Below are 41,848 nucleotides of genomic sequence, written 5' to 3'. Positions count from 1 at the left end.
AATAGAATGCCTGCTTTATCACAATATAGTTAACTCTCATGAAATCGAATGTTAGCAACTTTTATTCGCTACCCCGACTTATTGAGCCGATACAGTAATTCGCTTCAATACCCAGCCATTCCTTTCTACGATTTTGCATAAAGCCTTCCCAGAAATCGCTTTCATATCGATAGTTCGACTAGCTGTTTGTCTGGCTCAATTTCTTCTCTATCGCTTGCGACTTCTAGCCAACCTTGAACTGCTTCTTTTAACATTTCTTGCAAGTGTTCGTAGCTATTTCCCCATGTATGGCATCCTGGTAGTGCAGGTACAGAGCCACACCACACTCCATCTTCTTGCCAAATAACTGCTTTAATTTTCATTACACTTAAATTTAAAAGAATTAAACGATCGCTCCATATTCAAGAATTTTAACGCATCAGACACGGAATCTCATAATCACACGCGATCGCACCAAAAAATATCTTCTAAAAAAATGCGATCTCGTAGCGGTTTCTCCGGAACATCGCACGAAAATATTGTTTTTGATAAATTTATCTTTTCCCGGTATCATTTGTTGGGTTTCACTTCGTTCCACCCAACCTACGAAGAATTGCGATTCTACTTTTTATTTCAATATGTGAGCAAGTAGCAAACTTAACCCTAAGCCTAACCAAGACAGTGCAACTGAAATTAGAAATATATGCTGTTTATTGAAAAACGATTCTAGCTTTTCCAACATCGTTTGGGAACGGTTTTCTGGTTCCAATTCCATGAACATTAATTAATATTCCCCATTAATGATAAACAGCTTTTTTCAGCACACTAGGAATTCTCTCAAGTATTCGCTTGGCAACGTCTTCAGGTGTATCTCCCTCTCGCTCGATGATGTGCAAATCGGCTTGAGAGTAAAGTGGTGTTCGTTGTTCGAGGAGCGATCGCAATTTACCTTGAGGATCAACGTCTTGTAGCAGTGGTCTTGTGGTATCCTCAGCTAAACGGTTGTAAATTATCTCCACTGGCGCATCTAGCCAGACTATCAAACCATGGTGCAAGTAACCCCAATTTTCTCGCCGCAAAACAATGCCCCCACCAGTTGCGATAGTCAACTTTGTAAAAGCACAAACTTTTGAAAGTACGTCGCTTTCTAACTGACGAAACCCTGCTTCACCAACTTGTGCAAATAACTGATTGATAGATTTACCTGTTGCTTGGGCAATGACATCATCGGTATCCACAAATCCATAACCCAATTCCTTTGCTAGTAAGCGCCCTACCGTCGTCTTACCAACGCCCATAATCCCAATTAAGTACAGGTTGACTCCTTGTAATAAGCTGCTCACCAGTTGCTTCGCTCCAATTATGAGTTTTGAGTCACAGTTTCAAATTATAGACTTAACGACTCATAGGTGCGTATTCAAGCAATAATTGAGTTAAGCTGCGACTGGAAAAGCGATCGCTAATAAGCTGATAATTAGAATATAATTTGTTCTTATAGGAGTGTTTATCGATAAGATGTCTAAGATACCAGTAATCTCAGAACACATTGAAATTACCCCAGGTGTATGCGGGGGTAAACCGCGCATTGCTGGACACCGAATTAGAGTGCAAGATATTGTGATTTGGCATGAAGGGACGGGACTTTCCCCTGACGAAATCGTTGATCATTATCCCAGTATAACTTTAGCTGATGTCTATGCTGCTCTAGCCTATTACCACGATCATCAAGATGAGATCAGGCAAGAAATTGCAGAAGGAGAAGCCTTCGTCAGAGAAGTACAGGCTCAAATTCCCTCGATTCTGCAAGAAAAACTAAAGAATCGAAATGACACAAAAAATTCGATTCCACCTAGATGAAAATGTCAGTGATGCTATAGCAAAAGGCTTACGTCGTCGTGGTATTGATGTGACGACTACATCAGAAACAGGACTGATAGCTGCATCAGATGGAGAACAACTTTATTTTGCAATGTCTCAGAATCGGTTAATTTTCACCCATGATGATGACTTTGTAATACTTCATCAAGGTGGCCTGATTATGCATACAGGAATTATTTACTGCGCTCAAAACCGCCGCTCAATTGGGGAAATATTGAGGAGTTTAATTTTAATCTGGGAAGTGCTTGAGCCAGAAGAGATGAGATATCAACTTGAATTTCTCTGAAAGCTTTTATTGTTTTACTCAAATGCAAAAAAACTAGATGCTATGCGTAGCTTGCTTCCACGTTCGCGCAGTGTCCTGTAAGCAAGAAGTACAGGCACCTTTCTTGGGGAATACCTACGTGTATTATATAATATATTCAAAATATAAACTCTACACAGTCTTGCTACTACGATTTTGATTGGCGACATGAGCAATTTACGCAGGAATACAACCATAAACTAAACCTCAAATAAATTTATTTTCAATGTATATCAAGCCTTTTACTTTTACGGATATCAAACTTACGTATAACTTTTCTAACTTTAAATTCTTTTTAAATAATACAAATTCATCCTTTATTATTTTAGTTGAATTAACTGCTATTATTACTGCTACTAATGTATTTAAAGTAACTTAGGCAATAAATTAACCATTCTTCTGTGAAATTCTCATAAGTAATAAATGATGAATTTGTAAAGAATGTAGTAAATTTCCTGATGGAACTTGGTAGTTACTGCATAGCGATCGCGATACTTAACAAAAAAATTAACGTAGCTTGTTTGAAACTTTATCCAGACAATATCTGTCTATCTGAATAATCAGGGTTTTTACTCTGGTGGATAATTTTAAGTATACACAATACTGTGTTTCTAAAAGGACAGTATGGTTTTTCTAAAAGTTCAGTTATAACAAGCCTTGCTCAATTAAATGTTTTTGATAAAGGTGTAAACCATGACTTATTTGCTGCGATCGCTCAAAAAAACCTTACAAAATTGAAGTTTCGACACAAAGACTACTGCATATTTCACCCCAATAAGCCTGAATGAATAAATATAGTATGAATGAGGTGTCAACCATGACTCGAATTCGTGACGTTGTAGAAAGAGCTTTAGCAACTGGCTATTTGACAGTGGAAGCTGAAGATCAACTACGACAACTGTTGACTACCCGATATGACCTGGAAGATTTTAATGCTTTCATGACTTTGCAGGAAGCTGCCATGACTGGTAAGGTCAAGCAGGAGTCTAGAGAGCGGTGTGGCATTAAGTAGAGATGTAACCTGCGACATCTCACCGACGGGGGCGTTTACCATCATCCTCAAAATCATCATCATCTTCAAAAAATTCCCAATCATCATCATCCGCTTGATTGGTGGCCGGTGGCTGATAAGGGGGGATGATTACCCGATAATCAGCATCATAAATTGATTCAGTTTTTCCCGCAGCCGTATTTTTTGGCTCGCGGTAGCTATAGGAGTAAACTGAACCAGACCGAGAACTACTTTTGGCTTCTGATTGACGTTCGTAAGTTGTTGAATCTCTAGGCTGTTGAGCTTGAGGATTAGGGGTAGGTGCTTCTTGTGAATTTTCATCAAAGTTCCAATCATCTCCACTGCTATTTGTCTCCCAATCATCAAATACCTCACTGCTAGGCTCTTCTTTTTTACTAGCTGGTGGTGGAGGACTGGCAGGACGAGATGTCGGTTCTTCTCTCCGGGTTGCCTTGGCACGAGTTGAAGCGGCGGTTGCTCTGTTAGTGGTTTGGCGTTGTCCTCCCGGAAAATAATTGGATAATTTAAACAAGGTAGCAATCAATATCGATGTGAAAGCACCAGTGGTAGTACTGAACAAAATCCATATCGCTAGTGGTAATGGTTGAGTTCGCGCGCCCAAAAATACTAGCGATAGGGCAGGTGAGAAATTTTGGACTAACAACAGCGTTAGTCCTCCCAGTACTGCCACCAATAGAATTAAGCGAATTACAGCCATAAAAAAGGTAAAAGGTAGAAGGCAAAAGGCAAAAAGCAAAAGGCAAAAAGCAAAAGGCAAAATTCAGAGGGAAGAGGGAACAGGAAAAACTCATGGTTTTTAAACATGATATTGAAATAATGACACTGTTTTTTTCGTGCTACGCATCTCAAAAAAAAGATGTTTTTTGACTGAAGCTCAAAACTCTGAAACTTTAGTTTCTTATCTGTTCCCTGTTCCCTGTTCCCTTTTTTTTGTAACTCTATCTTTCTTTTACCTTTTTACTTTTACCTTTTTACTTCCTTCCTTGCCACCGCTGAATTGGGATGCAGTCAATATCTAGTTGATCTAAAGCACGGGCAACTACAAAATCAACTAAATCCTCAATGGTTTGGGGATTGTGATACCAGGCGGGAATAGCGGGGACAACTCTAACTCCAACTTCTGCTAAAGAAGTTAAGTTACGTAAGTGGATGAGGCTAAAAGGCGTTTCACGCGGGACAATGACCAGCTTTCGCCCTTCTTTGAGTTGGACATCCGCTGCCCGTTCTAGTAAATCGGAACTCAAGCCAACTGCTAGCTTTGCCACTGTACTCATGCTGCATGGAATAATCATCATCCCCAGAGTGGCAAAGGAACCGCTGGCAATCCCGGCTCCAACATCGCTCCAAGGATGACAGCGTAGTTTACCCGCAAGTGCAACACCAGCTCGCTCTCGCCAGAATTGTTCTTGCCTGGTTGGTTCTGGTGGCATCCGAATTTCCTGTTCTGACTGCCAAACCATGTAAGTTGATTTAGAGGCGACCAATTCAATACTATACTCCGCTTCTAGCAAAAATTTGATCGCGCGAACAGCGTAAATCAGACCAGATGCGCCCGATACGCCTAAGATTAAAGGCTTGGTGTTATTTGACACGTAAAACGTAGTTGATTTTACTCGTCATCAGAGTAAGGGTCTAGGTCATCAGGCTCAATGTCATTTGGTAAGTAGAGGTCTGAAAGCTCCTCATTGGAATCATTGGCAGTTAAATTTTTGGCTACACCATCGCTGCCGACTGTTACCAAATCAATTTGCTGACGGTAGTAATCGACACTTTTCACTTGCACGGCGACGCGATCGCCTAATCGATAAGAAGCGCGATTTTTGCGACCAAACAGTGCTTGTTGTCTGGCGCGATATTCATACCAATCATCTTTGAGGGAACTGACGTGTACCAATCCTTCTACCCGCAAAGGTACACCCGGATTACTGCTGGATTCTACCTCGGCGGCTGGTACTTCAATTTCCACAAAGAAACCGTAGGATTGCACCCCGGTAATCACACCTTGAAATACCTGACCAATGCGTTGCTTCATCAGTTGGGCTTTTTGCAGTCCAGCCAAATCAGCTTCAGCTTCTTGGACTTCTTTTTCTCGGTCGTTGATTTGAACAATTACCCTAGTTAAATCGCTTTGCAGTTCTTGTTGCAACTCTGGGGGTAAAACGTTCCAGTTAATTTCCTTGTGGCTGGAGGAGTGGCGCAGGTTAACGCGTTCTCTCACACGGGTATTGCGGCGATCGCGCCCGTTTTCGAGTAGGGTGTAATACACTCTCTGCATGAGCAAATCTGGGTAACGCCGCAAGGGAGCGCTAAAGTGGACATATTGCGGTAGTGCTAGACCAAAGTGAGATCCTTTGGTAGTGCTGTACGCAGATGCCTTAAGCGTATCTTGTAATAAGTAGGTAAGAACTTGCTCAGAGGGAGATTCGGCAAAAGCTGTGGTCAAATGTTGATAATCTAAGGGTTGGATATCGACTTCTGGATCTAGTGTGAGGTCAACGCCTAAATTGACTGCCAATTTCAGCATTTCTTGGACATCTTCAACATCGGGTGTACCTTGGACTCGCCAGATAGCGGGAACCCCAAGGGCATTTAAGTGAGTTGCGAATAGTTGGTTAACTAACAGTACCAACTCCGTGAGTAGCGATCGCACGGGTAAATCATTCACCACCACAGCGCCTAAAATCCCCTCATCATAATAGGCGTTTTGGCTAGGCGGTAGATTTAACTGGAGACTACCACGAGTTAACCGCACTTGTTTCACGGCTGTTTGCAAGGCTTGGAGGTCTTGCAAGATTTGGGAAACCTGTGGAGATTTATCTTGAGATTCACCTGTAAGAATTGCTTGGGCAAGTTCAGTACTTAGTGCAGTCTCTACATTGATTACACTGGGTTGAATTTCCCACTCCAACACTTCTCCCGATTTGGGATCAATGGTAATTAAAAAAGAGATGGTTAAGCGATCGCTCCCAGGTACTAAAGAACAGCGTTCTGCCACCGTTGGGGGCAAGATTGGCAAAACTAATTCTCCCAGATACACTGATTTACCGCGTTTGAGTGCTTCTCTATCTAGGGGTTCATCAGGTTGGACATAGTGAGAAACATCAGTGATATGAACGCCTAAAAGCCAATTTCCGGCTAAGTTTTTTTCTAAACTAAAAGCGTTTTCGATAAATTTGGTGTCGCCGCCATTTACCCCTTCAACGGTGAGAGTAAACAAATTACGTAAATCTAGCCGATTTTTCAGGTCTGCTTTCAGCAGCTTTTTGGGCAACCTGGCGGCTGCTTCAACGACATTATCTGGAAAAGTCCGGGAAAGGTCGTGTTTGCACGTAACTAAATCTATATCAGCAGCAGCTTCGGCATCGCTACCAAGGATTTGCACGACTCGACCGAGGGGAGGATATTGTGCCAACGGATAACGCAAAACTTCCACATGAACCAGATGATCGATCGCTTCTTCTAACTTTGCCCCGTTAGGTTGAATCTTGAGTTCAAATAGCAATCGATCATCTAAAGGCACAGCCCGGAAACCAGTTTCCACCTGCTTAATTCGTGCCAGTAACGTGTGGTTAGAACGTTCGAGAATCAGCTTTACTTCCCCTTCAGGAGAGCGACGGCGACTGCCTTCTTTGAGAACTCTCACCAAAACGCGATCGCCATTCCAAGCATTACTCAGATGACTTTCGCGGATGTAAATATCCTCAGCGCCTTCCACATCTTGAATAGCAAAGCAAAAGCCCTTACTAGAACAACGGAGTTTTGCCTCGATTATGCCGTCTTCTGAGACACGGCGGTACTTGCCCCGTTCCTTCACTAAAATACCGATTTTTTCGAGAACATCTAAGGCGATGTGAAGTTTTTGTAAACTTTTTTCATCTTCACAGCCAAGTTTCTTTTCTAAAACCTTCCGAGCTACCAATTTATCATCGGTGAAATTGGCAAGGAGTGTAGCGATTGAAAATTCCATGCAGTGAACCGACCTTTGGTCAAAACATCATTTGTTGTTTAACAAAACAGAATTCAGGAGCCAGAATGTGCTAAACACCCTGCTACCGCAAACAGAATTTAATTCTGTGTGACTGGTGAACCAGCACTGCAAGAAGGTTTACTTCTGTAGGTGACTGGTGAAACCGAAGGGCGGTAGCGAGTCCGCAAGCGTCTGAATCAAGGGGTTTAAGTCCCCCACAAAAATTTTCTTGTTTTGTGGTCAACTTTTGTAGTGGTGGGTCTGAATTCCCTACTATCTTGATTCTGAATTCTGAATTCTGAATTCTGAATTCTTCTTTAATCTGGTTCTTTCCTGTATACCCTTACGGCTTACAGAAACAAGTTGGAAACTAATTGCCCTGAAGCAAGACTTCCTAAGTTCTAAGGAAAGGAAGCCCGACCCAGCCAAAGCGGGAAAATACTCCCACAGTTCCGAGCAAAGGAAGCCGACCCACGGACAACTCTGGGTGTCTACGAACTTCTCACTGCAAGATGCTCTCAGAATTTGCCTGCATTCAAGTCCCTTCACCTAAACCAAACTTAAGATTGCACGCTTGATTAGAATTTAGCCCCGCTAGGTAATTACGCGACGGGTTTTTGAGAAGCTGGGTTTAGAGAACTCTCCATGCTGCCCAAAAGCGCTATGCAGGGGAGCCACTGCGGTCTTCTCCCTTCTCTACGAGACGCTTCGCGTTGGCGTCAGCCTCTCGCAGAGAAGGCGTTAGCCTCTCCCTTTGGGATTCGGGGAGACGCTAAAAGCGATAGTGCAGCGTTAGCGAGTCTACGAGCGTCTGGGGTCTCCCCAAGTAGAGCAAGTGGCGTGGAAACTACAGGTGTTTGATTGTCTAGAGTGAAGGTAATTTTACGCCATTAGACTCTGATGTTTAACTAGGAGGAACTGCCGGTGAACCCAATTTTCCCACATGTAGAATCGGTAACAATTAGGTGAGCAGCTTAATAAGCAGCGAGGGTGAACCTTATCTCCATTATTGTAGATTTAGAGCGCACTTCCAGAAAATAGTTCTAGATATCGAGTTGGGTAATTAGTATAGCATTGCCAGCAAGACTACCCAGACAAGTTAGCACTAGCCAAAAGTTTCGTCAAAAAACACCTACTGCTACAATTAGGACACAAGGCAAAGCAAGAATATTACTTTAAAAGGGACTGGGCATTGGGCATGGGGCATTGGAAAAGGGAGCAACGCGAAAAAGTGAGATCATCGTGAAAAGAGCAGGGGAGGCAGGGGGATCTGAGGGAGCAGGGAAAGTGAAGAGAAAATTTTAGTATTTTTTACGACCGTTATAGTCCTAAATACACTTATTTCTTTCTCTCCCCCTGCCTCCCCTGCCTCCCCTGCTTCCCCACCTCACTGTTAGAGCATTGCTCCCTTGGAAAACTCCTAGTCCCTAGTCCCCAGTCCCTAGTCCCCATTCCCCTTTAGATTGGTAGCAGTATTATGTTGGCTCAATTCCAGAGCTTGTATCCCAAAGGTAGTCTGATTTCTGAATTAGTGCAAATTTTTCAAGGAAAATATATTGTTCGGGCAAGCGTGCAAATTGAAGGCGTAACCCGTGCTACGGGTATGGCAGCAGCCGAAACAGTAGAAGCAGCAGAAGACCAAGCCAGAACCAGGGCATTGATAGTTTTGGGTATTACAAATGCGCCACAGGAATCAGTGGCATTTACCTCAAATCCAGTTTCCCCAGCGCCGCAAAACCCTTCCTTGAATACCAAAGTAGGATTAAATGAGCCTGCTGCCTATTCCTCCGTAAAAGATGAGGAGTTTGTTAGTAATCAGTGGTCAGCAGTCAGCGACAAAGAAATATCTACGCTGCCCTCCAAAGGACTGAACATCAAACCAGAAGTAGTAACAAGCAGTAACGAACAGTATGGGTACAGCAATGCTGCGCCCCCAAGTGACGATACCTATAGCCAGGATTTAGGTCAAAACTTTCCTGTGACTGCCAACCGGGAGCTAGAATTTGATCCTCCAGTTGAAAGCTTGGAAATAACCTTTGATAACCAGTTAGAAAATCAAACCTTTCCAGCAATTTCTGCCAATAATGTCACACCATTTACACCTCGGAGTTACAGCCCTCAAGAGAATGTCACTACCCCATCAGTGACAGGAAAGAGAAAGAAGAAAGCTGAACCTGTGGATTTATCGGATGTAATTGCGAAAACAGATGTCGAACTTCAGCGTTTAGGCTGGACACCAGAACAGGGACGGGAGCATCTGATTGAAACCTACGGTAAGCGCGGGCGTACTTTGCTCACTGAAGAAGAATTACACGGATTCCTCAAATACCTCCAATCGCAGCCAGACCCAATAGCGGGGTTTTGATTAGTCATTAGTCATTAGTAAGGACTAATAACGTAGGCTATTGAAACAGTAACGAAGCTATGGAACCTGTGAATTTTTCTGAAGTAATTGCTCAAACAGATTGTGAAATGCAGCGTTTAGGGTTGACAAAAGAACAGGGACGGGGTCATCTGATTAAAACTTATGGGAAGCGATCGTTGTATCTCAACCAACACCAGCATTAGACGAAGTTTTAATTGCTGGTGATGTCACACCGTTTACTCCCCCTAATTATAGTCCGCAAGAGGATATAGTCGCCCTGACAGGGACAGGAAGGAGAAAAAAGAAAACTCAACCAGCAGATTTGTCGGATGTAATTGCTAAAACAGATGTCGAAATCCAGCGCTTAGGCTGGACACCAGAACAGGGACGAGAACATATGATTAAAGTCTACGGTAAGTGATCGCGTACTTAGACCATCATTCCAAAAATAACCCCTCTTTACTTATGAAGAGGGGTTATTTTTGCGGTTTAAGGGAATTAAAACTGGTAAATCATCATTTACCAATCGTGACTATTAATTGACAACCGCAACGGCTGGACGGCTACCGGCGGCGTGACGGTCAATCACTTGGTCAATCAAACCGTATTCCCTGGCTTCCTCTGGCGACATGAAAAAGTCACGTTCAGTATCTTCAGCAATACGCTCAATTGGTTGACCTGTATGTTCAGCTAAATAATCGTTTAGCCGCTTCTTATGGTACAGAATTTCCCGCGCCTGAATTTCAATATCAGTCGCCTGTCCTTGAGCGCCGCCTAGAGGTTGATGAATCATAATCCGAGAATGGGGTAGACTCATCCGCTTACCCTTAGCACCCGCGCTGAGGAGGAAAGCGCCCATACTCGCCGCCAATCCGGTACAAATTGTACAGACATCAGGGCGAATATGTTTCATAGTGTCAAAAATGCCCATACCAGCCGTCACCGAACCACCGGGAGAATTGATGTACATATATATGTCTTTCTCCGGGTCTTCAGCATCCAAATACAGCAGTTGGGCAACAATCAAGTTGGCAATATTGTTATCAACTTGTTGTCCCAAAAAGATGATGCGCTCACGTAACAGCCGTGAGTAGATGTCAAAGGCGCGTTCACCTCGACCCGATTGTTCAATAACGATAGGAATCATGGAAGCGTGTTTGTGGCTACTTTAAATACATTTTATCGGTGACAGCACGAAACTGGGGTTTATCTCTATTCCAGGTAGATAAAAGTAAATCTTTCCCATTCTGTCTTATCCAACAAGGAAGTAAAAGCACATTTTGCAATGGATTCAACCTTTAAGGGCACTTTTTAGCAGCAAAAGCTGTCTAAGAGAATATCCCGATTTAGGGAAGAGCAAATCAAAAAACTCCAACTATCGCCAATCTCATGTTTCGGCTTTTGCTGCACAACCTTGGCGACGTGGTGATTAAACCGATAACCGAAATCCGACTTGCTTAGGGAATTATGTTAATGTTCGGTAACATTTTAAACATTTTTTTAGGATTTCCCTCAGCAATTATCAAGTTATTTTTGTTAGATTCAGTAAGTCGATAGTATGAGGTGTATTTAGAATAACTAGTCCTAATTGAAATGCTATCCACTCACAAGAGACGTGCCATGCTGGAAAAACTTATACAAGCCGCCATCATCACCTTCTTGCTCCATCTGATAGCAGGACTTAGCCCAAATACTTTAATTCAGACAAAGACAGCATCACCTATGCAAGAAACGCCACCAAATATTGTTAGCTTGCTGTGGCGATCTTTTCAATAAGAATGTTTCATAAGTTGCACAGGTGTAAGTAAGTCGGCGCAAATCAACCCAGTTATATAAATAATAATTGCCTTGTAGTCAGTCAGCGCTGACTATAAACCTGTAATTTTTTGCATAAACTTACTTAGGCGATATCAAAACCATATACTGCTATCTTCTAACTAAGAGGTTTCTTGCTTATGTACAAGCCGTCGAGGCTAACACTCTTGGGAAAAGGGTAGACTGAGCAAAGAAGGCAACTATTTGCGTTTGATCATGACTAATCGCCTTGCTGAAGCTAAGAGCCTCTATCTCCGTAAACACGCCGAAAACCCCATTGATTGGTGGCCTTGGTGTGACGAAGCACTTGCAACTGCAAGGGCGCAAAATAAACCGATTTTTCTCTCCATTGGCTACTCTAGTTGCCACTGGTGTACTGTCATGGAAGGCGAGGCTTTTTCTGATATTGCGATCGCTGACTACATGAATGCCAATTATCTTCCCATCAAAGTAGACAGGGAAGAAAGACCTGACCTTGATAGCATCTATATGCAGGCTTTGCAGATGATGAGCGGTCAAGGCGGTTGGCCTTTAAATATTTTTCTTTCTCCAGAAGATTTAGTACCGTTTTATGCTGGTACTTATTTCCCTGTAGACCCGCGCTATGGTCGTCCAGGATTTTTGCAGGTGTTGCAAGCTCTTCGCCGTTATTACGATACAGAAAAAGAAGAATTACAGAAACGCAAAGCCTTAATTATTGAGTCTCTGCTCACATCTGCGGTATTGCAAGACGGTACAACAAATGAGCTTGAAGACCATGAATTACTCCGCCAAGGTTGGGAAACCAGTACAGGCATAATTACTCCTAGTCAATCTGGCAATAGCTTTCCGATGATTCCCTACACAGAATTAGCACTGCGGGGAACTCGATTTAATTTTGAATCTCGCTATGATGGCAAGCAAGTTTGCACCCAGCGAGGACTAGACTTAGCGCTGGGAGGTATTTATGACCATGTAGGCGGTGGTTTTCATCGCTATACTGTTGACCCGACTTGGACAGTACCGCATTTTGAAAAGATGCTCTACGACAATGGACAGATTGTGGAGTATCTGGCTTCTTTGTGGAGTGTAGGAGTACAAGAACCAGCCTTGGAAAGGGCGATTACTGGTACTGTACAATGGCTGAAGCGGGAAATGACTGCGGCTGAAGGTTACTTCTATGCTGCCCAAGATGCCGATAGCTTCACCCAAGCCACGGCAGTAGAACCAGAAGAAGGAACTTTTTACGTTTGGAGTTACAGCGAATTACAACAACTGTTAACACCTGAAGAATTAACGGAATTACAACAGCAATTTACTGTTACCCCTAACGGCAACTTTGAAGGACGTAATGTTTTGCAAAGACGCCATTCAGGTCAACTGAGTGCAACCCTGGAAACGGCACTGAGCAAGCTGTTTACCGTTCGCTATGGCGTTAGTTCTGAGTCGCTAGAAACTTTTCCCCCGGCTCGTAACAACCAGGAAGCAAAAACCACTAATTGGCTAGGTCGCATTCCTTCAGTGACAGATACGAAGATGATTGTCGCTTGGAATAGCTTGATGATTTCCGGGCTGGCTAGGGCTGCTGGGGTTTTCCGGCAACCATTATATCTACAATTAGCAGCACAAGCGGCGAATTTTATTTTGGAAAATCAGTTTGTAGATGGGCGTTTTCACCGACTCAACTATCAAGGAGAACCAAGTGTTTTAGCTCAGTCTGAAGATTACGCTTTGTTTATTAAAGCTCTCCTAGATTTACACCAAGCTTCTTTGGCAAGAAATGAAAATCAATCCTTACAAACTCAGCACTCTCTTTGGTTAGAAAAAGCGATCGCTATCCAAGATGAATTCAACGAATTTCTTTGGAGTGTAGAGTTAGCTGGCTACGATAACACATCACGCGACTCTAGTCAAGATTTAATTGTCAGAGAACGTAGTTATACTGATAATGCGACACCATCAGCCAATGGAATTGCGATCGCTAACCTTGTGCGTCTCACCCTACTCACCGATAATCTAGATTATTTAGATTTAGCGGAGCTTGGTTTAAAAGCTTTTAAGAGTGTAATGCATCGCGCTCCCCAAGCCTGTCCCAGCTTATTTACAGCTTTGGATTGGTATCGTAATTCTACCTTGATTCGCAGCACAACTGAGCAAATTAACACTTTGATTCCCAAGTATTTGCCGACGGCTGTGTTTGCCATCACATCTGATTTACCAGAGGGAAGTGTTGGTTTAGTTTGCCAAGGTTTGAAGTGTCTAGTACCAGCAGAAAGTTTAGAACGGTTATTACAGCAAGTGCAGAAAAGTCAGAATAGAGCTTTGGATTAATTCATAGCGGTTTTTAAACGCAAAGGGACGCAGAGGAAAGCGCAGAGGTACGCAGAGTTTTTTAAGAGAATTTGCTACGAACTTACGAAATTATGACGAACCGAAGCGAATTAACCGCAATTGTGTTAGCTGGGGGTAAGAGTTCTCGCATGGGTCACGATAAAGCCTTGATTCCCATTCAAGGAGTGCCGTTGTTACAGCGAGTTTGTGGGATTGCTCAAAGTTGTGCTGATGCTGTTTATATAATCACTCCCTGGCCAGAACGCTATCAAGACTTGCTTTTACCTGGTTGTCAGTTGATCCGAGAAGTACCTTTATCTGGCGAATCTCTCGCCCACGGACCTTTAGTGGGTTTTGCTCAAGGACTAGCCGAAGTAAAGACAGAATGGGTACTGTTGCTTGCCTGCGATTTACCGAGATTGCGGGTTGAGGTGTTGCAAGAATGGGTAACTAGACTTGATGGTGTAGGAGATAATGCGATCGCAGCTTTAACTCATCATCCTAAAGGTTGGGAACCTCTATGTGGTTTCTATCGCCGTGGCTGTTTGCCACAACTTTTAGAGTTTATCAACCAAGGGGGGCGATCGTTTCAGCAGTGGCTTCGGCAATATCCGGTAGAAGTTTTGCCCTTGGTAGAACCAGAAATGCTGTTTAACTGTAATACACCAGAGGACTTGGCTTTAAGTTGAGTTTGCGACTGGGGATTGAATCTTAAGAAGTAAAAAGTAAAAAGATAATCCCCATAAATAAATGATGTTGTTGGCGAATTAGTCAGGGGTCAGACCCACAAGTAGATGGTCAATTAATTTGAGAAAAGTGTGCAGCTATTGAAATAAGGAGCGTAGTATCACCAATAATAGTTAAATATTTATTATTTTTTTTATAGGAACTCCAGCCATGAGGATCGAATACTTGCTAACGTTGCGCTAACGTAATTTGTAATTGGGCATTGCTTATTGCTTTGCCTGCTCCCTCATCTCCCACTCCCGATTTTGATTTTAATTTGCTCTAGACTCGACCTTAATACACCTTTATCAGATCATTAGAAGAATGATTAAGAAAAACGAGTATAGACAAACATGATAAAAATGCTAGCTGAAAACTTGATTGGAATTGAGACAAGATTACAAATTAATTGGGTTTGGCTAAATACCAGCTTACAGTTTGCTGGTTGGGGGCTTTTTTCACTTTTACTCGCTGAAGTTTTGAGAGATACGTATCATGCTTTATGTCATCAAGTCAATTGGCTTGCTAAATGGCACAACAAGCACCACATGGCCTATCGCCGCGATTTATCGATAGTTTCCCTAAAAGTTTATCAAGAATCCCAGCTCTATCACGACATTTTAGAGTCGAGTCTACTACTGGTGGTATTGCTGGTAATCGCCTTAATCATCCAGCAAATAGGTTTATGGTTGGGAGTAGCTTATGCTTGCACCTTCTTGTATGGTGCATCTGTGCGGTATTTTCAGGGAAAAATCGATACAGACTACAACCATCTACCTGGCCCTTTAGAGACAATACCATCCATTTGGTGGGTGAATCGGTCTTACCATTGGCGGCATCATTTTGATGATGTCAATGCTTACTACAGTGGTGTCTTTCCCTTAGTGGATAAAATTCTGGGCACAGGACTGTCTCTCAAGGGAAAAACCATCGCTTTAACCGGAGCATCAGGAGCGTTGGGACAAGCATTGGCGGCTGAACTTGTCAAGAATAATGCTAAAGTCGTGGCCTTAACCACTAATCCAGAAAAATTGGTAGAGCAAGTTGGGATGAAAGTAGTTCCCTGGCAGTTGGGCAATGAAGCCAATTTGAAGGATAGTTTAGAGAAAGTAGATATTTTAATTATCAACCACGGAATCAATGTCTACAATAGCCGCACACCAGAGGCTATCAACTCCTCTTATGAAGTGAATACCTTTTCAGCATTGCGGTTGATGGATATATTTTCGACAACTGTCACAGGCCCACAAGCAAAAGCAACGAAGGAAATCTGGGTAAATACTTCTGAGGCTGAGGTTTCTCCAGCACTGAGTCCACTTTATGAACTTAGTAAAAGAGCGCTAGGAGATATTGTTACTCTCAAGCGTTTGGACGGGGATTGTGTAATTCGCAAGTTAATTCTTGGCCCATTTAAAAGTCAACTGAATCCTTATGGAGTGATGTCTGCACAGCAAGTTGCTCGTGCGATCTTATTTTGGGCGCGGCGAGACTTCCGAAATATTATTGTGGCAATAAATCCTCTCACCTATCTGCTGTTTCCCTTAAAGGAAATTAGTACATCGCTATACTATCGAGTCTTCAGCCAAACAGCGAAAAGTGAACAGGACTTACGCAAACAATAGCCGAAAAGAATGATTTTTAGCGTTTTTATACAACTTTAGCGGTTTAAAGTTGCCAGGAGATAGTAATGAAAATATTTCTTGCTCGATTTCCGCAATCGGCGGTCTGGTACATGCTTTTGCTGCCACATATCTGGGTTTCCTGTTCGCGCTGGACGTTTTCTACTCATGATGTAATCTAAGAACATCAGAATTGATGTTCTTAGATTACATCTTATGCTTGCTGTGCCCTATTGTGTATTGCATCCAAACAAGAACCGCTATAGTCCCCAGTCCCCAGTTCCCAGTCCCCAATTTAAAATTCCACAATTACCGGCGTATGGTCACTGGGTTGGGTTAATTTTCTGGGTGCGACATCGATGATGCAACTTTTAGCACGTTCATATAGCACGGGTGTCAGATAGTGATGGTCAATCCGCCAACCTAAGTTGCGACGGAAGGCGGCGGCGCGATAATCCCACCAACTATAATTTCCGCCTTCTGTGGTGAATTTGCGAAAAGCATCGGCAAATCCCAGCGTCAAAATGTCCCGTAAGGCTTGACGCTCTGTTTCTGTTGCCATGATATGATTTTCTGTACTAACTTGCTCGTGAATATCCTTGTCTTCTAGGGCAATGTTGAAGTCGCCGCACACACAAATTGCAGATTCTGACAACACCAGCAATCTTAAATACTCGTGTAACGCTGTCAACCAGCGTAGTTTGTATTCATATTTCTCGGTTCCTACCGCTGCACCATTGGGAACATATAAGTTCACAACCCGAACACCATCAATTGCACCTGTAATCACGCGCTTTTGCTCGTCCCATTCATGATGTAAATCTGGCAAAATCGCCCGAAATCCGCTACTGACATCTACAAGTGGCTGGCGGCTAATCAGGGCTACGCCATTATAAGATTTTTGTCCTGATATATAAAGGTTATAGCCTAACTGCTCAAAAGGCGATCGCGGAAATTCAGCATCCACAACTTTAGTTTCTTGCAAGCAGAGAACATCAACAGGATTCAGGGTTAACCAATCGATAACCTGTTCAAGGCGAGTGCGAATTGAGTTGACGTTCCAAGTAGCGATTTTCATTAGTTAATTATCAGAATTTTTGTAAATTACTAATTACAAATTATGTAATTATTGTACAATTACTTAATATTTATAATTTTTCTTCCTTTTACCAATTACCTTTAAAACGAAGCTTTAATGATTTGATCCCATTGAATATTTTAGTATTTTCCGCTACAAAATATTCGATTTTGTAAGTTCCGCTACAAAATATTCTACCTCATTATGATCCCCAGGACAGATGCAACAAGTAATAGATTAGTTATAGGTTAGAAGTCTAGGTCAGAGTTGACTTTTGCCGATAGTCCATTAGATTTGACGGAAGGAAATTTGCGGTGCGATTAACCTTTATTGTGCTTTTGTTAGCCTTTTAGGTTAATTTAAATGTCAAAAGAGTAAGTAGAAATGCTCTTGCCTCATAAAATAATGATGTAGCTCATTATTGAGGACAATTTCATAGACTAAACCAAAAAAACTTATGAAAATCGCTCAAGTTGCCCCCTTATGGGAAAGGGTTCCACCTCCTAATTATGGAGGAATAGAACTGGTAGTGAGTCGCTTAACTGATGAACTTGTTCGTCGTGGTCATGAGGTAACTTTATTTGCCTCTGGCGATTCTCAAACTTTGGCTCATTTAGAAGCAGTTTATCCACGTGCATTACGCCTAGACCCAAATGTGAAAGAGTATGCAGTGTACGAAATGCTAGAACTAAGCCAAGTTTACCAAGGTGCTGCCCAATTCGATATTATCCATTCTCATGTAGGGATTTCGGCATTACCTTTAGCGAGTTTGATAACAACAACTTCTACAGTCCACACCCTGCACAATAATTTTACAAAGGACAACCGTCACGCATTTAGCTACCACCAAAAGCAACTTTATATCAGCATTAGTAACTCGCAGCGTCAAATCGATCTCAATTATGTTGCCACAGTTTATAACGGAATTGAACTAACAGATTACCCATTCGTAGCCCAACCCTCAAAACCTCCATATTTGGCATTTTTAGGGCGTTTTTCGCCAGATAAAGGGCCGCAACATGCGATCGCCATTGCTAAACAAAGTGGTTGGCGCTTGAAGATGGCAGGAAAGGTTGATGCAGTACACTCTGAGTTTTTTGAACAAGAGATTGCTCCCCATATAGATGGTCAGCAAATTGAATATCTCGGCGAAATTAACCACGCCGAAAAAGCTGAACTTTTGGGCAATGCTGCTGTCACTCTTTTCCCCATTAACTGGCAAGAACCTTTTGGTTTAGTAATGATTGAATCAATGGCAACTGGTACACCAGTTATTGCCATGAATTTAGGTTCGGTACCTGAAGTTATTGCCCACGGTAAAACAGGTTTTATCTGCAATAACCACGCAGAAATGGCCGCAATGATTCCACCAGCTTTGGAACTCAATCGTCAAACCTGTCGAAAATATGTGGAAAATAACTTTAGCGTTAGCCAAATGGTTAACGGATATGAAGCTGTTTACAGACAAATTATTAAAGACCGCATAGAATCGAATGGTCGCATTCATGCTACCAAAATCCACTTTTAATCAACTGCTTTTTTTTGCTGAGTTTAAACAACAAATTTTTTTAAGGAGGATATTGGTATGAGTACGAGAGCCAACACCTGCCCATGCTGCGGTGGTTCCCTCCTACGTCATGCCCGTCATGGTGAACTATATTGGTTTTGCCTGTCGTGCCGACAAGAAGTACCGCTATTAAATGCTATTCGCTTACCTAATGTGGATACCCGGAACACTGGAGTAGTTCCCCAGCCAGCGGTGAATACCTAGTTTTTCAACATATAAAACTTACTAAAAATCAATACTGATTTAGTTTAGACCTATCAACAGGTCGCGCTCAGGATTCCCCGACTTGATGCTCTGAAGTTGGGGAATCCTGAGCGCTCCGGGACTGGGGACTGGGAAAAAGTTTTTTAATATGGTGGGTAAAAGCCCCCACCATAATTTTAAGGGTTTGGCACCCAATCCCTAATCCCCAGTCCCCAGTCACTTTTACATCTTCCCAGTCCCCAATCCCCAATTCCTAGTACCCAATTAAATTAGCTTCAACTGGTAAAATCGGATGGAGCTAATTGATAGGTTTTAAAGTTTTGTTAGCAGCATTACTTCATGGTCAAGAAGATTTACGCCTAGAGGAAGTTCCCGATCCCACTCCGGCGGCGGGCGAAGTTGTGATCCAGGTGGGGGCAGCAACAACTTGTGGTACAGATTTGAAAGTCTGGCGGCGTGGTGGTCATGCCAAAATGCTCATACCGCCGACGCTGTTTGGTCATGAAGGTGCTGGGCAAATTGTTGCCTTGGGTGCAGGGGTGACAAATTGGCAAGTAGGCGATCGCATTGTCGCCAACAATTCCGCCCCATGCATGAAGTGCTTTTTTTGTCAGCGTCAAGAATATTCCTTATGTCCAAATTTGACATGGAATAATGGTACCTTTGCCCAATACCTGAAAATTCCCGCACCGATAGTAGAGGATAATTTGTTGCAGATTCCCGATGAGTTGCCGTGGGAATTGGCAGCGATGACGGAACCTTTAGCTTGTGTATTGCATGGTGTAGCGCGTTCTCATATTAAATCTAAAGATCAAGTAGTCGTCCTGGGAGATGGGGCGATTGGGTTGATGTTTGTAGCGGCGCTGAGTGAGAAAGCTGAAGTTTTGCTGTGGGGAGGTAATAACCAGAGGCTAGAAATTGGTCAGAAATTGGGTGCAGCCCAGACCTTTAATTATCATCAAATCTCGGATATTCCCAATGTGGTGAAAGAACTTACCCAAGGGTGGGGTGCAGATGTAGTCATTGAAGCCACTGGTGTACCAAGTGTTTGGGAAACTGCGATCGCCTGCGCCCGTCCTGGTGCAACAGTCAACTTATTCGGTGGATGTCCACGGGATACCAGCATTACTGTGAATACAGAACAGCTACACTATAGCGAACTTACCATCAAAGGCGTGTTTCATAATACACCAGAGTATGTGCGATCGTCCCTTGCACTCATAGCTAGTCGTAAAATTCCCTTTGAGTTACTTATTAGCGAACAACGACCATTAAAAGATTTAGAACAGGTGTTTTCTGATATGAAGGCGCGAAAGGTGATTAAGGTAGCAATGATTCCTTAATTTTTCGCGGGATACAGCAGATGATCTCGGTCTAGCCAAACAATGTAGAAAATCTCGTTAATAAAGAACCCATGAACCCTACCATGTTCATTTGAGGAGATGGAAAACTGATATGGTATATCAACCAATTGTTCTTCATTTGGCAAACCAAATGCCCTTTCGCTGGTATCTTCCCACTTGATGGGATGACATCTGAGAGTACTACTACGATTCACTAACAACTCTTGAGCAGTTAGGCTAGATAGAGCTTTTAATCGATCAAGCAAGGTCAGCCAGTAGATTACTTCTTTTTGGCTACAAGAAAATTTGCTGTTACTGTCCTGATAATATTTAAACGAAAAGCTGATGCCTTGAGGTGGCTTCAGCTTTGTTGATTTAATTCCTGATGTGCCGTCTTTGGCAACCTCAGTCTTCTTAATCCTTTTCTTCGGCACGAGATCCGTAGTACTCCTTCATCCACTGTTTCTGAATAACTTCGCTGGAAGGTTCATCAGGTGGTAGATTTCCTCTAGCCAAATTCCAGGGTGTCTCGGTATGAGTCATCTGCTCTAGTTCATAAGCATCGCAGGCAAAGTACTCTTGTGCAACCTCATCTAGAAACTCTTGAACCTCTTGGGGTAATTCTGGGTTAGCATCTTCTAAAATTGGTTGCCATCCAAAAAGCTTGTACTTCTGGTACAACGCAGGTATCACAGGCCCATGTATCCAGGCTTGAAAATCCTCTGGGAATAGAGGAGTGTCATTGAGTGCAAGATGCCAAGCCTGAGCATAGTAAACAAGCTTTTGCAGCTTGAGATTACTGATAAAAGAGCCTGTTTCATTTGCTAACCAGATAAAGTAATCTGCTACGTTAAAACATGACAACACTACAACTACCCCCTTCAGTCTGCTAGATAATAGCTAGCCTTCATTTGCTCTAATAAATCAGCTTACAGAGTTGTCACAGCAAGAGCTAGGAAGAATTTATCTGTTTCTTATAGTTTAATTGTACTACTTTAAGCTTATACCTACTGAATCGTAAAATTCTCCATAACTTACTATCACTCTATGTATGGTTCCCAAAAAATAAATATCTCAAACATTAAAAGACAAGATTTTGTACATATCCCTCTTGCAAAGCTATGGTGTACACACAAGTCCTAAAAACTAGCTTTTTCTCTGATAGAGCGTTGATAAGTAAGATCCCTGATATCTTAAGTTAGGTTGACCTATTGAAATAGACATCTCCAGAAATTAAATATGCGTTATCCAGAGTCCTTGTAGAGACGTAGCACTGCTACGTCTCTACATTCATTTTCACCAGATGTCTAATAATCTTGCTGAAAAACGGGAAGACTATGATTACTCCCGAATGGGGAAATTTCTATCAAAATCCTGAACAACAAAATGCTCAAAAAATCTCTGCTTAACTATTTAATTTTGCCTTTTTCTCTAGTGCCCTGGCTGTGCATAGGAACGCTTTTTGATTCCCAAGCTAATGCTTTACCAGGGCAAAGTACAGAGGAAGTGGGCACTTGGATTAAAGCACATCCTACACTCCGGCCCAGGAGTGGGGAGCAATTATTTGTGCAAAAAACTGATACAGCCGCCCAACGATTCACTTTTCAAGCGTCGGTATTGCCTCCCGGTAGGGTGGAATTTTCCAAAGACCGAGGCACAATTCGCAGTGAGCGCATCGCTATGTATGATGCCATTAACGGCATGACATTTGCGCGTCTCCAAGAATCCTTGCGGGTGATTTATGGCTTAGAGATTTATCAAGACTACGATCGCGCCCAAGTCGTGTATCAATATCCCAACCAAAAGGTAGTTAATTCGGCGCGTCTAGCTAAAACTCCGATTCGGGAAGCTTTGAAGGGAGAATTACGAGTAGGCGATCGCTATGTATATTGGGTAGAAATTGCCCAACCCAAGACTGGCAAAGCTTTTACTGGTCAAATGACGGTTTTGCTCAAAACTGACCTAGACAAATTAGAAAAGGAACTGCAAATTCGTTAATGGGCATTGGGTATTGGGCATTGGGCATTGGTTATTCCCCTCATCTCCCTCATCTCCCTCATCCCTTCTCGTTGAAAGATTACTGAGTCCCTATTCTACAACTTCCCCAACTCCATCTGAGCTAGAGTTTGCCATGTACCCGAAAAGATACTTTCAGATGCTAAGGAAATTCGTAGTAAATCTTCCTTCAGCAGAGGTGGCCAATCAACTCCGGCTTTACGCCCTGCGCCAAATAGCTGTTGCGCCTTAATGCTTAACTGATAAAGGGCCAAAGCTAATTCTCGGTCTAGGCTCTTTGCATCTTTGAGGGCTTCAAACACCACTTTCAATGCCAACAAAATCGAGGTGATCTGACCGGGTACCGGCGGTTTGCCCTGTTTCATACGCGTTAACAGCGCATCTGGGTTTTCCTCGGTTGTGATTGTCTGATCTATGAGGAGTTTCCTAGCTGTTTCGTAATTCATGTAGCCAGTTTAGCTTACATTTTGCTTCAGCAGGAATACTTAATTAAAAAGTCATAAAATTGGTTTCTGGTTATTTATAGCAATCTCTTGTAATTTGTGAAAAGATAGGCGTGGAGAAAAGGATGGAGGATTTGCGATGTTCTAGGTTAACCAGATAGACTGAATATAAAATCTTTGAAAAATACACCTTACTAGGAAGCAAAAGCAAAATGATCTCACCGAATTTACTAGAAATTGAGCGCTCTATCCTTACCTTGTCTGTAGAAGAACAACTTTGGCTGTTAGAAAGTATTGTTCGAAAAATCCGAGAAAAAGAGTATGTAAAAGATAAATTAGCTGATGTCAACAATCCAGAAGAACAACTGGAAGTGACGGGTAGCGAGCCAAAAATTCAAATAGGAACTGCTGCTATAAACGATGAATTTGCAATTTCTGAAATACTCTGATATGTAGTCATAAAAATTATGAGATTGTCCGATTTAAAAAAGTCAAATATACAAGTCATCGGTGAACGATCGCTTAAAATTGCTGACTGCGATCGCAGTCTCTAAATTAATTATTTACATAGCAAAAGCACTGCTAATCAGTAATGGTGACAGCTTCTATGTAACCTAAATAGCCAAAAACTTTCTGTTTACACTGGGAAGTAACGATCGCAAAATCAGATCATCACCCAAAATTACCATAATTAAAATTAGGAGATTTCCCTATTCCCTAATCTTTTTTAATTTTGTTTCATCTATCTTTACGATTCTTTACGATTCAACCCCGTTATGGTATATCGCTGGGGTAAATACGCTCTTCTGATGTTGCTGATTAATAAGTCAATAGGGACAATCTCGCAAAAACAAATATCTTGGGTGCTTATTACATTGTTTGAAGTTATGTAGCCTTTTGATTACGGCCTATCAACCACTGCGGTAGACTATGCGTTGATTATGATTCTTTCGCAGAGAAGAACACTCGAAAGGAGCCGTTTATTCAATGTCTCATTCCGTAAAAATCTACGATACCTGCATTGGCTGCACCCAATGCGTCCGCGCTTGCCCTACTGATGTACTTGAGATGGTTCCTTGGGATGGCTGTAAAGCTGCTCAAATTGCTGCCTCACCCCGTACAGAAGACTGCGTTGGCTGTAAGCGTTGCGAAACCGCTTGTCCCACCGACTTTTTGAGCATCCGGGTTTACCTGGGCGCTGAAACAACTCGCAGTATGGGTCTAGCTTACTAAAAAGCTAAGTGCTGATCGGAGTGCTGAGTGCTGAGTGCTGGGACAAAAAGAAGTAAATCAGAAATACAATTTTTTGATTCTTCACTCGGAACTCGGAACTCAGCACTCAAAACTTTTAACATATCGCGGAAGTCCCCACCAAAAGACTCTTAGTAGGGTGGGGATTGCATCTGATATTTGTTTTTGCACAGCAAAAACAAATATTCAGATGTATGACGAATCCCCAGCATTTTCTGGTAAGATAGCCAACGTCTTGACCATCAATGCCATAAGCGAAAACCAAGCTAATAGGTATATGTTGCAAGGAAGAAATTTGGGTCTTGGGAACCAGGACTCCTGACAAGAGGAGGGAATGTAAGACTTTCTAGTACTACGCAGTTCTAGAGGCTATTCCCGATGAATTGGGAAGCCCCGTCCGTCTTAGGTTGGGGTAGTTCACGTGTCTCAATTAGGAAGCACTTTTAGCATCGTAGAGTGGACACTGCCCGCCTTACGAAATCTGAAATTTTAGATTGGGGATATAATCTCTGGGTATCTAAATCCTAGAAGCCGCATTTGTACCGTCAGGTCAAACGCTGACGGGTAATCCGTTGTAAAACCCTAAAATCCATAACAATACCTAGTGGTAGAGGGAGTAAATTACTCCCTTTTTTCTTTGCAAAATGTCAAGTTTGTGCTACACACTATACTGGATTTAATCATCCAGAAAAAAGTGGTGTGAACAATGTGCGGAATTGTTGGATATATAGGCACTCAAGGGGCGACAGACATTTTACTGGCTGGGCTGGAAAAACTAGAGTACAGGGGCTATGATTCTGCTGGAATCGCCACTATTTGGGAAGGTGAAGTAAATTGTGTGCGGGCAAAGGGTAAACTCCATAACCTGCGTTCTAAACTCGAACAAATAGAAACCCCTGCCCAAATTGGTATTGGTCACACACGCTGGGCAACTCATGGTAAACCAGAAGAGTATAATGCTCATCCCCATTTGGATACGGCAAAGCGAGTGGCGGTAGTGCAAAATGGCATTATCGAAAACTACCGCGAGTTACGCGAGGAACTCAAAGCCAAGGGACACATATTTATTTCTGAAACCGATACCGAAGTCATTCCCCATCTCATCGCCGAATTTTTAAAGAATCTTCCCCCCTCATCTTCTTCATCTCCCTTCCTAGAGGCAATTCGTCAAGCCGTTAACCACTTACGTGGGGCATTTGCGATCGCAGTTATTTCTGCTGACTACCCCGATGAATTGATTGTTGTCCGCCAACAAGCACCCTTGGTAATTGGTTTTGGGCAAGGGGAATTCTTTTGTGCGTCTGACACACCAGCGATTGTTGCCTACACCCGTGCAGTCCTACCTTTGGAAAATGGCGAAATTGCCCGCCTCACACCTTTGGGCGTTGAGATTTACAATTTTGCTGGCGACAGGCTGAAAAAACAACCCCGACTGCTCAACTTCAATCCAACAATGGTTGAAAAGCAGGGATTCAAACACTTCATGCTCAAAGAAATCCATGAGCAACCAGGGGTAGTAAGAGCTAGTTTAGAAGCATACTTTAATCCAGCCGAATCTACCGAATCGCCAATCAATCTTGGTTTACCTGGAGATTTATACAACGATTTAGAACAAATTCAGATCCTCGCTTGTGGGACTAGTTGGCACGCAGCATTAATCGGAAAATATTTACTTGAACAACTAGCAGGAATTTCAACTCAGGTACATTACGCTTCTGAGTATCGTTATGCACCATCACCTGTGACAGCTAACACGTTGATTGTTGGTGTTACCCAATCAGGTGAAACCGCCGATACCTTAGCAGCTTTGACGATGGAAAAAGAACGTCGCCAGGGGAAAGAACCCAAATATCAAGCGCGACTACTGGGTATTACCAATCGCCCTGAAAGCAGCCTCGGTCATCTAGTGCCGCATATTATCAGTACCCTAGCAGGAATTGAAATTGGGGTAGCGGCGACAAAAACTTTTACCGCCCAATTGATGGCATTTTATGCTTTGGCATTGGATTTAGCAGCTCGCCGCCAGACAGTTTCAAAAGATACATTAGAGAAAATTATTAATGGGTTGCGGCAGATTCCCAAAGAAATTGAAGCAACTTTGGAAAGTCAGGAACGTTTAACTGAACAGCTAGCCCACGAATTCGCCGAAACCAAAGATTTCATTTTTGTGGGAAGAGGAATTAACTTCCCCATTGCTTTAGAAGGGGCGTTGAAATTAAAAGAAGTCAGCTACATTCACGCCGAAGGGTATCCAGCTGGAGAGATGAAACATGGCCCGATCGCACTTTTAGATGCGAAAGTACCAGTAGTGGCGATCGCAATCCCTGGTAGTGTTTACGAAAAAGTTATTTCTAATGCCCAAGAAGCCAAAGCTAGAGATTCTCGGTTAATTGGTGTGACTCCCGTCAACGATGGTGAAGCTGCGGAAATCTTTAACGATCTTCTTCCTGTCTCTCATGTAGACGAATTACTTTCTCCCATCCTCACAGTAGTTCCTTTACAATTATTGGCTTATCATATTGCCGCCCGTCGCGGTTTAGATGTCGATCAGCCGAGGAATTTGGCTAAGTCTGTAACTGTGGAGTAATTTAATACTATTAGTGTATAACTGTTGTACAACTTGTCCTGTAGGTGAATATGTAAGCATCTACAGGAGTTTTTATGGCTAGAAGCAAGCAAGATTGGACGCAGATTCAAGAGGCGATCGCATTTTCCCAGAATCTGTTATTTCCCTAATTGCCGTAGATTTCCTAACTCCTATGTGCTTCAACTAGCAGCAAACTCAGTAAATTTTCGTTTGTATGGGGCTTTAAAAGCCAAAACTATATCTTGTTTAGGGACTCCAGCTTCTACTAATTCATTAGCCACTCCGATTTCTGTTCCATCGCGTTCGATCCAAATTTTGCCATCTTTAATTTCTACGTAAATAATACAACCAAATATTCGCGTTAGCTCCTGCCAACCAATATTTATAACTTGATAGCGATCGCCTCCCTTCATCTCCATCTCAACGAAAAAGCGATCGCCTTCCCCAAAAAATAAAAGCGATCGCCTCTTCATTCTCAAACTCGACTAACTGCGATCGCTCCCCCTGATTGCCCAACTAATCATGCTTTGGTCAGTACAATCTTTCATACTTCACTGTCGCGATAAATTATACAATTATTATACTTAAAAGGCGAGGTATGGTTGTCGCTTTTATACCAAACTTCACTATTTACGGTAAGAAGTTGATTTAGCTTTGTGCTGGGAATGCGATCGCCACTAAATCTTGGAGTAAATATTCCCAAATCCTTACAAGGAAAGCGTTTGCAAAATTATACAACTTTATTTTTTCAAAATTTCTGAGTAGCTAACGATATAATAATGCTTGTAGGCGCTTAAATTGTACAACTTTTTTATACTTCTACATTTGGTTCTGGGGTCATCGGTAGTTAAATACACTTGTCTTACTTATCCTGACTGATTTTCATCCTCTTTGCAAAAAACTGGGATGCTCCCCAAGATCGCCGACTTCTTTAAAGCAGTCAGCGATCTGCGGTTTGCAAATCTCGAAGCTATTTTGATGACAATAGATGTTGACATGTTAGTAGCTTGCTGAGAAAATTGGGTAAAAAATTAACCAGATGATTGACCATAGCGATCGCCTAGCATCTCATAGAGAAGGTAGATTCCAAGGTGTTGGAGGACTTGACCTGTATTACCAAAGCTGGCATCCAGAGAGTAAAATACGGGCAATATTAGCTATTTCGCATGGACTGGGAGCGCACAGCGATCGCTACAATAATGTCATTCAGCATTTGATACCCAAGGAATACGCTGTCTACGCCTTAGATTTGCGTGGTCATGGACGTTCACCAGGTCAGCGAGGCTATATTAGCGCTTGGAGTGAGTTTCGTGAAGACCTGGGAGCATTTTTAGAGTTAATTCAAACTCAGAATCCTGGATGCCCAATTTTTCTCTTGGGTCATAGTTTAGGCGGGGTTATTGTCTTAGATTACATTCTGCGCTATGCCCAACAAGCATCATTATTGCAGGGTGCGATCGCGATCGCGCCAACCTTGGGGAAAGTTGGAGTTTCACCGATTCGGGTACTTTTAGGAAAAATGCTCTCACGGGTATGGCCGCGTTTCACCCTGAATACAGGTATTGACATCAGCGCTGGTTCACGAGATCAACAAGTTTTAGCTGCATTTGCCCAAGATACACTGCGACATACCCGTGCGACAGCTCGCCTAGCTACAGAATTCTTTGCAACAGTTGATTGGATTAATGCTCACGCCGCTGATTGGCAATTACCATTGTTGATTCTCCACGGTGGCGCAGATCGAGTTGCTTTACCAGGGGGAAGCGAAATCTTTTACCAACGAGTAAACTACACAGATAAGCTGAGAATCGAGTATCCAGGAGCCTATCACGAACTTCAGAGTGACATCAATTACTGCGAGGTACTGGCTGATTTAGAAGATTGGTTGGAGGAGCATCTACCATCTGAGGTGGTGCAGTTGAGACGGGGAAGCACTGAGTTAGAGTTTCCTAATTCTTAACTTTCTTGATAGCGCCATAGTTTACAACTGTCGCTTCGATGTGCGAATTGTTGCATTCCTCAGCAACCCTAATACTTCAATAATTACATTAGGATAGATGAAAATACACCGTGAATTTTGGATTTTGGATTTTAGATTGAAGGAATAATCTAAAATCTATAATCTAAAATCCAAAATTGAATGCCCCACGAATTAATCGGGGGAATAATCTAAAATCTAAAATCTAAAATCTAAAATCAAGTGTCCTATGAGGGAATCAAGTAAAAATTTTGAAACCTTACTTACCAAAGAAGCCCCGCCAGTTGTTGAACGTATGGGACTTACCTGGCTAGTTGCCGCAGCGATCGCAACTGCTTTATTGTGGCAAGTACCAGGAGGTGACTATATCTTATACCCATTTACAATTCTGGCAACTTGGTTTCATGAAATGGGTCATGGCTTGATGGCACTGCTATTAGGGGGACAGTTCCAAAAATTAGAGATTTTTAGCAATGGTTCCGGTGTCGCAACTTATGGCATCCGGTCGTTATCGGGGTCAATTGTCCCAGCAATAATCGCCGCCGCAGGCCCAATGGGGCCACCTATTGCCGGCGCAGCGTTGATTCTGGCTTCCCGCAGTTTTACAGCAGCAACCCTCTGTTTAAAAATATTAGGGAGTTTTTTGCTATTTTCGACATTAATTTGGGTGCGTTCCTGGTTCGGATTGGTGGCAATTCCCTTACTGGGTTTAATAATCTTAGGTATTGCCCTGAAAGCACCTCGTTGGGCGCAAGGTTTTGCTATTCAATTTCTGGGTGTGCAAGCTTGTGTAAGTACCTACCATCAACTTGATTATCTATTTAGCAGTTCGGCTGGCCCCCTTGGAATCTCTGATACAGCGCAAATGCAGCGATATTTGCTTTTACCTTACTGGTTTTGGGGCGGGTTAATGGCGATCGCATCTCTGGTGATTTTAATCCAAAGTCTCCGTGTTGCTTATCGTTCTGAGTAAAAGATTGGGACATTGACACTCCCCTAGCCTAAAGGCTAGGGGATTCTACATTCACAGACTCGCCATTAGACGACAGGTTTACACCAATCGCCCAAGAGGGCAAATCTCCTGTAGCGTAAATTCCGGTATGCCCTACCGTACTCAGTCCTAGTCTCAAAATGTTGATGCTGGCGTTCAAATCTCTATCTGCCACATAGCCACTATTTCGAGGGTGGGTTGTGTTTCAACTTTAATCTCAACATCAATTGCAAATTGAGCATAGTATCCGTCAGCACGACGTACTAAACGAACATGCCTGAAAGTACAAGCCTTAATTAACCAGTTACAGTTAACTAGTTTAACTGCTAACCAACAAGCTGAAATTCTAGCAGAACTCCTAGCTGCTGCGGTTCATCTGTATAATCATTGTGACGAAGATTTTCAGACGCTAATTACTGAAGAAATGGAAAATTTGCCTGATGATGAGGATTAAAGAAAAATTCCGAAGTCACAATTCAGGAGTCAGAATTAAGAGTTTTTATCAGTATAATAGCCTGGATGTTGTTAAAAAATTCGCCGCTAATAACTCTTGCCTTCGCGCTTCGATACTCTAAGCATGTCCACCCAACCCACAATTCAAAGCATATACACCGATGGTGCTTGCACCGGTAATCCTGGCCCTGGCGGTTGGGGTGTAGTCGTCTACTTCAGCGATGGCTCAATCCACGAAATAGGCGATGCATCCCCTCATACCACTAATAATAAAATGGAGATGCAGGCTGCGATCGCCGCTCTGCAATTCCTGCAAACGTCTCAACAAGCAGAACCTATCACCCTTCATACCGATAGCGAATACTTGATTAACTGCGTTACCAAGTGGGTGAAAGGCTGGAAAAAGAAAGGCTGGAAAAAGTCAGATGGTAAACCCGTCCAAAACCAAGACCTTTTAGAAATCTTAGATGAACTCAATAGCCAACAGGTAAAATGGCAACATGTTCGGGGACATTCTGGTAACATAGGTAACGAACGTTGTGATGCGATCGCTCGCACCTATGCAAGTGGCAAAACCCCTTCCCTACAACAATTATCTTCCACAGATTTTTATAAATCTTTACCTAGCACAAATGAACTAAATGTAGCAAAAGTAGCTGATTATGAAAAAAACTCTAGAATAATTAACCAAAGTCCGCAAGAAATCAGTACTTCTGCACCAGAAATAACCGTTATGGAACCATCAACAGGGCCAACTGCGGCCGTAACCGATGAAAAACCGCCAGAAATGAGGGTTTCGCAACTCCGCAGCTTGGTCGAAACTCTGCGTATAGCTGACGAAATTTCTGAAAAAGGCTACTTAATCACCAGTTCTGAGTTAGCAGACTTGATGGATGTCCATGCCAGCGCCGTCACCAGTCGTGGAGATCAATGGCGCTGGCGAAACTGGATAGTGTCACGGGTACGCCGTGAAGGAAATCAAATTCTTTGGGAATTAGAACGCGGGGATAAAGTAGGAGGGGAAGAGGAGTAGGGAGTTATGAGTTATGAGTTATGAGTTATGAGTTATGAATTTTTAACTCCTCACTCCTAACTCCTCACTCCTAACTATATTTGCGTCCTCGCCACTCGCGCGGCGTATGGAATGCAGATAAGAAGATTCGCAGTACAGCTAAGGGATCGGCCAAAGGGGAAAGCCAGAACAAGCAGCCACCTTTAGCGCTTGTGCGATCGTAGGAAGGTGCGATCGCTATCAGCATAGCAAAGCGAATTACCACCAGGAATAAATTCAGTCCCAGTAGCAGCAGTGGGGGAGTGGGCAAATGTGAGAGTGGGGGAGGAATCAACAAAAAAGTAAGGACAATTAACAGGGGTAGACCTTGAACAGATGTGAGTAGCCATAAATCTCCCCACAACTGAGAACTAGAAGTCGCATCTTTGAGATCGAGACTCCGCCCCCATTCCTTCCACGTCTCCATTGCCCCTTCATACATTCTTACCTTTAGCACCTTTGCGCCGTCTAAAAAGCCGACCTTATAACCTTGAGCAGCAATATTTCGTGCCAACGTAACATCATCACAAAAAGAACTCTTCGCACTGCTATAACCACCCACAGCCGCTAAAACGGAGCGACGACACAAAAAACATTGCCCATTTGCCATTACCCTTTCTGGCTGCTCTGTATTGATCCCCGCTGGGTCAAATCGGTAAAGCAAAGTCATCAACAAAGCAGGTTGTAGCCAGCACTCCCCAGGATATTTGAGGATGAATTGGGGTGAAAGGGAAACAAGGTCATAGCCTTGTGCTTCGGCTGTCTTCACTAAACCAGCCACTAAACCAGGATGTGGTTGGATATCAGCATCCAGTCCCAGAAACCACTGACTCGCTTCTGAGCTATATAGAAAACCATTATGCAACGCCCAAGGACGCCCCACCCAACCAGAGGGTAAGGGATCATCTGTCATCAGGCGAAAGCGCGGATCTTTCTGCTGTGAGGCTTTTACCAAGTCGGGAGTACCATCACTGGACTTACTGTCTACAACCATAATTTCCCGAACTTCATAGCTTTGCTGACTTAAACCAGCCAACAGAGGGCTAATGCGAAGCGCCTCGTTGAGTGTAGGAACAACTACGCTAACCTTACCCAAAAGCTCAGGTGTAGGCTGTTGGGGTTCTATTGGAGGATGGCGTCTTGGCCCCTTTAATAGGCGCGAAAACAGAATCGCCGTTGCTGGTAATTGGATAAGTAGCAAAAAAAGAGAGATGGCGCTTTCTACTATCAAAGCGTTGTTGTTGGGCATAGGGAATTGGGCATTGGGAATTAATTGGGAATTGGGCATTGGGCATTGGGCATTGGGCATGGGGTATAAGAAAGAGACAGAGGGGAAAAACTTACTGCAACTTCTCCTCTGCTCCCCTGCTCCCTCATTTCCCCAATCCCCAATTCCCAATCCCCAGTCCCCAGTCCCCAATAGACTTATTTCAAGGCAACTTCAACCTTGGCTACTGATACTTCTTTGGTTACTGGTTCAAAAGTAACTTGAGTAGGTGTAGTTGAACTCCTTAACCACAGCACTACGGCAGGAGTTACACCTAGTAATAAACCGAGTAACACAGGGATAGAGAACCCAGCTGCCAAGCTAAGACCGGCGGCGAAGGCAAAGTTAGTTAAATAAACGACTAAGGGTAGATTAAGTTGCGATCGCTCTAATTTAATCGAGGTATTTCTCCACAATAATCCTGCCACACTCATAAACAGGGCGCTAGTACCAAACCAACCTGCATAGTTCTGGTAAGGTGTCCCAAAAAAAGCTCCTGGTTGTTCCCAATACCAGAAGGGCAGAGAAGATTGACTCATAGCTGGCTCAAGGGCAAAATCCCAGCAAGTGAAGAGCAAAGCACCAACAGCTATAGCAGCAATATGGCGTCCCCAACTGGGTTTTTGAGCCACTTTCAAACCAGTTCTAGCAATTAAGTAAGACGACAGCCCAACATAGAACCAAGATAAGGGAATTGTGAAAGGAACTAGCCCCCCAATCTTATAACCCAAGCCACTCAAGTAACTATAATCACCAAATGGAAATCCTGTACTAGTTCCCAGTAGTTCACTCCCCAAGGAGATAAAAATAGCCGGCAACATAAATGCTAGCCAAGTTCCTAATCCCAACGTCCGGTAAGCATAAATAGAGACAGCTATTGTCCCCAAGATGATATCAACTACACCACCGCCAGCCATACTTAATTCTATGGCAGTTTCTCCAACCTGCGATGAGTTTAAAATTATTTCGGCATTAGGTACGACCAGTAGCATCCCTACCAGTCCAAAGGCTTTTGACACGATATGACCAATGAGGCATACGCGTTCAGCAATAACAAGTTGTCTCATGATAATTCCTTAACAAGATGTGACACGCGGCTACTCGGCTGCTAACAGTTTACAAATCTTTAACAACATATTTAACTACTTTGTACCGCAATTATCGACAAACTTGTTTGGCTTTCTTGGGAAGAGCATAACAGCCTATTGATTGAAGCTATAAGAAAATATGATGATAGACTTACCAGTTTAAGACATATAACCAAAATCTACATAATTTCATCTGCAAAAACTTCTGGTTTCTTGTCTCATTGATACCGACATCCTAAAAAACTCCTTTTATACTGGGATATCCTTGAGGAAGGACAGCCATCATAAACTGAGCAAGCCCTCAAGCAAAATCAAGTCTTGAGTTACTACACTTAGTTATTGTTAGTTATCGAATAAAATCTTGACCCTGTACTAGGAATATTAACCCATGTCAATTTTGAAAAGAGTTCCTTGGGTCTCCCTGGCGCTAGTACTGCTTAGTTATAGTACTTTGGGCTGGGTAATATCTGAAACTCGTGCCCCTCTGTTTGTGTGGGTGGTAACTGTAGTTGCTATCTTGCTTTTAATCGTAACGTTGACCGCTCCTTGGCCGAAGATGACATACTACTACAGTATTTTACTTAAATCAAATACCAGGACTTTCGGTGTTGCCGTCTTAGCAGCTTTTTTATTTTTTATCATGATTGCCTGGTTTCGGGTATTTCTTGATACCTTACTCATCATTTCAGCGACTATATTAGTCAGGATAGACTTTCAAAGAGCGGGTCTTAGAGAAGGGTTAGCCTTTTCCACTGCGTCTATCTTTTCATTGGGAGGTTTAGCTTTGGGTGGGCTAATTTATAAGTTAATATATTCCCACATTCCGCTAACGTCATGAAGTCTACCCAAAAAAGCTAGCGATACCTGCTGTGGGCTGTGCCAACGATTCAGAATCAGTATGATAAAACTTTAAACAAAATATACTCTAACATAGTCAGGTATTACTTATCCACAACTGACTTTTTCCCTCAGATTCCCAACTTTTTTAATCAGTCGGGAATCTTGTTCTTCAAAATGCAGGCTGTTCAAACAGCAGTAGAGAGATGAAGAAATCCATGATAAAAATTGACACCCAGCTAGTAACAACTGCTTTTGTAGCAGATTCTCCTACTTCCTTTGCACCCCCTCTAGTAGTTAAACCCCAACTACAGCCAATGACGGCAACCAGCACTCCAAAAACAAACCCTTTTAGCAAAATAATAAACAAATCTGACGGTTCTAAAAAATCTCTGATTGATTCTAAAAATGTTTCGGGAATAATTTGGTAAAACTGTGAAGCGGCAAAAATTCCGCCGATGATGCCCATAACTAAAGCCAAAATCGTCATCAAAGGCACCATCAAACAACAGGCAATTACTCTCGGAAGTACTAGATAATCAATTGGATCAGTTTTGAGCATATAAAGTGCATCAATTTGCTCGGTGACTCTCATTGCACCTATTTCTGCTGCAAAAGCAGAACCTACTTGTCCTGCCATAATACTAGCGGTCAAAATTGGAGCTAATTCTCTACAAAAAGCTAAGGCAAAAGCGCCTCCCACTGCATTGACAGCCCCAAATCTCACTAATTCCCTCGCCGTCTGAATAGTAAAAATCATTCCTGCAAAACCGCTGACAAGAAGAACTGGAGAGATAGAACCTGGTCCAGCAGTCACGAGATGTTGCAGAATCTTGCGATAGTATGTTTTTCCTTGGAGTAAATGTAGCCACACCTGACCAAAGAGCAGTATTGCTGCAAAACAGCGTGTAATCCAAGATTGCTCAAAATTTCTTTTTGGTTGCAATTTGATCGTCCTTACGACTGACTTTTTTTGCACATTCTGTTATTTCAACTCTCCAAAATAAGACTACAGATACAGGTGGCCGAAACCTAGCCAGATGTAATCTGACTTTCTCAATTACGTAGTAGATGCACAAAGTACAACTTCCCGCAGGATATTACGAATTGGTATTAGGGTATGGTACATGAACAGACGCACTAGATGTCTACCCTCAAAGTAAAGGAGGTGTTTGAGCATGGTTCGATTTAGCTTAGTTAACTTGATCAAAAAATATAATTTATGGTACGATTAGACTTTTATCTAGTGCTTTCCATACTTTTAGTGCTAGGTAGCTGAAATCTCTGGTCTGTCAAACTAGGAAAAGTAATTTACTCAAAGAGTTTAAAAATTAAATAATAGTATTTCCAAATAATGTTAAATAACTTTTTATGGACAGGATTAGATACATAATATTTTTGTGTTGCTATTAATACTGCCTTTCTCCGTGGTACATCCGGCTTTTGCAGATGTATGCCGCAATTACGATGTCTACGATGGGCTACAGCTACATCACCAGATTTGCATTCTCAATATCAGCCGAAGCGCCAAAAATTATTGGGAATACAAGTCAGCTATTAGTGTAGATGGAGTAAAAAGACCTACCGAGGTTTACAATTATCGTGAACGATTCAAGGTTCAAGAAGGTGGAACTGTTTTGCCCTTTGAGCAAAAAGGCCCTGGTGAGATGATATGTAGCTTTTTTAATTCTTCTTGGCGGTAAACACGCGCCAGATAATGAAGACGGTGAAACCTAGATAGGCGAATACTGTTAGCCATTCTTGCCAGCTACCAAATGCATTGTTCATCAGCAAAAGCCGGAAAATCAATATTTTTCAATCCTACATGTTGATGCGACCAGTCGGTTGCTGTATTTTGGGAGATAAAACAAGGGTAGTCAAAAATTCTTAGCTAATTTTCCGGAATCGATCGCAACTGGGTGGTAGTACATATCAGAGCATCGATATTATACTGAACTTCTATAACAAACCTTCGGGGAATATAACCCCATTGTTTCCGCCAAAAACCCGGTCATGAAGACCGGGTTTTTGATTCATTAGACATTCAGCAACACCCCTAGAGCGCCAGTCCAGTAGAAGTACTTGACCTAAAATACAAGATATGTATGTTGTTAAAATCGTGAATTTTAGTGTTCCGTTTTTATGCTGTCGCTAAAAAACAGACCCAAATGTTTCACCTTAAATGGGCGTTTTGTCTTAATCCACATATTTGAGTTTTTGTCAATATATATTAGTGGACTGGCGCTCTAGTATATTAATGGCGTTTTCAAAGTTTGCGTTTAATTCTGGATGATAGCTAGCTTCTAGTCTATTCAGTTGGCTTTCATATAATTTTTTAGTCAGAAACCAATCTGTATCCAATGCGCGGTTTTTTCAGTATGTGTCCAATAAAACAGTTTTCCAGAAACCTTTAAGAGATTTTATCGGTCTGGTTCTTCAAATTCTGCAAAAATCAACCAATGTCATCTTCTGCTCAAGGTATTCCCGGATTACCTGATTTGACGCATCCGATTGAGCTTGTCCAATTTGGAACCCATGCGCTCAAAGCTTCATTGTTATTAGTATTTTTGATTGTAGCTTTAGGAGTTGCGATCGCTGGGTTCCTGATTCTCTATCTTATCTTCTCAGCACTAACTGAAATGGGGACTAAATTGCCTTGGAAGAAATAAGTATAGATAGATAAAAATGGGTAAATAAATTTGTTTTTGTCTGACTGATTAGGCTCTTCCATTAGTTCACTTGTCTCAATCAAGTTTGTATTGTATGTAGTTATCGAAACAGAATTCAGGAGTCAGGAGCCAGAATGGGCTAAACGCCCCGCTATCCATGTACAGAATGAATTTTGTGCGACTGGTGGATAGCGTAGCTAAGCCTTTGTCTTCTCCCTTGGCGTTAGCCTCTCCCAATGTGATTCGGGGAGACGCTAAGAGCGAACGAGCGTCGTGTCAAGATTGCTGACTCCTGAATTCAGAATAGCTGAATTCTTCTTCAACAGCATTAATTTCAAATTTATGTAAGTAGGCAAAAGTATTCGTCGAGACATTGGTTTAAAGGACAGAGACGAAATGAGTCAAGCCGATTCATCACCAAAGCTTCAGTCGTGAGAGTTTAAAACGATATTCTTTTTGTCAAATCGGATAAGTCTTAGCTTTATGACAGTTGCGTAGCAAAGAAAAGCAATCGCAAACTCTATACTTTGCGATTGCTTCTCTTCATTACGGTCGCAATGACTGTAAATATTTATATTCACCTAACTTAGCGATCCCGATCCTCGTGATGCCTCTCATGCCTCTCACGCCATTCACGTCTCTCATGTTCTCGACGCCGCCATTCACGACGCTCACGTTCTTCACGTTCTCTACGTATAAATGCTAACCTCGCTTGTTCTCGTTCCCGCCACTCATGTCGGTCATTGTTTCCAAAAATTACTTCTACTTGAGCAGATGCACGCTCTGCTAAAACACTTGAAGTTAGCAAAATGCCTAACAAACAAGATGAGAGAATTCTTTTCATGGTCATAAAGATACCTTTGATTGAACCAGAAATCTATAGTTTTAGACTGCTTTCCTTCACAAAAGGTTCATTTTTCGGTAAGTAAAAAACCGTAGCAGTATGGTGTAAGTAGACAAGAGGCATCTCGTAGAAAGGGTCAAGATGGCTCCCGAATTTATTCAGAATAGCTGAATTCTTCTTCAATTAGCGATGAAGCAAGCTAAGAATTTTACAAGGAATTGCGTAAGCCGTAACGCACCAAAAGCTTGAGATGGTGCGTGCGTTACGCTTCGCTAACACACCCTACGTCCTACGTATATTTCAAAAATCAAATACTAGTCCTATATCAGCCTAGTGATCAAAGTGTATTGTATGATTAGGCTGACTTCACCTCACACTCTGGATAGTTAAGACTAAACCTGCTGGTATCTGAACCAATTGGAATGTTAAGAATTTTAACGATACTGACGTGGCATTTTGAACTGAGAAAATAGCGATCGCTACTCCACTATAATTATGTTGCATTGCCACATATTGCAACACAACTTTTTCGAGACGATGAGCAAAGAAAATATTACGTTTCGGATAGATAGCGATCGCAATAGTTGGGCTGTCTGTTCAATCCACAAATTAAAATCTGCTTTATAAGTTGCGCTCATAGCCTTTATCGATCAGCCGCATAGCTTAGGCAAGCCAAAATATCCTCTTGTGTCAAATAAGGAAAGTCATCAAGCACTTCCTCGTAGGTCATCCCAGAGGCAAGATAAGTTGAAGAAGAATTCAGCTATTCTGAATTCAGGAGTCAGCAATCTTGACACGACGCTCGTTCGCTCTTAGCGTCTCCCCGAATCACATTGGGAGAGGCTAACGCCAAGGGAGAAGACAAAGGCTTAGCTACGCTATCCGCTTTTTCGTTCAGAATTCATTCTGAATTCTGACTCCTGACTCCTGAATTCTGTTCGATAAAACATCGTATACAGTAATTCGCATTCCTCGAATACAAGGCTTACCACCTCGTTTTCCTGGTTCGGTTGTAATAATGTTTTGGTACTGCACAGCTATCAAACCTCAAAAATCTTCATCATCAACAAAAAATTCGGCATCCTCTTCCAATCGAGAATTACCCTGCCCAATACCAGCAAGTCCCCACAGAGGTTGCAGCAGTGCCATGCCAATTAACCCAACAACGGCACTAAAAGCTAGCACTAAACCCATTGGTATCTGAATCGATTGGAATGTTAAGAATTTTAACGATACGGGTGTGGCATTTTGGACTGAAATAATTGCGATCGCGATTACCCAAACCGCTACAACTAGAGATGTCAAAAAAGGAGCGAAAGTTTTCATAGTTTGATTGAAGTTAGGAGTTAGGAGTTAGGAGTTAGGAGTTAGGAGTTAGGAGTTAGGAGTTAGGAGTTAGGAGTTTGGAGTTTGGAGTTAGGAGTTAGGAGTTTGGAGTTAGGAGTTAGGAGTTTGGAGTTTGGAGTTTGGAGTTTGGAGTTTGGAGTTTGGAGTTAGGAGTTAGGAGTTTGGAGTTTGGAGTTTGGAGTTTAGAGTTTAGAGTTTGGAGTTAGAAGTGAGGAGTTAGAAGTTTGGAGTTTAGAGTTTGGAGTTAGAAGTTAAGAATTGTTAATTTACAACTCTTAACTCCTAACTCATAACTCCTAACTTTTAATTTTTATGCCTCTAGTTTAGCAATGGCACTCTCTAACTCTTGGGCGATTTGGGTGAGTTTTTCGGGAGTGTTAGTTTCAAGGTAGACGCGCACCAGTGGTTCTGTACCAGAAGGACGCAGTAAAATCCAGCTACCTTCTTCTAAATAGAGTTTAATACCGTCTTTACGCCCCACTTCCTTGACTTTAATTCCTGCTACCTCTGTAGGTGGATTTTTGGTAAAAGAGTCAATGACGGCGGTTTTATGCGCTTCTGTGAGATGCAAGTCTAGGCGGTTGTTGTAAAGTGGCCCATCGGCTTCGGCGATCACTTCTTTGACAAGTTGACTTAAGGGTTTGCCTTCATAGGCGATCGCTTCTGCCACCAGCATATCTGCTAATATCCCGTCTTTTTCGGGAATATGCCCAATAATACTCAAACCGCCTGATTCTTCTCCACCGATTAATACAGCAGTTTCGCGCATTTTTTCGCCGATATATTTAAAACCAACTGGGGTTTCGTAAATTTGCAGCCCATTTTTAGCAGCGAAATTATCCAACAGGTGGGTTGTAGCGACGGTGCGGACTATAGCGCCAGTTTTATCTTTGTTTCTAATTAAATGACGTGCTAAAACTAACAGCACAGTATTCGGAGTGAGGACAGTTCCTTGTTCATCAACGATACCAAAGCGATCGCTATCTCCATCCGTCGCCAAACCCAAATCAGCGCGATCGCGAACTACTGCTTCTGCTAACTCAACTAATTGTTCTCCTTTGGGTTCTGGCATTCCGCCCCCAAATAAGACATCCCTCCAATCGTGAAAACTTTCTAACTGAACACTACTATGTTGTAAAACTTCATCTAAATAGCCGCGAGAGGTAGAATACAAAGCATCATACTTTACCTTTAAATTAGCGCTTTTAATCTTTTCTATATCAAGTAAAGTGTAGATAAATTGTAGGTAATTAGGTTTCGGATCGAAAATTGAAATTGAACCTGACGGGTTGCTCCCAGGCAACTCATCCAATGCACTTTTTATATTTGCCACAATAGTATCAGTAATCTCTGGAGTGGCAGGCCCAGCATAATCGGGTATATATTTAATTCCACAGTAGCATGCTGGATTATGGCTAGCAGTAAACATTAACGCCCCTGCGGAATTTAAGTAACGGGCGTTGTAAGCAATTACTGGTGTGGGGCAATCCCGATCGGTAATTTTTACATTCCAACCCAAGTCTGCTAGTACTTGGGCCGCTGTTTGGGCAAACTGGTCAGCTAAAAAGCGAGTATCGTAGGCAATAAGTACTGGTCTATCTTTTGTGTAGGCTGTTGCTAAGTAAGTGGCAATTGCCCTTGTTACTTTCCGTACATTGGGAAATGTAAAGTCATCGGCAATAATCCCTCGCCATCCATCAGTACCAAATTTTATCTTGCTGGACATTTTTGCCACTTGCTCCCGTACATATCAGTACTATAAAAGCTTCCCGCAAAGCGTGGGTGGCAGCAAGTATCCACCGAAGTTCTTTTCTAAGCAAGCCTTAGCTTAAACTTCTCCCCACCGTATTTTCTCTCACTGTTTCTGAGAAATGTCAACCCCCGATCGACCTTTTGCCAGTTATCACCTTTGGTCTCTAGTTGCCCCAGCGACCGGGCAAGAACGCTGGCATTGCCAGATGAGACGGGGGTTTATCAAAGCACGGCAACACGAACCACAAGTCAAAGCGCTGTTAGCACAAGCCACCGCACCCCAGCGGATTGGCATACTTGCCCAAAAAGGCATTTATGAGTTTCATCATCACAGGCATCTGTTGAAGCAAGCAGATGGTGTAGAAAGAGTTGCACAGCTACTAAAATTAGCCCACTCAAGCGTTCAAGTCCAGCAACGCGTGCTGCAAATTTTGCAAAAATATCATGATGCACCGTTGCTTTTAAATAAAGATATTATCCAATTAACTCCGGGTGATGAAGGCTTTCCCAAACCGATAGTAGTTGAACAAGAAGATTATTGCTTTCGCTTATACGCGGCTATGGACTGCGTTTTTATTGAGTCTGATAGCACGTTACATATTTTGGATTTCAAAACTGGTAAGTCGGCTTTTGACAAACGACAGGCATTAGTTTACTTGCTAGCGGCTCGTTATCTTTACCCTGGACGACAAGCTGTTGCATCATTTTATAATTTAGAAATATGTAAAAAGTCTGAGTTAATTAGCATTAATAATAGTGAATTAGAATCCTTAAAATTTGAGTTAGCGAACATTGCCCACAAGCATCAGCACGATTTGCAAAAATATCAGGAAGAAACTAGTAATTTCAGTAAAATCTTCCCTCCTAATCCTGGTTCTCACTGCCGTTTTTGCCCATTTAATTCCATCTGTGAATTTGCCGATTTTAAGCAGCATCAATCATATCCATTGCCCAGTTTAAGAATTAATAGTTAATTAGTTTACCAAGCCCTTTCGGGGCGGGAACAGGGAACTCTTAACAGGGAACAGAAAAAAAATTAGCCCCGAATACAGGGTTTAAAGCCCCTAAATTTATTTATGAAAAGAG

The 41,848-nt window shown here is 42.4% G+C and carries 41 protein-coding genes and 3 pseudogenes; 23 read left to right on the top strand and 21 right to left on the bottom strand.

Features of this window, described 5'->3' with window-relative positions; translation table 11 throughout:
• Window positions 1–161 precede the first annotated feature (161 nt).
• Window positions 162–362 (bottom strand): type II toxin-antitoxin system HicB family antitoxin, encoded by a 201-nt coding sequence (locus V7K67_RS07285; RefSeq protein WP_334731822.1) that lies wholly within the window; start codon window positions 360–362, stop codon window positions 162–164.
• Window positions 363–776: 414 nt separating this feature from the next.
• Window positions 777–1,322, bottom strand: a complete 546-nt coding sequence (locus tag V7K67_RS07280) for a shikimate kinase (RefSeq protein ID WP_334731823.1) — start codon at window positions 1,320–1,322, stop codon at window positions 777–779.
• A gap of 172 nt (window positions 1,323–1,494) precedes the next feature.
• On the opposite strand from V7K67_RS07280, the gene V7K67_RS07275 reads away from it, so the two are divergent.
• From V7K67_RS07275 to V7K67_RS07265, 3 genes are all read left to right on the top strand, one after another.
• Complete coding sequence (locus V7K67_RS07275) at window positions 1,495–1,836, top strand: DUF433 domain-containing protein (protein ID WP_334731824.1); 342 nt, start codon at window positions 1,495–1,497, stop codon at window positions 1,834–1,836.
• Entirely contained in the window at window positions 1,805–2,143 is a 339-nt protein-coding gene (locus V7K67_RS07270) for a DUF5615 family PIN-like protein (RefSeq protein WP_334731825.1), read from the top strand. The genes V7K67_RS07275 and V7K67_RS07270 overlap by 32 nt, the downstream gene beginning before the upstream one ends.
• Window positions 2,144–2,978: 835 nt before the next feature.
• Window positions 2,979–3,173, top strand: a complete 195-nt coding sequence (locus V7K67_RS07265; RefSeq protein ID WP_289797223.1) for a hypothetical protein — start codon at window positions 2,979–2,981, stop codon at window positions 3,171–3,173.
• Window positions 3,174–3,192: 19 nt separating this feature from the next.
• Here the strand turns inward: V7K67_RS07265 and V7K67_RS07260 are convergent, their stop codons facing one another.
• The 3 genes from V7K67_RS07260 to V7K67_RS07250 form a co-directional block, all read right to left on the bottom strand.
• Window positions 3,193–3,891, bottom strand: coding sequence for a LapA family protein (locus V7K67_RS07260; protein ID WP_334706367.1), 699 nt, complete (start codon window positions 3,889–3,891; stop codon window positions 3,193–3,195).
• Window positions 3,892–4,165: 274 nt separating this feature from the next.
• Window positions 4,166–4,786 carry a flavin prenyltransferase UbiX gene (locus tag V7K67_RS07255; protein ID WP_334731826.1) on the bottom strand — a complete coding sequence of 207 codons (621 nt, stop codon included), beginning with the start codon at window positions 4,784–4,786 and terminating at the stop codon, window positions 4,166–4,168.
• A gap of 17 nt (window positions 4,787–4,803) precedes the next feature.
• Window positions 4,804–7,161: a ribonuclease R family protein gene (locus V7K67_RS07250; protein ID WP_334731827.1), complete on the bottom strand. Its 2,358-nt coding sequence runs from the start codon at window positions 7,159–7,161 to the stop codon at window positions 4,804–4,806.
• Window positions 7,162–8,638: 1,477 nt separating this feature from the next.
• Between V7K67_RS07250 and V7K67_RS07245 the strand changes: the two genes are divergently transcribed.
• Together V7K67_RS07245 and V7K67_RS07240 are read left to right on the top strand one after the other, a co-directional pair.
• Entirely contained in the window at window positions 8,639–9,526 is an 888-nt protein-coding gene (locus V7K67_RS07245; RefSeq protein WP_334731828.1) for a hypothetical protein, read from the top strand.
• Window positions 9,527–9,585: 59 nt separating this feature from the next.
• The gene (locus V7K67_RS07240; RefSeq protein ID WP_334731829.1) at window positions 9,586–9,729 is read left to right on the top strand and encodes a hypothetical protein; all 144 of its coding nucleotides are present in this window, start codon (window positions 9,586–9,588) and stop codon (window positions 9,727–9,729) included.
• Window positions 9,730–10,061: 332 nt separating this feature from the next.
• Here the strand turns inward: V7K67_RS07240 and clpP are convergent, their stop codons facing one another.
• Complete coding sequence (gene clpP / locus V7K67_RS07230; RefSeq protein ID WP_334731830.1) at window positions 10,062–10,673, bottom strand: ATP-dependent Clp endopeptidase proteolytic subunit ClpP; 612 nt, start codon at window positions 10,671–10,673, stop codon at window positions 10,062–10,064.
• Between the two features lie 473 nt (window positions 10,674–11,146).
• Between clpP and V7K67_RS07225 the strand changes: the two genes are divergently transcribed.
• The 4 genes from V7K67_RS07225 (at window position 11,147) to V7K67_RS07210 (ending at window position 15,999) form a co-directional block, all read left to right on the top strand.
• The gene (locus V7K67_RS07225) at window positions 11,147–11,302 is read left to right on the top strand and encodes a hypothetical protein (protein WP_334731832.1); all 156 of its coding nucleotides are present in this window, start codon (window positions 11,147–11,149) and stop codon (window positions 11,300–11,302) included.
• Between the two features lie 255 nt (window positions 11,303–11,557).
• Window positions 11,558–13,651 carry a thioredoxin domain-containing protein gene (locus V7K67_RS07220; RefSeq protein WP_334731833.1) on the top strand — a complete coding sequence of 698 codons (2,094 nt, stop codon included), beginning with the start codon at window positions 11,558–11,560 and terminating at the stop codon, window positions 13,649–13,651.
• Window positions 13,652–13,743: 92 nt separating this feature from the next.
• Entirely contained in the window at window positions 13,744–14,340 is a 597-nt protein-coding gene (locus tag V7K67_RS07215; protein ID WP_334731834.1) for a molybdenum cofactor guanylyltransferase, read from the top strand.
• 390 nt (window positions 14,341–14,730) lie between these two features.
• Window positions 14,731–15,999, top strand: coding sequence for a bifunctional sterol desaturase/short chain dehydrogenase (locus tag V7K67_RS07210; protein ID WP_334731835.1), 1,269 nt, complete (start codon window positions 14,731–14,733; stop codon window positions 15,997–15,999).
• Here the strand turns inward: V7K67_RS07210 and V7K67_RS07205 are convergent.
• Window positions 16,000–16,166, bottom strand: a pseudogene (locus V7K67_RS07205) (IS4 family transposase); the annotation flags it as partial.
• A 125-nt stretch (window positions 16,167–16,291) separates the two neighbouring features.
• On the bottom strand, window positions 16,292–17,074 hold the full coding sequence (xth, locus tag V7K67_RS07200; protein ID WP_334706357.1) for an exodeoxyribonuclease III: 783 nt from the start codon (window positions 17,072–17,074) through the stop codon (window positions 16,292–16,294).
• A gap of 457 nt (window positions 17,075–17,531) precedes the next feature.
• Between xth and V7K67_RS07195 the strand changes: the two genes are divergently transcribed.
• The 3 genes from V7K67_RS07195 (at window position 17,532) to V7K67_RS07185 (ending at window position 20,188) form a co-directional block, all read left to right on the top strand.
• Window positions 17,532–18,602, top strand: a complete 1,071-nt coding sequence (locus V7K67_RS07195) for a glycosyltransferase family 4 protein (RefSeq protein WP_334731836.1) — start codon at window positions 17,532–17,534, stop codon at window positions 18,600–18,602.
• Between the two features lie 57 nt (window positions 18,603–18,659).
• Window positions 18,660–18,845 carry a hypothetical protein gene (locus tag V7K67_RS07190; protein ID WP_179063627.1) on the top strand — a complete coding sequence of 62 codons (186 nt, stop codon included), beginning with the start codon at window positions 18,660–18,662 and terminating at the stop codon, window positions 18,843–18,845.
• Between the two features lie 320 nt (window positions 18,846–19,165).
• Entirely contained in the window at window positions 19,166–20,188 is a 1,023-nt protein-coding gene (locus V7K67_RS07185) for a zinc-dependent alcohol dehydrogenase (protein ID WP_335165812.1), read from the top strand.
• On the opposite strand, the gene V7K67_RS07180 is transcribed toward V7K67_RS07185, so the two are convergent.
• Together V7K67_RS07180 and V7K67_RS07175 are read right to left on the bottom strand one after the other, a co-directional pair.
• Window positions 20,185–20,622 (bottom strand): hypothetical protein, encoded by a 438-nt coding sequence (locus V7K67_RS07180; RefSeq protein WP_334731838.1) that lies wholly within the window; start codon window positions 20,620–20,622, stop codon window positions 20,185–20,187. The genes V7K67_RS07185 and V7K67_RS07180 overlap by 4 nt on opposite strands.
• Window positions 20,603–21,055 (bottom strand): Panacea domain-containing protein, encoded by a 453-nt coding sequence (locus tag V7K67_RS07175; RefSeq protein ID WP_334731839.1) that lies wholly within the window; start codon window positions 21,053–21,055, stop codon window positions 20,603–20,605. The genes V7K67_RS07180 and V7K67_RS07175 overlap by 20 nt, the downstream gene beginning before the upstream one ends.
• Before the next feature lie 519 nt (window positions 21,056–21,574).
• On the opposite strand from V7K67_RS07175, the gene V7K67_RS07170 reads away from it, so the two are divergent.
• On the top strand, window positions 21,575–22,186 hold the full coding sequence (locus V7K67_RS07170) for a hypothetical protein (RefSeq protein WP_334731840.1): 612 nt from the start codon (window positions 21,575–21,577) through the stop codon (window positions 22,184–22,186).
• 95 nt (window positions 22,187–22,281) lie between these two features.
• Here the strand turns inward: V7K67_RS07170 and V7K67_RS07165 are convergent, their stop codons facing one another.
• A complete protein-coding gene (locus V7K67_RS07165) occupies window positions 22,282–22,650 on the bottom strand; it encodes a Dethiobiotin synthetase (protein WP_069070526.1) in 369 nt (122 codons plus the stop codon).
• A 209-nt stretch (window positions 22,651–22,859) separates the two neighbouring features.
• On the opposite strand from V7K67_RS07165, the gene V7K67_RS07160 reads away from it, so the two are divergent.
• From V7K67_RS07160 to glmS, 3 genes are all read left to right on the top strand, one after another.
• Window positions 22,860–23,096 (top strand): hypothetical protein, encoded by a 237-nt coding sequence (locus V7K67_RS07160; protein ID WP_334731841.1) that lies wholly within the window; start codon window positions 22,860–22,862, stop codon window positions 23,094–23,096.
• 538 nt (window positions 23,097–23,634) lie between these two features.
• Window positions 23,635–23,880, top strand: coding sequence for a photosystem I iron-sulfur center protein PsaC (psaC, locus tag V7K67_RS07155; RefSeq protein ID WP_332949275.1), 246 nt, complete (start codon window positions 23,635–23,637; stop codon window positions 23,878–23,880).
• Window positions 23,881–24,604: 724 nt separating this feature from the next.
• The gene (gene glmS / locus V7K67_RS07150) at window positions 24,605–26,485 is read left to right on the top strand and encodes a glutamine--fructose-6-phosphate transaminase (isomerizing) (RefSeq protein WP_334731842.1); all 1,881 of its coding nucleotides are present in this window, start codon (window positions 24,605–24,607) and stop codon (window positions 26,483–26,485) included.
• Between the two features lie 179 nt (window positions 26,486–26,664).
• On the opposite strand, the gene V7K67_RS07145 is transcribed toward glmS, so the two are convergent.
• Window positions 26,665–26,958, bottom strand: a complete 294-nt coding sequence (locus V7K67_RS07145; protein WP_335165810.1) for a XisI protein — start codon at window positions 26,956–26,958, stop codon at window positions 26,665–26,667.
• A gap of 566 nt (window positions 26,959–27,524) precedes the next feature.
• On the opposite strand from V7K67_RS07145, the gene V7K67_RS07140 reads away from it, so the two are divergent.
• Window positions 27,525–28,445 (top strand): alpha/beta hydrolase, encoded by a 921-nt coding sequence (locus tag V7K67_RS07140; RefSeq protein ID WP_334731844.1) that lies wholly within the window; start codon window positions 27,525–27,527, stop codon window positions 28,443–28,445.
• A 247-nt stretch (window positions 28,446–28,692) separates the two neighbouring features.
• Window positions 28,693–29,436, top strand: coding sequence for a M50 family metallopeptidase (locus tag V7K67_RS07135; RefSeq protein WP_334731845.1), 744 nt, complete (start codon window positions 28,693–28,695; stop codon window positions 29,434–29,436).
• Between the two features lie 28 nt (window positions 29,437–29,464).
• On the opposite strand, the pseudogene V7K67_RS07130 reads toward V7K67_RS07135, so the two are convergent.
• Window positions 29,465–29,635: pseudogene (locus tag V7K67_RS07130) on the bottom strand (RNA-guided endonuclease TnpB family protein); the annotation flags it as partial.
• Window positions 29,636–30,031: 396 nt separating this feature from the next.
• Between V7K67_RS07130 and rnhA the strand changes: the two are divergent.
• Window positions 30,032–30,940, top strand: a complete 909-nt coding sequence (gene rnhA, locus V7K67_RS07125) for a ribonuclease HI (RefSeq protein WP_334731846.1) — start codon at window positions 30,032–30,034, stop codon at window positions 30,938–30,940.
• A gap of 70 nt (window positions 30,941–31,010) precedes the next feature.
• Here the strand turns inward: rnhA and cruG are convergent, their stop codons facing one another.
• On the bottom strand, window positions 31,011–32,207 hold the full coding sequence (gene cruG / locus V7K67_RS07120) for a 2'-O-glycosyltransferase CruG (protein WP_334731851.1): 1,197 nt from the start codon (window positions 32,205–32,207) through the stop codon (window positions 31,011–31,013).
• 176 nt (window positions 32,208–32,383) lie between these two features.
• The gene (gene cruF / locus V7K67_RS07115; RefSeq protein ID WP_334731847.1) at window positions 32,384–33,292 is read right to left on the bottom strand and encodes a gamma-carotene 1'-hydroxylase CruF; all 909 of its coding nucleotides are present in this window, start codon (window positions 33,290–33,292) and stop codon (window positions 32,384–32,386) included.
• Window positions 33,293–33,701: 409 nt separating this feature from the next.
• Here cruF and V7K67_RS07110 point away from each other — a divergent pair, with 409 nt between their 5' ends.
• Window positions 33,702–34,151 (top strand): hypothetical protein, encoded by a 450-nt coding sequence (locus tag V7K67_RS07110; protein WP_334731848.1) that lies wholly within the window; start codon window positions 33,702–33,704, stop codon window positions 34,149–34,151.
• Window positions 34,152–34,322: 171 nt separating this feature from the next.
• On the opposite strand, the gene V7K67_RS07105 is transcribed toward V7K67_RS07110, so the two are convergent.
• Window positions 34,323–35,096, bottom strand: a complete 774-nt coding sequence (locus tag V7K67_RS07105; protein WP_334711659.1) for an MlaE family ABC transporter permease — start codon at window positions 35,094–35,096, stop codon at window positions 34,323–34,325.
• A gap of 454 nt (window positions 35,097–35,550) precedes the next feature.
• Between V7K67_RS07105 and V7K67_RS07100 the strand changes: the two genes are divergently transcribed.
• Window positions 35,551–35,853, top strand: a complete 303-nt coding sequence (locus V7K67_RS07100) for a hypothetical protein (protein ID WP_335165801.1) — start codon at window positions 35,551–35,553, stop codon at window positions 35,851–35,853.
• 756 nt (window positions 35,854–36,609) lie between these two features.
• Window positions 36,610–36,819, top strand: coding sequence for a hypothetical protein (locus V7K67_RS07095; protein WP_335165814.1), 210 nt, complete (start codon window positions 36,610–36,612; stop codon window positions 36,817–36,819).
• A gap of 586 nt (window positions 36,820–37,405) precedes the next feature.
• On the opposite strand, the gene V7K67_RS07090 is transcribed toward V7K67_RS07095, so the two are convergent.
• The 5 genes and pseudogenes from V7K67_RS07090 to V7K67_RS07070 all read right to left on the bottom strand — a co-directional run bounded on the left by V7K67_RS07090 (window position 37,406) and on the right by V7K67_RS07070 (window position 40,736).
• Complete coding sequence (locus tag V7K67_RS07090; RefSeq protein WP_334711656.1) at window positions 37,406–37,669, bottom strand: hypothetical protein; 264 nt, start codon at window positions 37,667–37,669, stop codon at window positions 37,406–37,408.
• Window positions 37,670–38,306: 637 nt separating this feature from the next.
• Window positions 38,307–38,426, bottom strand: a complete 120-nt coding sequence (locus V7K67_RS07085; protein ID WP_442943780.1) for a DUF433 domain-containing protein — start codon at window positions 38,424–38,426, stop codon at window positions 38,307–38,309.
• A gap of 179 nt (window positions 38,427–38,605) precedes the next feature.
• Window positions 38,606–38,698, bottom strand: a pseudogene (locus tag V7K67_RS07080) (DUF433 domain-containing protein); the annotation flags it as partial.
• A gap of 12 nt (window positions 38,699–38,710) precedes the next feature.
• Window positions 38,711–38,989: a LapA family protein gene (locus V7K67_RS07075; protein ID WP_292868786.1), complete on the bottom strand. Its 279-nt coding sequence runs from the start codon at window positions 38,987–38,989 to the stop codon at window positions 38,711–38,713.
• Between the two features lie 331 nt (window positions 38,990–39,320).
• Entirely contained in the window at window positions 39,321–40,736 is a 1,416-nt protein-coding gene (locus V7K67_RS07070; protein WP_335165799.1) for a phosphoglucomutase/phosphomannomutase family protein, read from the bottom strand.
• Between the two features lie 145 nt (window positions 40,737–40,881).
• Between V7K67_RS07070 and V7K67_RS07065 the strand changes: the two genes are divergently transcribed.
• Window positions 40,882–41,736 (top strand): PD-(D/E)XK nuclease family protein, encoded by an 855-nt coding sequence (locus tag V7K67_RS07065; RefSeq protein ID WP_334732309.1) that lies wholly within the window; start codon window positions 40,882–40,884, stop codon window positions 41,734–41,736.
• Window positions 41,737–41,848 lie beyond the last annotated feature (112 nt).

This window comes from Nostoc sp. (assembly GCF_036917155.1).
GTDB lineage: Bacteria > Cyanobacteriota > Cyanobacteriia > Cyanobacteriales > Nostocaceae > Nostoc.
The sequence above is the reverse complement of the archived record's forward strand: the minus strand, read 5'-3'. Positions and strand labels throughout refer to the sequence as shown.

What these genes read in the sequence shown, in the direction of transcription:
- V7K67_RS07225 (WP_334731832.1), top strand. Translation starts at nt 11,147, where the DNA reads ATGCTGGAAAAACTTATACAAGCCGCCATCATCACCTTCTTGCTCCAT.
- V7K67_RS07065 (WP_334732309.1), top strand. Translation starts at nt 40,882, where the DNA reads ATGTCAACCCCCGATCGACCTTTTGCCAGTTATCACCTTTGGTCTCTA.
- V7K67_RS07210 (WP_334731835.1), top strand. Translation starts at nt 14,731, where the DNA reads ATGATAAAAATGCTAGCTGAAAACTTGATTGGAATTGAGACAAGATTA.
- V7K67_RS07135 (WP_334731845.1), top strand. Translation starts at nt 28,693, where the DNA reads ATGAGGGAATCAAGTAAAAATTTTGAAACCTTACTTACCAAAGAAGCC.
- V7K67_RS07265 (WP_289797223.1), top strand. Translation starts at nt 2,979, where the DNA reads ATGACTCGAATTCGTGACGTTGTAGAAAGAGCTTTAGCAACTGGCTAT.
- xth (WP_334706357.1), bottom strand. Translation starts at nt 17,074, where the DNA reads ATGAAAATCGCTACTTGGAACGTCAACTCAATTCGCACTCGCCTTGAA.
- cruG (WP_334731851.1), bottom strand. Translation starts at nt 32,207, where the DNA reads ATGCCCAACAACAACGCTTTGATAGTAGAAAGCGCCATCTCTCTTTTT.
- V7K67_RS07270 (WP_334731825.1), top strand. Translation starts at nt 1,805, where the DNA reads ATGACACAAAAAATTCGATTCCACCTAGATGAAAATGTCAGTGATGCT.
- V7K67_RS07285 (WP_334731822.1), bottom strand. Translation starts at nt 362, where the DNA reads ATGAAAATTAAAGCAGTTATTTGGCAAGAAGATGGAGTGTGGTGTGGC.
- V7K67_RS07195 (WP_334731836.1), top strand. Translation starts at nt 17,532, where the DNA reads ATGAAAATCGCTCAAGTTGCCCCCTTATGGGAAAGGGTTCCACCTCCT.
- V7K67_RS07090 (WP_334711656.1), bottom strand. Translation starts at nt 37,669, where the DNA reads ATGACCATGAAAAGAATTCTCTCATCTTGTTTGTTAGGCATTTTGCTA.
- V7K67_RS07240 (WP_334731829.1), top strand. Translation starts at nt 9,586, where the DNA reads ATGGAACCTGTGAATTTTTCTGAAGTAATTGCTCAAACAGATTGTGAA.
- V7K67_RS07110 (WP_334731848.1), top strand. Translation starts at nt 33,702, where the DNA reads ATGTCAATTTTGAAAAGAGTTCCTTGGGTCTCCCTGGCGCTAGTACTG.
- V7K67_RS07165 (WP_069070526.1), bottom strand. Translation starts at nt 22,650, where the DNA reads ATGAATTACGAAACAGCTAGGAAACTCCTCATAGATCAGACAATCACA.
- V7K67_RS07170 (WP_334731840.1), top strand. Translation starts at nt 21,575, where the DNA reads ATGCTCAAAAAATCTCTGCTTAACTATTTAATTTTGCCTTTTTCTCTA.
- V7K67_RS07075 (WP_292868786.1), bottom strand. Translation starts at nt 38,989, where the DNA reads ATGAAAACTTTCGCTCCTTTTTTGACATCTCTAGTTGTAGCGGTTTGG.
- V7K67_RS07245 (WP_334731828.1), top strand. Translation starts at nt 8,639, where the DNA reads ATGTTGGCTCAATTCCAGAGCTTGTATCCCAAAGGTAGTCTGATTTCT.
- V7K67_RS07190 (WP_179063627.1), top strand. Translation starts at nt 18,660, where the DNA reads ATGAGTACGAGAGCCAACACCTGCCCATGCTGCGGTGGTTCCCTCCTA.
- V7K67_RS07070 (WP_335165799.1), bottom strand. Translation starts at nt 40,736, where the DNA reads ATGTCCAGCAAGATAAAATTTGGTACTGATGGATGGCGAGGGATTATT.
- V7K67_RS07250 (WP_334731827.1), bottom strand. Translation starts at nt 7,161, where the DNA reads ATGGAATTTTCAATCGCTACACTCCTTGCCAATTTCACCGATGATAAA.
- V7K67_RS07220 (WP_334731833.1), top strand. Translation starts at nt 11,558, where the DNA reads ATGACTAATCGCCTTGCTGAAGCTAAGAGCCTCTATCTCCGTAAACAC.
- V7K67_RS07095 (WP_335165814.1), top strand. Translation starts at nt 36,610, where the DNA reads ATGTCATCTTCTGCTCAAGGTATTCCCGGATTACCTGATTTGACGCAT.
- V7K67_RS07160 (WP_334731841.1), top strand. Translation starts at nt 22,860, where the DNA reads ATGATCTCACCGAATTTACTAGAAATTGAGCGCTCTATCCTTACCTTG.
- V7K67_RS07260 (WP_334706367.1), bottom strand. Translation starts at nt 3,891, where the DNA reads ATGGCTGTAATTCGCTTAATTCTATTGGTGGCAGTACTGGGAGGACTA.
- V7K67_RS07215 (WP_334731834.1), top strand. Translation starts at nt 13,744, where the DNA reads ATGACGAACCGAAGCGAATTAACCGCAATTGTGTTAGCTGGGGGTAAG.
- glmS (WP_334731842.1), top strand. Translation starts at nt 24,605, where the DNA reads ATGTGCGGAATTGTTGGATATATAGGCACTCAAGGGGCGACAGACATT.
- cruF (WP_334731847.1), bottom strand. Translation starts at nt 33,292, where the DNA reads ATGAGACAACTTGTTATTGCTGAACGCGTATGCCTCATTGGTCATATC.
- V7K67_RS07145 (WP_335165810.1), bottom strand. Translation starts at nt 26,958, where the DNA reads ATGAAGAGGCGATCGCTTTTATTTTTTGGGGAAGGCGATCGCTTTTTC.
- rnhA (WP_334731846.1), top strand. Translation starts at nt 30,032, where the DNA reads ATGTCCACCCAACCCACAATTCAAAGCATATACACCGATGGTGCTTGC.
- psaC (WP_332949275.1), top strand. Translation starts at nt 23,635, where the DNA reads ATGTCTCATTCCGTAAAAATCTACGATACCTGCATTGGCTGCACCCAA.
- V7K67_RS07275 (WP_334731824.1), top strand. Translation starts at nt 1,495, where the DNA reads ATGTCTAAGATACCAGTAATCTCAGAACACATTGAAATTACCCCAGGT.
- V7K67_RS07140 (WP_334731844.1), top strand. Translation starts at nt 27,525, where the DNA reads ATGATTGACCATAGCGATCGCCTAGCATCTCATAGAGAAGGTAGATTC.
- clpP (WP_334731830.1), bottom strand. Translation starts at nt 10,673, where the DNA reads ATGATTCCTATCGTTATTGAACAATCGGGTCGAGGTGAACGCGCCTTT.